We start from the raw sequence: 54019 nt of genomic DNA on the forward strand, positions 1-54019 counted from the left end.
ACTACAGAAATTATAGAGCCCAATTTTATTGATTTGATTTCGCCGTGTACTCGCATCACCGATCACGCGCTCAACCTAGTGGAAAAAGTGATTCAGCAACAAATATAAGATTAAACGGCTTTTAGACCTTGGGTTTAAAAGTTTTTTTGTACAGGATTTTTTGGTATATACCATTTACAAAAAAAGGACTTTTGCTTATAATAGAAAGTGACGGAGGTATTCAACATGACAACCTATATCAAAGCAGATGCATTTTATTACCCTTATCAAGTGAAACCGAGTGGTTACCTGGCGATCGAAGGCGATCGTTTTGGAGATTGGCAAGAAAGCGTGCCAGAAAATACGACTATTGTGGATTGGACAGGTTATAGCATTGCGCCTGGTCTAGTGGACACGCATATTCATGGTTTTGCGGGCGCCGATGTGATGGACAATAGCCAAGAATCACTAGAAACAATGAGCCGTGCCCTTTTGGGAGCTGGTGTGACCAGCTTTTTACCAACAGGTTTGACCGCATCATTTGAAACTTTGAATGCTATTTGCCAAACAACAGCAGCTTTTGCAGGGCAAGAAAGCGGTGCCCGTATCAAAGGCCTCTTTTTCGAAGGCCCTTACTTTACTGAAAAATACAAAGGTGCCCAAAACCCTTCTTATATGCGTAATCCTTCTATTAGCGAGTTAGACCAATGGTTGGCTAGTTCTAAGGGCTTGTTGCGTAAGATTGCTCTAGCGCCTGAACGTGAGGACGTTGAGGACTTTATCAACTATGCGACTGACAAAGGTGTGACCGTGGCTTTAGGACATTCTGATGCGACCTTTGACCAAGCCATCAAAGCTGTTGAAGCTGGTGCTTCTGTTTGGGTGCACGCCTACAATGGTATGCGAGGACTCAATCACCGTGAGCCTGGTATGGTTGGTGCCGTTTACGAAATGCCAAATACCTATGCCGAATTGATTTGCGATGGGCACCATGTTCACCCATCAGCTTGTGATATGTTGCTCCACCAAAAAGGCCCTGACCACGTGGCTTTGATTACCGACTGCATGAGCGCTGGCGGATTAAAAGACGGGGATTATATGTTGGGTGAATTTCCTGTTATTGTCGAAAAAGGAACCGCACGCCTCAAATCAAACGGCGCCTTGGCAGGGTCTATTCTCCAACTAAAAGATGCCGTGCAACACGTTGTGGACTGGGGCTTGGTGTCTAAAGCCGAAGCTATTCGCATGGCAACCTTAATCCCAGCCATTTCCGTAGGACTTGATAACGAATGTGGCCAAATCAAAAAAGGCCATCACGCCGACTTTATCGTCCTAGACAAAGACTTGAACCTACAAGCCACTTACCTCGGCGGAAGAAAAGCTTGGGAAGAGTAGATCATTTAGTGACCTACTTTTTCCCTGTCTAGTATTTTTACCTAGACAGGGATTTGCTTTTGTGCTAAAATACTGTCTAAAGAGAGAGGGTCTTATGGCGTTTCCCTAGCGAGTCCGAGTTGGTGGGAGTCGGATGACAATGCTGTGAGTAACTGGCGCTTTCGCTTAGCTAAGGCTAAGTTTAGACACAGATAAAATGAAGTAATAAAATAGGGTGGAACCGCGTTTAAACGCCCCTTATGAGGTATCATGGGAGTGTTTTAGCGGTTTTTTCTTTGGCTAAAATGCACTTGTGATGCGTCACCAGAAATAATGTTTAAGGAGAAGATGATGGCGAAAAAGTTAACATTTCAAGAAATTATTCTAACCTTGCAACAATTTTGGAATGACCAAGGTTGCATGCTCATGCAAGCATATGACAATGAAAAAGGTGCGGGTACGATGAGCCCTTATACCTTCCTTCGTGCAATCGGTCCAGAACCATGGAACGCAGCTTATGTGGAACCATCACGTCGTCCTGCCGATGGACGTTACGGGGAAAACCCAAACCGTCTTTACCAACACCACCAATTCCAAGTGGTTATGAAACCAAGCCCAAGCAATATTCAAGAATTGTACTTGCAATCTTTGGAAAAATTGGGCATCAACCCACTTGAACACGATATTCGTTTTGTTGAGGACAACTGGGAAAACCCATCAACGGGTTCTGCTGGTCTTGGTTGGGAAGTTTGGCTTGACGGTATGGAAATCACTCAGTTCACTTATTTCCAACAAGTTGGTGGTTTGCAAACAGGCCCTGTGACATCAGAAGTGACTTATGGTTTGGAACGTTTGGCATCATACATCCAAGAAGTGGATTCTGTCTATGATATTGAATGGGCTCCAGGTGTTAAATACGGGGAAATTTTCTTACAACCTGAATTTGAACATTCAAAATATTCATTTGAAATTTCAGATCAAGACATGCTTCTTGAAAACTTTGAAAAATACGAAAAAGAAGCTAAACGTTGCTTGGCAGAGCACTTGGTACACCCAGCGTATGACTATGTTTTGAAATGCTCACATACCTTTAATTTGCTGGATGCTCGTGGTGCGGTTTCAGTAACAGAGCGTGCTGGCTACATTGCCCGCATTCGTAATTTGGCGCGTGAAGTCGCTAAAACCTTTGTGGCAGAACGCAAACGCCTTGGTTACCCACTTCTTGATGAAGCCACACGTGAACAATTATTGAAGGAGGATGCTGAATAATGACTAAAAATTTACTTGTAGAACTTGGTTTAGAAGAATTGCCAGCTTATGTCGTGACACCAAGTGAAAAACAATTGGGTAAACGTATGGCAGCCTTTTTGAACGACAAACGTTTGGCATTTGATAGCATCCAAACCTTCTCAACTCCACGTCGTTTGGCGGTTCGTGTGACTGGTTTAGCGGATGCACAAACTGATTTGACAGAAGATTTCAAAGGGCCTTCTAAAAAAATCGCCTTGGATGCTGATGGTCAGTTCACCAAAGCTGCTCAAGGATTTGTGCGTGGAAAAGGTTTGACAACAGACGATATTGAATTCCGCGAAGTGAAAGGTGAAGAATACGTTTACGTTACCAAACACGAAGCTGGAAAATCTGCCGAAGAAGTATTGAAAGATTTGCCAGAAATCCTAGCTGCTATGACTTTCCCAGTTAATATGCACTGGGCAAACAATACCTTTGAATACATTCGTCCCGTTCATACATTGACTGTTCTATTAGACGATGAAGACCTTGACCTTGATTTCTTGGATATTCATTCAGGTCGTGTGAGCCGTGGACATCGTTTCCTTGGTCATGAAGTTGAAATCGCAAATGCAGATTCTTATGAAGATGATTTGCGTCAAGTCTTTGTCATTGCAGATGCCAAAGAACGCCAAGACATGATTGTTAACCAAATCAAAGCCATTGAAAAAGCCCAAAATGTACAAGTGGAAATTGATGACGACTTGCTTAACGAAGTTTTGAACTTGGTCGAATACCCAACTGCCTTTATGGGAAGTTTTGACACTAAATACCTTGACGTTCCAGAAGAAGTGCTTGTTACATCAATGAAAAACCACCAACGTTACTTTGTTGTTCGTGACCAAGACGGCAAGTTGATGCCAAACTTCATTTCCGTGCGTAATGGTAACGACCAATACCTTGACAATGTCATCAAAGGAAATGAAAAAGTGCTTGTGGCGCGTTTGGAAGACGGTGAATTCTTCTGGCGTGAAGACCAAAAACTTAAGATTGCGGACCTTGTCGCAAAACTAGATAACGTGACTTTCCACGAAAAAATCGGTTCGCTTTCAGAACACATGAAACGCAGCAAAGTGATTGCCGCTTACCTTGCTGAAAAAGCTGGCGCTACTGAAACTGAAAAAGCAGCCCTTGCCCGTGCAGCTGAAATCTACAAATTCGACCTATTGACAGGTATGGTCGGTGAGTTTGATGAATTGCAAGGGATTATGGGTGAAAAATATGCCCTTCTTGCAGGCGAAGAACCAGGCGTAGCCACAGCAATTCGCGAACATTATTTGCCAAATGCTGCTGATGGTGATCTTCCAGAAACTAAAGTAGGTGCTCTATTAGCCCTTGCTGATAAATTGGATACTATCTTGTCATTCTTCTCAGTTGGCTTGATTCCATCAGGTTCAAATGACCCATATGCCCTACGTCGTGCAACAGCAGGTGTGGTGCGTATTATGGATGTTTTTGGATTAACTATCCCAATGGATGAATTGCTCGACGACCTTTATGCCTTGTCATTTGATAGCTTGACATACGAGCACAAAGCAGAAGTGATGGACTTTATCCGTGCGCGTGTGGAAAAAATGATGCCAGCTAAAACACCAAAAGACATTCGTGAAGCTGTGTTAGCAAGCACTAATCTTATCGTGCCTGAAATGCTTGAAACAGTAGATGCTTTGGTGGCAGCTAGTCAAACAGAAGGCTACAAAGCAGCAGTAGAAAGCTTATCACGCGTCTTTAACCTAGCTGAAAAAGCTCCAACAGGTGTGAGCGTTGACGCTAGCTTGTTTGAAAATGATGATGAAAAAGCCTTGGACAAGGCCACACAAGACTTGACCTTGTCAGGTACAGCTAGCGACAAATTGGCACAACTCTTTGCTTTGAGCCCAGTTATTGACAAATTCTTTGACAATACCATGGTTATGGTGGATAATGAAGCTGTTAAAAATAATCGTCTAGCTATTTTATCGCAATTAAGCTCTAAAGCTAGCCGCGTGGCTGCCTTTAACAAATTAAACACGAAATAAGCTAGTAAAATCTACTCATTGAGTAGATTTTACTGCTATCTTGAAATAGCTAAGATATCAAAATAGAAAGGAAAACGTATCTTTCTAGCAGGATACGTTTGGGAATGAACTCATGCTTGAAAAGAAAATTGAACGTATCAATGAACTCGCACGCAAGAAAAAAACAGTTGGTTTGACTGGTGAAGAAAAAGTTGAACAAGCTGAATTGCGTAAAGAATACATCGAAGGTTACCGCCGCTCACTCCTTCACCACATCTCTGGTATCAAATTAGTTGACGAGGAAGGAAACGACGTGACACCTGAAAAACTCCGTCAATTGCAACGTGAACGTGGCTTGCACGGCAGAAGCCTTGACGACCCAAATTCATAAAAAGGAAGCTTGGTTATTTTGAAATAACTGAGCTTTTTAAGACTACTAGTTAAAAATTTTCAAGAGATATGATATAATAGAATCCGAACAATTATAGTTTAAGTCCTTAAAAAAGAAAGGTTTCACTCATGACATTTGATGCTATTGATCAGTTGGCAGTCAACACTGTCCGTACGCTTTCGATTGATGCTATTCAAGCAGCTAATTCAGGTCACCCAGGCCTTCCAATGGGAGCTGCTCCGATGGCTTATGTCCTTTGGAATCATGTAATGAATGTTAATCCAAAGACTAGCCGTTCTTGGTCTAACCGCGATCGTTTTGTGCTCTCTGCAGGACATGGTTCTGCCCTTTTATATAGTCTTCTTCATCTATCAGGCTACAAGGTTAGCATGGATGACTTGAAAAACTTCCGTCAGTGGGGCTCAAAAACACCAGGTCACCCAGAAGTCAACCATACAGATGGTGTTGAAGCAACGACTGGACCTCTTGGACAAGGGATTGCAAATGCTGTCGGAATGGCTATGGCAGAAGTGCATTTAGCCGCTAAATTTAACAAACCAGGATTTAATATCGTTGATCATTATACATACGCATTAAATGGTGATGGGTGTCTTATGGAAGGGGTCAGCCAAGAAGCTGCTAGCCTTGCTGGGCATTTGAAACTAGGCAAATTGATCCTTCTTTACGATTCAAATGACATTTCACTAGATGGTTCAACGTCAAAAGCCTTCACAGAAGACATCAAAGAAAAATTTGAATCTTTTGGTTGGCAACATATCTTGGTGAAAGATGGTAACGATTTGGAAGCTATTGCTAAAGCCTTGGCAGATGCAAAAGCTGAAACTGAAAAACCATCTATCATTGAAGTGAAAACCATCATCGGTTACGGTGCTGAAAAACAAGGGACATCAGCTGTTCACGGCGCTCCACTTGGCGCTGAAGGTATTGCTTACGCTAAAAAAGCTTACGGCTGGGATTACCCTGAATTCACCGTTCCTGAAGAAGTCGCAAAACGCTTTGAAGTTGGTATTAAATTCCGCGGAGAAGCTGCTGAAAATGCTTGGCAAACCAAATTCCGTGAATACGAAATGGCTTATCCAGAATTAGCAGCTGAATACAAAAAAGCCTTTGCCAACCAACCTGTAAACGTTGATCTTAAAGCCTTTAACTTGGATTCTAACCAAGCTAGCCGTGTGTCTAGCCAACAAGCAATCCAACAAATTTCTGCCCAAGTGCCATCATTCTGGGGTGGTTCAGCTGACCTCTCGGCTTCAAACAATACCATGGTTGCTAAGGAAACAGATTTCCAACCTGATAATTACATCGGTCGCAACATCTGGTTTGGGGTTCGTGAATTTGCCATGGCTGCTGCTATGAACGGGATTGCCTTGCACGGTGGAACACGTGTTTATGGCGGAACATTCTTCGTCTTTTCAAACTACTTGCTTCCAGCCGTCCGCATGGCAGCTCTTCAACAATTGCCAACCATCTACGTGATGACCCACGATTCTATTGCGGTTGGTGAAGATGGTCCAACACACGAGCCCGTTGAACAATTGGCAAGTGTCCGCTCAATGCCAAACTTGAACGTTATCCGTCCAGCTGATGGTAATGAAACTAACGCTGCTTGGAAACGTGCTTTGGCAGAAACAGACCGTCCAACAATGCTTGTCTTGACACGTCAAAACCTTCCTGTCCTTGAAGGCACTAAGGAAATGGCTGAAGAAGGTGTCAACAAGGGAGCTTACATCATTTCTGAAGCAAAAGGTGACCTTGACGGTATTCTTATCGCAACAGGTTCAGAAGTGAAATTGGCGCTTGATGCGCAAGCTGCTTTGGCAGACAAAGGGGTTCATGTGCGCGTGGTTTCAATGCCAGCACAAAATCTCTTTGACGAACAAGATGCTGCTTACAAAGAAAGCATTCTTCCAGCTGCTGTTACAAAACGTTTGGCAATCGAAGCTGGCTCAAGCTTTGGTTGGGGCAAATATGTTGGTCTTAACGGAAAAACATTGACTATCGATACTTGGGGAGCATCAGCACCAGGTGCTAAGATTTTTGAAGAATATGGCTTTACTGTGGACAACGCTGTGAGCCTTTACGAATCTTTTTAAGATAGACATAAGGTTAAATGCGATAAATCATGAGGGAATGGGTCAAGAAATCATTGAAGGGTGGTTTCGTGCTCATTTCCTTTTTTTGCTATTTTGATAAGGAAAGGAAAATCATAAATGACCGATATACAATTGACCAGCTAGCATCAATAATGGACGGCAATCAGTATTTTGACGTCCATTATTGATGCCAGTCGTGGTGAGATTTAAGTGGATGGCTTGCCTCTGTCAGAAAATCGTGATGCCATTAAAAAACGCATCGGTTATGTGCCAGATTCGCCCGATATCTTTTTGAATTTGACGGCGCGGGAATATTGGTACTTTTTGGCAAAGGTATATGGGGTTGAGCTGTCTGTTGCGGATGAGCGGATAGCACACTTGGCCCAATTGTTTGACATTGCTCAGCAAGCGGATGACTTGATTGACAGTTTTTCGCACGGAATGCGCCAAAAAGTGGTGGTTATTGGGGCACTTATCTCTAATCCTGACCTTTGGGTGCTTGATGAGCCATTGACAGGTCTAGACCCCCAAGCTTCTTTTGATTTAAAGGAAATGATGCAGGCGCACGCGCGTGAGGGCAATATTGTCCTCTTTTCGACCCACGTTCTTGCTGTGGCAGAGCAATTGTGTGACCGCATTGGCATCTTAAAGCACGGGCAATTGATTTTTATAGGGAGTTTAGCAGACTTAAAAGCTAAGTATCCCAACAAGGATTTGGAAACCATTTACCTTGAATTAGCAGGACATCAGATAAAAGAATAGAGGTGAGGTTATGAACTGGTCAACGATTTGGGAATTGATTAAAATCAATATCCTCTATTCTAATCCACAGTCGGTTACGGCAGCCAAACGCAAAAAAGAACGTCGTGCCAATAAGCACTTTTCAGCCTATAAGAGCTTAATGCAGCAACAAGGAATTTTATGTTTGGTGTTTTCAGCCATTTACATTTACCTCTACACAGGTATTGATTTTCGGCATTATCCTGGTTATTTTTCGGCTTATATTGGTATTTTCATGATCGTGTCTTTATTTAGCGGCTTTTCAGCCCTTTACGGTATTTTTTATGAAAGTAACGACACTAAGATTTATGCTCCCTTGCCGATAAAATCCAGTGAGCTATATGTGGCAAAGGTCATTTCGAGTTTTGGCATGACGGCTGTCTTTTTGACCCCGCTCATTTCCTTGTTATTTATCGCTTACAAGCAACTGAGGGGGATAATCTGGGCGATTCCCTTGACTGTACTCATGTTTAGCATTTTATTTTTATCGACGACCATTTTGACCTTATACTTGAATGCTTTGGTTGGGAAAATCATTGTCAGAAGTCGCCACCGCAAGCTAATTTCAACCATTTTAATGTCTATCTCAACCGTGGCAAGTGTGGGTGTTATCCTATACATGAACGTGGTTAATACGCAAGACACTATGCAAGGAGGAATCTTATCAGACCGTCTATCCTTACCGTATTTTAGGGGGTTTTATGATGTGGTTCAGGCACCTTTTCAGACACTCGCTCTCTTGCATTTTTGGTTGCCTTTGCTGATCATGCTGCTTTTAGCAGTAGGAGTTGTGACTTATCTGATACCTAGTTATTTTAGGGAAGTTATTTACGCTCCTAAGCCTTCTGCTAAAAAGAAAGAGACAAGGATTAAGCATCGGTCTTTGCCGTCTGTCATGGTTCGCCACCACTTGTCAACGCTACAAAGTGCGACGCTTTTGGTACAAACCTACCTCATGCCTTTATTTTATGTAGCCATTTTTATCACGCCTGTTCTGACCAGTGGGGTGAGTTTTACCCAGCTCTCCAGTGACTATTTTGGTGTGGCCTTAGTGGTTGGTGCCATGTTCGGGGGATTGTCCTGCACGGCAAATACCTTTGTCGGCGTGGGCGTGTCTTTGGAAAGAAGTGACTTGATTTTTATCAAATCATTGCCTATCAATCTCAAAGGCTTTTTGGTTCAGAAATACCTTGTTTTAGTCAGCTTGCAAGCGAGTGTGCCTGCCCTTGCTTACTTGGTCATTTCCCTTTTTGTCTTGAAATTGCCTCTTGTTTTGACGCTTGCCTTTTGGTGGGAATGCTTGCAGTCATTTTCCTACAAGGACAGTGGTTTTATCGAAGAGATGTGCGTCTGTTAGACTTAAAATGGCAGGACGTGACGCAATTATTTAACCGACGTTATGGGCAATGGCTGACCATGGTGAGTGTTTTTGTGACGCTGATTGTGGGAATGCTTGTGTTTGCTGCTACGCTTTACCTCGGACAACTGTTAAACAATGTGTTTCTAGCAAATAGCCTCGTGACACTTTTCTTACTGGCTATAGGTATCATTAATCAATTCATAATTTATCGCCTCTTTTGGGACCCCCTCTCTAACCAATCGTCATTTTTGTAATATTCTAAGCGGATTTGTATTATCGTCTGAAAAAAAAACAGTTCCTCGGACTGTTTTTTTAGTGTATAATAAGGCATATGAAACGAAATTTTGAAACTGTTAATCGAATTGTGATAAAAATTGGGACAAGTTCACTTGTCATGCCAAATGGCAAAATCAATCTGGAAAAGCTTGACCAGTTGGCCTTTGTGATTTCAAGCTTGATGAACAAGGGCAAAGATGTGATTTTGGTGTCATCAGGTGCCATGGGATTTGGACTAAATGTGTTAAACATGGACAAACGACCGACGGTAATTGCTCGCCAACAAGCTGTATCAAGTGTTGGTCAGGTCGCGATGATGAGTCTGTATTCACAGATTTTTGCACACTATCAGACTAAAGTGAGTCAGCTCTTGATTACGCGTGATGTGGTGGAATATCCTGAAAGTTTGGCGAATTTCACCAATGCTTTTGAAACGCTGTTAAGCATGGGCATTGTGCCGATTGTGAATGAAAATGATGCCATCAGTGTGGACGAGATGGACCATACAACAAAATTTGGGGATAATGACCGTCTATCAGCTATCGTTGCTAAGGTGACAAAGGCTGATTTGTTGATTATGTTGTCAGACATTGACGGCTTGTACGACAAAAACCCAAATATCTATGATGACGCACAACTTCGTAAGCAAGTGACAGAAATCACGGATGAGATTATCAAATCTGCAGGTGGTGCAGGTAGCCGTTTTGGAACAGGTGGAATGCTCAGCAAGATTAAGAGTGCGCAAATGATTTTTGATGCAAACAGTCAAATGATTTTAATGAATGGTGAAAATCCGCGTGATATTTTGAAAGTTCTAGAAGGGGCTCAGATAGGAACCTGGTTTTCACAAGTCAAGTAAAGGAGGAGCTTGATGGGATACATTGATGAATTGGGACAACAAGCAAAGGTAGCTAGCCAAAGTTTGGCAAAACTTGGTACGGCGCAAAAAAATCAGATTTTGGGTCAGGTGGCAGATGCCTTGTTAGCAGAAACGGATGCTATTTTGGCTGAAAATGTTCGTGATGTTGCCAAAGCCAAGGACAATGGCATTTCGCCAGTCATGGTTGACCGTCTGCGTCTGGATGCCAAACGCATTGAAGGGATTGTTGAAGGGGTTCGTCAGGTGGCTGACCTACCCGACCCAATTGGTCAGGTGGTCCGTGGCTACACCAATCTTGATGGCTTGAAAATCGTTCAAAAACGCGTGCCTTTGGGCGTCATTGCGATGATTTTTGAAAGCCGTCCAAATGTTTCGGTGGATGCGTTTAGCCTAGCTTTTAAAACCAGCAATGCCATTATTTTACGCGGTGGACGTGATGCCATTCATTCGAATACAGCACTTGTTACGGTTATCCGTAAAGCGCTAGCGCAAGCAGGTGTGGATGCTAATGCTGTTCAGTTGGTTGAGGATACCAGTCACGCTGTTGCGGAGGAATTGATGCAGGCTGTCGATTATATTGACGTGCTTATTCCACGTGGAGGGGTTCGCCTCATTCAAACGGTTAAGGAAAAATCAAAAGTGCCTGTCATTGAAACAGGTGTCGGTAATGTCCACATTTACGTGGATGATTGGGCAGATCTTGATATGGCGACTAAGATTGTCATCAATGCGAAAACCCAGCGTCCAAGCGTGTGCAATGCCGCTGAAAGTCTGTTGGTTCATGAAGCCGTGGCCGATCAATTCTTGCCGCAATTGGAAAGGGAAATTGCCAAAGTGCATCCTGTGATCTTCCGAGCTGACGACAAAGCACTAGCCATTTTCCAAAATGCAGAAGCCGCTTCAGAAGAGGACTATGCCACAGAATTCTTGGATTATGTGATGTCTGTCAAGGTTGTGGGCTCGCTTGATGAGGCCATTGATTGGGTTAATCGCTACACGACGCATCACTCAGAAGCCATTATCACAAAAGACCTTGAGCACGCGGAACGTTTCCAAGACGAAGTTGATGCAGCTGCCGTTTATGTCAATGCATCAACCCGTTTCACTGATGGCTTTGTCTTTGGCTTGGGAGCAGAAATTGGTATTTCAACCCAAAAAATGCATGCGCGTGGTCCAATGGGACTAGAAGCCCTAACCAGCACCAAATTTTATATCAACGGTCAAGGGCAAATCAGACAATGAAAGAAATAAGAGAAAGCCAGTTTGGTTTTCTCTTATTTGTTTGTCCCATCAGTTGGATACCCGAGGGTGGAACTTGTTATATCGACATTTCATTTTTTATGCTATAATGAAAGGTATGACAAAAGATTTTCATCATATAACAGTACTTCTACACGAAACCGTTGATATGCTTGATGTCAAGCCAGATGGTATCTATGTAGATGCCACGCTGGGTGGTGCTGGACATAGTGAATACTTGCTTTCAAAACTAGGTCCCAAAGGGCACCTCTATGCGTTTGACCAAGACCAAACGGCTATTGATAATGCACACATTCGTTTAAAACCATATATTGACAAAGGACAAGTGACCTTCATCAAGGACAACTTTAGGCATTTAAAATCTCAGCTGGCCGCTCATGGTGTTAGTGAAATTGATGGGATTTTATATGATTTAGGGGTATCTAGCCCTCAGCTTGATGAACGCCAACGTGGATTTTCTTATAAAAAAGATGCTCCGCTCGATATGCGTATGAATCGTGATCAAGACCTCTCAGCTTATGATGTGGTCAATACCTATGATTATCATGATTTAGTTCGTATTTTTTTTAAGTATGGCGAAGACAAATTTTCAAAACAAATTGCCCGTAAGATTGAGCAAGCAAGGCAAGTGAAGCCGATTGAAACAACGACTGAATTGGCAGAGATTATCAAGTCAGCCAAACCAGCTAAGGCATTGAAGAAAAAAGGACATCCTGCCAAACAAATTTTCCAAGCCATTCGTATCGAAGTAAACGACGAACTAGGCGCGGCGGATGAATCCATTCAACAAGCGATTGATTTGTTGGCTGTTGACGGTCGGATATCTGTGATTACCTTCCATTCGCTAGAGGACCGCTTGACCAAACAATTGTTCAAAGAAGCCTCAACGGTGGAAGTTCCCAAAGGATTGCCTTTTATTCCTGAGGATATGCAGCCCACTTTGGCTTTGGTAAATCGCAAACCAATCCTGCCAAGTGAGGAAGAATTACAAGCTAACAACCGCTCCCATTCAGCCAAACTAAGAGTGGCTAGAAAGGTTCACAAAAATCATGACGAACAATAATCGAAATATAGCGATCTCCAATGCTCTAAGAAAGCGAATGAGAACCTTCAATCGCATCGAAAAAGTCTTTTACGGGACTGTTATCCTGACTGCGATTATCATGGCGATTAGTATTGTTTACCTACAAAGTCGCAATTTAGAAGTGCAGCAGGAAATCACCAATCTCAACAGCCAGATTAGTGATGTTCAAACGGAGTACAACAACGCCAAGCAGGAAGTGAATGAATTGACCAGTCGCGACCGCATTCAAAAAATTGCTAGGCAAGAAGGTTTAAGTAGCCAACAAAATAACATTAAGCAGGTGGAGTAGTCTATGAGAAACTTAAAAAATCGTTTTTTAGGCTATGTGCTAAGAGATAGACGAACGCCTAATAAAAATCGAGAGCACGTTGGGCAGAATCTGATGCTTCTGGCCATCTTTCTCTTTTTTATATTTATCATTAATTTCGCCATCATTATCGGAGCAGACACACGGTTTGGGCATAATTTATCCAAGGAAGCTTCTGAGGTCTATCAGCAAGAAGTCACGGTTCAAGCCAAGCGTGGGACCATTTATGACCGCAACGGTGTTGCCTTAGCTGAGGATTCAACGACTTATAGCGTTTATGCGATTATTTCAAAATCTTATGTGTCTTCAACAGGTGAAAAGCTCTATGTAAAAAAATCGCAGTACAACAAGGTAGCTGAGATTTTAAATGAGCAGTTAGGCATTGATAAAGATAAAATCTTAGAACAATTAAACCAAAAAGGCTTGTTCCAGGTATCTTTTGGTAGTTCAGGCTCAGGCCTGACTTACAGCAAGAAGTCAGCCATTGCTCAAGCCATGGAAGAAGCTGGTATCAAGGGAATTGGTTTTGATTCAACGCCAGGTCGCCTCTATCCAAACGGTGTTTTTGCCTCTCAATTTATTGGTTTGACCCAATTAAAAGAAAATAAAGACGGAAAAACCTCTAGTTTGGTGGGTGCGTCTGGTATTGAAGCTTCGTTAAATAACATTTTGTCAGGGATAGATGGTAGTGTGATTTACCAAAAAGACAAAAACGGTAACCTCCTTCTTGGTACGGAAAAAGAAGTGAAAAAAGCGGTTGACGGGAAAGACGTTTATACTACTTTATCGGAGCCATTGCAATCTTATTTGGAATCGCAAATGGATATTTTCCAAGAACACGCCAAAGGGAAATATGCTAGTGCAACCGTTGTCAATGCCAAGACAGGTGAAATTTTAGCGACAACGCAACGCCCAACTTACAATGCCCAAACGCTTGAAGGCTACAATGTGGATAACCTCAAAACGTGGAACAACCTCCTATATCAAAGCTACTATGAGCCAGGTTCAACCATGAAAGTAATGACTTTGGCATCTGCCATTGATGAAGGGGTTTTTTCACCAAATGAAGTGATTTCAACCATCAACGGGATTACCATTGCCGATACGACTATCAACGACTGGAACGTCAATGAAGGAAATACATCAGTACAATACTTGACCTATGCACAAGGGTTCGCTTGGTCAAGTAACGTTGCGATGACTAGTCTTGAACAAAAAATGGGCAATGACAAATGGTTGACTTATCTTACTCGCTTTAGATTTGGTTACCCAACTCGCTTTGGAATGCTCAACGAGGTTAGCGGTATTTTACCATCTGACAATGAAGTAACAATTGCTATGAGTGCCTTTGGTCAAGGGATTGGTGTGACACAGGTGCAAATGTTACGTGCTTTCACAGCGATTTCTAACAATGGGGTCATGTTGGAGCCAAAATTCATCAGCCAAATTTATGACCCAAATAATAATTCAGCCCGTGTGGCATCGACTGAGGTTGTGGGAAATCCTGTATCAGAAGATGCGGCCAATCAAACACTTGGTTATATGGTGACCGTCGGAACAGACCCGAAATTTGGTACCTTGTATAGCGCAGCTCTTGGTGGCCCAATTATCCAAGTGGGGAATTATTCTGTGGCGGTTAAATCAGGAACGGCTCAGATTGCAGCATCCGCTGAAGAAGGTGGAGGGTATTTGACTGGCTCAAATGACTATCTCTACTCTGTTGTTGCTATGGTGCCTTCAGAAGACCCTGATTTTATCATGTACGTGACCCTTCAACAACCGTCAGAAGCCTTCAATTTCCTTTATTTGCAAGATGTGGTTAATCCTGTTTTGGAAAGAGCCATGATGATGAAGGATACCTTGACGACTACAGCTGTCACAGGTGCTAGCTCAGAAACCACTTATAAACTCAAAGATTATATTGGCAAGAGCCCAGGTGATACCGCCCAAGAACTCCGTGACAATCTTGTTCACCCAGTTGTTGTGGGAACTGGCAGCGAAATCAAGAAAATGTCTAAAGCTGTCGGCAGCAATTTGTCTGAAAATGAACAAATCTTACTGTGGACAGGAAGCCTCAAAGAAGTTCCTGATATGTACGGCTGGACAAAAGAAAATGTGGAACAATTCTCGAACTGGTCAGGTATCAAGATTAAGTTTAAGGGCTCTGATTCTGGAACGGTCGTCAAACAAAGTGTCGCCTCAGAAACCGACATTAAAGGTGTTAAAAAAATTACTATTACTCTAGGAGATTAAGATGTTTTTAAGTTTTGTCGCAGGTATCCTATCCTTTGTCTTAACGATACTTGCCATGCCTTCTTTCATTCGTTTCTACCAATTGAAAAAAATTGGTGGTCAGCAAATGCACGAAGATGTTAAGCAACATTTGGCAAAAGCTGGTACTCCAACTATGGGAGGAACTGTCTTTCTAACCGTTGCCCTTTTAGTGACTGTCTTCTTTAGCTTTTTTGTAGCAAAAGAATCTGGTACAGCCATGTGGACAACGGCGGGGATTTTGCTGGTCATTCTGATTTATGGAATTATCGGTTTTCTTGATGATTTCCTCAAAATCTTTCGACAAATCAATGAGGGACTAACTCCGTGGCAAAAGATGAGCCTGCAAATCATCGGTGGTTTGATTTTCTATTTTGTTCACGTTCGCTCAAGTGGTATCGATGACCTGAATGTCTTTGGGTTTGATGTTCACCTTGGTTGGTTTTACATTTTCTTTGTTCTCTTTTGGATTGTCGGTTTTTCAAATGCGGTTAATTTGACTGATGGTATTGATGGCTTGGCCTCTATTTCCGTTGCCATTAGTTTGGCAGCTTACGGTGTGATTGCCGTGGTGCAAAAACAATTTGACGTGTTGTTGATTATCATTACCATGATTGGAGCTTTGTTTGGTTTCTTTGTCTTTAACCACAAACCAGCCAAAATTTTCATGGGTGATGTGGGAAGTTTGGCTTTAGGAGCGATGTTAGCAGCAATTTCCATTGCCCTTCGCCAAGAATGGACTTTGTTACTTATTGGTATTGTCTATGTCTTTGAAACTAGCTCTGTTATGTTGCAAGTGGCTTATTTCAAATACACCAAACGAAAATATGGAGAAGGTCGCCGTATTTTCCGCATGACGCCTTTCCACCACCATTTGGAATTGGGAGGATTGACAGGAAAAGCGGAGCGCTGGTCTGAATGGCGAGTGGATGCCTTCCTTTGGAGCGTTGGGGCTATCGGCAGCTTGCTCACCCTAGCCTTCCTTTATCTCTTTTAAAAATAGTTGAGTCAAGATATTTTCTTGGCTTTTTTGTATCCCAGTGAGTCATTTTGCCTTAATATGCCATTTAATGATATAATAAAAAGGTGTCCATGTGTTTACTCACGAAAATAGAGGCGGTGCTTTTTGAGCGAATAGCTCAGCAGCTTGCCCAAAAGAATGTACGATAAAAGAAATAAGGAGAATCGAGGTAGCAATGTCTTTTAACGACTTTAATTTTAAACCTTTTATTCGAGAGGCGCTTCAAGAATTAGCCTTTCAAAACCCAACACCCGTGCAACAAAAGTTAATTCCTGTTGTGCGCTTAGGTCGTGATTTGGTGGGAGAATCAAAAACAGGTTCTGGGAAAACCCACACCTTTTTATTGCCAATTTTTGAGCAATTAGATGCGACAAGTAAGGACGTTCAGGCAGTTATTACAGCCCCAAGCCGTGAATTGGCCACGCAAATTTACCAAGCTGCTAAACAAATTGCTAAGCATTCTGAGGTACCAGTTCGTTTGGCAAACTATGTTGGAGGGACAGATAAGGCTAGACAAATCGAGCGACTCAAGACCAGCCAACCCCATATCGTCATCGGAACGCCAGGCCGTATTTATGATTTGGTTAAATCCGGCGATTTGAAAATCTACAAGGCCCGCACTTTTGTTGTCGACGAGGCTGATATGACCTTAGACATGGGATTCTTGGATACAGTTGATAAGATTGCTGGGACTTTGCCAAAAGACGTTCAAATTCTGGTCTTTTCAGCGACCATTCCGCAAAAATTACAGCCATTTTTGAAGAAATACTTGACCAATCCTGTGATGGAAAAAATCGTAACGCATACGGTGATTTCAGATACCATTGACAACTGGTTGATTTCAACGAAGGGCCGTGCTAAAAATGAGCAAATTTTGGCAATTACCAAGGCCATTCGTCCTTATATTGCGATGATTTTCGCCAATACCAAGGAACGTGTTGATGAGTTGCACAGCTATCTTGCATCAAATGGTTTGAAAGTGGCTAAAATCCACGGTGGCATTCCGCCAAGAGAACGCAAGCGTACCATGAACCAAATCAAAAACATGGCTTATGAATATGTGGTGGCGACTGACTTGGCTGCGCGTGGTATTGATATTGAAGGGGTTAGTCATGTTATCAATGATGCCATTCCGCAAGATTTGTCCTTCTTTGTGCACCGTGTTGGGCGTACAGGTCGTAATGGTCTAAGCGGCGTTGCAATTACCCTTTACCAACCAAGCGATGATTCAGACATTCGTGAATTGGAAAAAATGGGAATTACCTTTGTGCCAAAAGTCCTTAAAAATGGCGAATTCCAAGACACCTATGACCGAGACCGCCGTGCCAATCGTGAAAAATCGTATCAAAAATTAGATACTGAAATGATTGGTTTGGTTAAGAAGAAAAAGAAAAAAATCAAACCGGGTTATAAGAAAAAAATCCAATGGAAAGTTGAAGAAAAACGTAAACGTGAGCGTCGTGCGGCTAACCGTGCCAAAGGACGTGCAGAACGTAAAGCCAAAAAACAAACTTTCTAAGATATGTGGTGGAACCAAACCTTGTTCCCAGCTAAATGATTCTCTATCATCTGTTGCGATGATTATATAATCCTCAAAGAGATCTGCGACGCTTGTTTCAGGTCTTTTTTTGTCAATTTTTGTGCTTATGGTTTTGATAGTTTTTTCTTATCAGTGCTATAAAAAATATGTATTGGGAAAGTTGCTCTAAGTTTGATAGACTGTAACAGATTAAAAGAAAAGAGGACGCCTTATGAAAAAGAAATCTGTTATACTGTTAAGCACCCTAGCCCTAATTTTCCTAGCCGTTTTGTCGGCTTGTTCAACTCAATCACAAAACCAGTCTGACGGTAAAACGGTGATTAAGGTCGCAACAGATTCTGATACGGCTCCTTTTACCTACAAAGATGGAAAGACCTACAAAGGCTACGATATTGACGTGGTCAAGGCCATTTTCAAGGATTCAAAGGACTACCAAGTCGAATTTGTCACAACGCCTTTTGATTCCATTTTGACAGGAATTGATGCGGGACGTTACCAAATTGCGGCCAATGATTTTAACTACAATGAACAACGTGCCCAAAAATACCTGTTCTCTGACCCTATTTCTCGCTCAAATGCGGCTATTGTCAGTCAAAAAGGCACACAATACAGCAGTTTGGACGACTTATCAGGTAAAAGCACAGAAGTCATTTCAGGAACCAATTATGCGCAAATCCTTGAAAAATGGAACACTGATCACCCTGACAAAACCCCTATTCAAATCAATTATGTGTCTAGCTCAACTGGGGTGACCACACGTGTCCAACGCGTTGAAAATGGCAATATTGACTTTATTTTATACGATGCCATTTCAGCTGAGTACATTGCCAAGGACCAAGGGTTTGATGTGACGGTGACCAAACTCAGCGACCAAGTTGGGGACAAGACAGACGGTTTAGAATACCTTGTCTTTGCGGACACCAAAGAAGGAAAAGAACTCCAAAGCTTTGTCAATAAACGCCTTAAAACTTTGAAAAAAGATGGGACTTTGGCTAGCTTGAGCGAAACTTACTTTGGTGGGGACTATGTGTCAGGGCTTGATTAGTACCTAGGCTTTCATCCATTAAGAAAAGATAAGCTTTGATGACGATATGGAAAGGAGAATGTTATGTCATTTACGATACTTGCTTCAGGTTTATCTTGGTATGACCGTTTACTCGAACACATTCCAGAAGGTCATCTCTTTAGTTGGCGTGCGGTTTTTGATGCCATGCCATCTATCATTGAACGTGTTCCAGTCATGCTGGGCTTGACCTTGGGCGGTGCGGTTTTTGGTATTTTGCTCGCTTTGCTTTTTGCGATTGTCAAAATCAATCAAACCAAAATCTTGTATCCCATTCAGTCCGTTGTTGTGAGTTTCCTACGTGGGACGCCTATCTTGGTTCAATTGATGTTGAGTTATTATGGGATTCCCTTGTTTTTGAAATTTTTAAATCAAAAGTACGGTTTTGATTGGAATATCAATGCCATTCCAGCGTCGGTTTTTGCCATTACGGCTTTTGCCTTAAATAATGCAGCCTATGCCAGCGAAACCATTCGTGCTGCCATTCAGGCGGTTAATGCAGGTGAAATTGAGGCGGCTAAGAGTTTGGGGATGACCAATCTTCAAGTCTACCGCCGTGTGATTATCCCTAATGCAGCCGTGATTGCCACACCAACCCTTATCAATAGCTTGATTGGTTTGACAAAAGAAACATCTTTGGCTTTTAACGTTGGGATTATTGAAATGTTTGCCCAAGCTCAAATCTTGGGTGGTTCGGACTATCGTTATTTTGAACGCTATATTGCGGTAGCTTTGGTTTACTGGGCAGTCAGCATTATCATTGAACAAACAGGACGTCTTATTGAAAAGAAATTATCAATTGAGCCTCCTAAGACCAGTTTAGAAACGCAAGAGGTGATTGCTAATGATTAAAATCAGTCATTTAACCAAAACTTTTTCAGGGCAAAAGGTTTTAGATGGTATTGATGTCACCATTCAAAAAGGTGAGGTGATTGCCATTGTCGGAGCATCAGGAGCAGGAAAATCAACCTTTTTACGCAGCCTAAATTATCTAGAAAAGCCTGATAGTGGCACAATTCAAATCGATGATTTTAAGGTTGACTTTCAAACGATTAGCACAGAAGAAATCTTGACCCTACGTCGCAAATTAGCGATGGTTTTCCAACAATTCAACCTTTTTGAGCGTCGCACAGCACTTGATAACGTCAAAGAAGGGCTTAAAATTGTTAAGAAAATGCCTGATGACCAAGCCACCAAAATTGCCAAGGAAGAGCTGGCTAAGGTTGGGTTATCAGACCGTGAAAACCATTACCCCAAACAATTATCAGGGGGGCAAAAACAACGGGTTGGCTTGGCGCGTGCACTTGCCATGAAACCTGATGTCTTGTTGCTGGACGAACCAACATCAGCCTTGGACCCAGAATTGGTTGGTGAAGTGGAAAAATCCATTGCCAATGCGGCTAAGGATGGGCAAACCATGATTTTGGTCAGTCACGATATGAATTTTGTCTATCAAGTCGCTGATTATGTGCTTTTCTTGGATAAGGGACATATCATCGAATCAGGCACACCTGAGGAACTCTTTAAACACCCTAAAGAAGAACGCACCAAAGAATTTTTCGCAAACTACCAAAAAACGTACATTTAAAGCCTAAATTTTGTTATAATGAGAGCCAGAAGTCTTTTGGCTCTTTTTATCAAATGAAAACAATGATAGGATAAGATATGTTTTTAGAAATATTAGGTTTTTACCTACAAGGACTATTATCAGGGCTTGTCTTTGCGATTGTTGCGGCTATTTTATGGACCTTGTGGCGCGTTTTTCGCCATTTGGATAAGACAGCCAAAGAACGTCAAGCCTTTTTGTATGACTTGGTGACCATCATTTTAATGACGGTACCCGTTTTGTCGTTTGCGTTTATGGCGATTATTTTAATGTTGCGAGCCTAATGATTGAAATTGGCTTGCTTGACTGATATAATGAAAAAACGAAAACAGTTGAGGAGAGTATAAGCATGTATGATACACTCATTATCGGATCAGGACCAGCTGGGATGACAGCTGCGCTTTATGCCGCAAGGTCTAACATAAAAGTTGGTATTATCGAACAAGGAGCACCTGGTGGTCAGATGAACAATACCTCAGACATTGAGAACTACCCAGGTTATGACCGCATTTCAGGGCCTGAATTAGCCATGAACATGTACACACCGCTTGAAAAATTTGAAGTGGAAAATATCTACGGGATTGTGCAACGTGTGGAAGATGCTGGTGCTGTCAAGCGCGTGGTGACGGATGACAATACCTACGAAGCCAAGACGGTTATTTTAGCCACAGGAGCCAAACATCGCACGCTTGGTGTGACTGGTGAGGAAGAATACACTAGTCGCGGCGTTTCTTACTGTGCGGTGTGTGACGGTGCTTTTTTCCGCAACCAAGATTTGTTGGTTGTTGGTGGCGGTGATTCTGCCGTTGAAGAAGCGGTTTACTTGACTCAATTTGCCAAATCAGTGACCATTATTCATCGTCGTGATGCTTTGCGTGCCCAAAAGATTTTGCAAGACCGTGCCTTTTCTAATGACAAGGTTCATTTTATTTGGGATTCGGTTGTGAAAGAAATCAAAGGAACAGACGTGAAGGTATCAGGCGTGACTATTGAAAACGTCAAAACGGGCGAAATCAGTGAACATGATTTTGGCGGTATTTTCATCTATGTGGGTGTTGACCCTGTGTCACACATGGTGGCTGACTTGGGCATTACTGATGAAGCAGGTTGGGTGCTGACAGATGAGCACATGAGAACAAGCATTCCTGGTATTTTTGCCATTGGAGATGTGCGCCAAAAAGACTTGCGTCAGATTGCCACAGCTGTTGGTGATGGTGCCATTGCTGGGCAAGGTGTTTACCAGTACATTGAAAATATGTCTTAAGATTTGACAAAGGGATGGCTTTTGGCTATCCTTTTTAATATTCTTTGAAGGAAAACTCACAAAGATTTTAGCAAGTCCCTTGTATTTGTGCTATAATATGAGAGATTACTAACTGTTTTGGCAGCTGCGATGGTTTTTAGCCTTCTGAGTCCAAACAAAAATAAAAGCGAGGAAAGTCAGATGTATCAAGACGATAGTTTAACACTCCATACCGACTTGTATCAGATTAACATGATGCAAGTGTATTTCGATAAGGGCATCCATAATAAAAATGCAGTCTTTGAGATTTATTTTAGAAAAGAACCTTTTGCTAGTGGCTACGCTGTTTTTGCGGGGCTACAACGCATGGTGGAATACTTGAATAACTTGCACTTTAGCGACACCGACATTGCTTATTTGGAAAGCTTGAGTTACGCTGCGGATTTCATTGATTATTTGAGAAATCTCAAGCTGGAATTGAGCATTCGTTCGGCTCAAGAAGGGGATTTGGTCTTTGCTAATGAGCCGATTGTTCAGGTGGAAGGTCCACTGGCACAATGCCAATTAGTAGAAACAGCCTTGCTTAATATCGTGAATTTTCAGACCCTCATTGCGACCAAGGCTTCTCGCATTCGTTCGGTGATTGACGATGAACCTTTGCTTGAATTTGGAACGCGTCGTGCCCAAGAAATGGATGCTGCCATTTGGGGAACCCGCGCAGCTGTTATCGGTGGTGCCAATGCTACTTCAAATGTTCGTGCTGGTAAATTGTTTGACATTCCTGTTTCAGGAACGCACGCGCATTCTTTGGTGCAGGCTTACGGAGATGATTACGAAGCCTTCATGGCCTATGCTGGCACGCACAAGGATTGTGTTTTCCTTGTAGATACTTACGATACCCTTCGCCTTGGTGTTCCTGCTGCTATTCGTGTGGCCAATGAACTGGGTGACAAGATTAATTTCCTAGGTGTTCGCATTGACTCAGGGGACATGGCTTATTTGTCTAAGAAAGTCCGTGAACAGCTAGATGACGCTGGTTATCCTGATGCCAAAATCTACGCGTCTAATGATTTGGATGAAAATACCATCCTCAACCTCAAAATGCAAAAAGCTAAAATTGATGTTTGGGGAGTTGGTACTAAGCTTATCACGGCTTATGACCAGCCAGCTATGGGGGCCGTTTACAAAATCGTATCTATTGAAGACGATAACGGCGAGATGCAAGACACTATCAAACTGTCTAATAACGCTGAAAAAGTATCAACCCCAGGTAAGAAGCAAGTTTGGCGTATTACCAGCCGTGAAAAAGGAAAAACCGAAGGGGACTACATCACCTTTACTGATACAGATGTGAATGCTTTGGATGAAATCTACATGTTCCACCCAACCTATACTTACATCAATAAAACAGTAAAAGACTTTGAAGCAGTGCCACTTTTGGTTGATGTATTTGACAAGGGTAAATTGGTGTATGACTTGCCTAATCTTTCAGATATTCAAACCTATGCCCGCCAAGAATTTGACAAATTGTGGGATGAGTACAAACGTATCTTAAATCCGCAAGATTACCCAGTGGATTTGTCATTAGATGTCTGGGAAAACAAGATGAACTTGATTGACCGTATTCGTAAGGAAGCCCAACAAAAAGGAGAAGTGAAGTGAGTTTACAAGATGAGATTATTGCAGAATTAAAAGTAAAACCAAGCATTGACCCAAAAGAAGAAATTCGTGTATCGGTTGATTTTCTTAAAGACTATTTGAAAAAGCATAGTTTCTTAAAAAGCTATGTGCTAGGAATTTCAGGTGGGCAAGATTCTAGTTTGGCAGGACGTTTGGCACAAATCGCAGTAGAAGAACTCCGTGCTGAAACAGGTGACGACAGTTATCGCTTTATCGCAGTGCGTTTGCCATATGGCGTGCAAGCAGACGAAGAGGATGCCCAACGTGCCCTTGCTTTTATCAAGCCAGACGTCAGCATTGCAGTGAACATCAAAGCAGGTGTTGATGGGCAAGTTGCAGCCCTTGAAGAAGCGGGTATTGAAGTTTCTGATTTTAATAAGGGAAATATCAAGGCTCGCCAACGCATGATTACCCAATATGCCGTGGCTGGTGCCAATAGCGGAGCGGTTATCGGAACAGACCACGCTGCAGAAAACATCACAGGATTCTTTACCAAATTCGGTGATGGTGGTGCTGACGTTATCCCGCTTTATCGCCTCAACAAACGCCAGGGCAAACAATTATTGGCAGAATTAGGGGCTAACCCAGCCATTTATGAAAAAATTCCAACCGCTGATTTGGAAGAAAATCGCCCAGGTATTGCTGACGAAGTGGCTCTTGGTGTGACTTACAACGATATTGATGATTACCTTGAAGGCAAAGAAGTGTCACCAAAAGCCAAAGAAACCATTGAAAACTGGTGGCGTAAAACCGAACACAAACGCCATTTACCAATCACCGTTTTTGATGATTTTTGGAAATAAAACAGATTCAAAAAGACCGCTAAGGTCTTTTTTGCCGCTTTTAAGCCAGAATTCCCTATAATTGCTTGAATTCTGCCTCTTAAGCGTTATAATAGATAGTGATTAATTTGGTTAAGTAGGGCTAGGTGCTTGCTTGACTGATTTTGGAGGAGGAAATATGTCAGAATTATCATCATCATTTACAGACAAACTATTTGCTGATTTTCAAGACAATAGCAAATTGCGTGCTGTTGAAAATGCTGTCACTCACAACGGATTGTTGAAATCACTTGAAACACGCCAAAGCCAAGTGGAAAACGACCATGTCTTTTCTATTGATTTGACAAAAGATAAGGTAGCTAACCAAAAAGCATCAGGTCGTTGCTGGATGTTTGCGGCGCTTAATACCTTTCGTCACAAATTGATTTCAGACCTTAACTTGGATAATTTCGAGCTTTCTCAAGCCCACACATTCTTCTGGGACAAATACGAAAAATCAAACTGGTTCTTAGAACAAGTCATTGCGACTGCAGACCAAGAACTTGGCAGCCGTAAAGTGAAATTCTTACTAGACGTTCCCCAACAAGACGGTGGTCAATGGGATATGGTGGTGGCTCTTTTTGAAAAATACGGTGTCGTGCCAAAATCAGCTTACCCAGAATCAGTATCATCAAGCAACAGCCGTGAATTGAACCAATACTTGAACAAATTGTTGCGTCAAGATGCTCAAATTTTGCGTGAAGCTGTTGCAGCAGGTGTCGGTGCTGAAGGCATCAGAGCTCAAAAAGAAGCTTTACTTCAAGAAATCTTCAATTTCTTGGCTGTTAATCTCGGTTTGCCACCACGCACATTTGACTTTGCTTACCGTGACAAAGACAACAACTACCATTCTGATAAAAACATTACACCACAAGAATTCTTCAAAAAATACGTTGGTTTGAACCTATCAGATTACGTTTCTGTTATCAATGCCCCAACAGCAGACAAACCTTATAGCAAATCTTACACTGTTGATATGCTTGGTAACGTTGTGGGTAGTCGTGCGGTACGTTACCTCAACCTTGATATGACACGTTTCAAAGAATTGGCTATTGCTCAAATGCAAGCTGGTGAAACCGTTTGGTTTGGCTCTGATGTCGGTCAAATTTCAGACCGTCAAAAAGGTATCTTAGCAACAAATGTTTACGATTTTGATACGGCTATGAACATTTCCTTCACACAAGACAAAGCAGGACGTTTGGATTACAGCGAAAGCTTGATGACTCACGCTATGGTCTTGACTGGTGTGGATTTGGCTGAAAATGGCGAACCTCTCAAATGGAAAGTTGAAAATTCATGGGGAGAAAAAGTTGGTGACAAAGGTTACTTCGTTGCTTCAGACGCTTGGATGGATGAATTTACCTACCAAATCGTCGTTCGTAAAGAATTCTTAACTGATGAGGAACTTGCTGCTTATGAAGCTGAACCAACTGTATTAGCACCTTGGGACCCAATGGGAGCCTTGGCTAGCCAAACAGATTTGTAAAAATATTAAAACTGGCGTTGGATATTTCTCCAAGCCAGTTTTTTATCACAAAATGTTGAAGTCATCAAAAAGCCTGTAACATTTTTAGTTACAGGCTTTTTGCATAAGTATTATTGACCAGTTGTCGCTGTGTTATCAGAGTTGTTTTGGCTTGTCGTGCTATTGCTACGCGCTCTGGCACCATTGTCAACATCTGTTGTTGTGCTATTAGCATCGCTGGTCGTATTGTTATTAGGTGTTGTATAGCTGTTGTTATTGTTATAGCTATTGTTGGCATCTGTTGTTGCATCAGGGGTGCTTACAGAAGGATTGTTACTCGTTGAATTACTATCGCTAGTATTATCATCGTTATCAGAGCTATCTGTTGAAGATGAAACTTCTGTTGATGTTTGGTCTTCTGAAGAACTTGAATTAGAACCGTAGAGGTTACTATATACAGATGACAATGAAGATGAGGCAGAAGAATTATTGTTTGCCCCTTTTAGGTAAACATAACCACCGCTTGTGTAAACGCCACTTGGTTGCGTGAAGTTCTTGCTACCGCTACCGTATTTTTCATTGAGGTAACTTTGCATAGCCTTGTAAACTTCGGCCGCAACGTTTAGCCCACTACCGTAGATTGGAGTCATACGGTCTTTGTAACCTGTCCACACTGCCATCGAATATTGCGTTGTGTAACCAACAAATAATTCATCAGGTGCCATGGTTCCAACTGCACTGTTGTAAATACCAGTTGTTTGTTCAATTTCTTCTAATTCTTCATCAGAATAGTTTGATGTTCCTGTTTTACCAGCTTGGTATAAACCAGGGATAGAAGCTGTTGTACCAGTACCGTAAGTCAAAACGGTTTTCAGCATTGACGTCATCATGTAGGCTGTTGTTTCCTTCATGGCACGTGTACCAGATGTTTCAAAGGTTTGGCTAGTTCCATCGTTAAATTCAATCTTGTTGACGTATTGTGGTTTGTAATAGGTTCCACCATTTGCAAAAGCAGCGTAGGCAGCAGCCATTTTCAGACTGCTTGCGCCGTATTTTTCATTTGAGTCACTTGTCGAACTTGAAATGGCGTTTGAATAGTAAAGTTGAGGGTAGTAAATGCCCAAACCTTCTAGGAATTTCTTAGCATTATTCAAACCAACAGCTTCCAAGGCTCTCACGGCAGGAACGTTACGCGATTGTTGAATGGCTGTTTGAATAGTCATGTTGCCATAGTATTGACGGTCCCAGTTGTAGAGCTGAGTTGAAGTGCCAGGCCAGTAGTACTTGGTATCGCTGGTTGTGGCAGCAGTACTTGTGTAAATACCGTCTTCAATAGCTGGGGCATAATCTGTAATAGGTTTCATGGTTGACCCCCAGTCCCTATCGGTAAGAACGGCTTGGTTGGTTCCCAATGAAACGGTTGTGTCTTGGTTTCGTGCACCAAGTTGCGCAATGACTTTACCAGTATTGACATCGATAATGGTTGAAGCCACTTGCAAATCAGAGTCAGGGTAAGACACATAATAGTCAGTATTATAGACATTCCAGAGGTATTTTTGAACATCGGTATCTACGTTTGTGTAAACCTTCAAACCTGCTGAATAAATGTCTTGACCAGTTTCGTCTTTGACTTCTTCGATGACTTCCTTGATGTAATTATCCAAGTAATCATCATAGCTAGACGTTTCGGTCAATGGTTGCAAACCATCAGTGACTGGTGTTGCAATAGCAGTTTGGTATTCTTCTTTTGAGATGTCGCCATCTTCGTACATTTGTGATAAAACGGTATCACGACGATTTTGGGCAGCATCTGGATTGGTGTAAGGGTTGTATTGGCTTGGTGCTTGAGGAAGCCCTGCTAAAAGCGCTAATTGGGCAATAGACAAGTCTTTGAGGTCCTTGCCATAGTAAGATTTAGCCGCTGTCAGCATCCCGTAGCTACCATTTCCCATATAAACCTTGTTGATGTAGAAGGTCAAGATTTCTTCCTTGGTGTACTTACGCTCCATTTGGAGGGCTAACCAAGCTTCTTGTGCCTTACGTTTAAGGGTTTGGTCTGATTCGTTAGTTGAGAAATACGCCAACTTGATAAGCTGCTGGTCGAGTGTTGACCCCCCTTGGGTACCTGAGCGGGTAAAGTTGTTCCAAGCTGCACCGAAAATACGATAGATGTCAATCCCACGGTGTTTAAAGAAGCGTTTGTCTTCAATAGATGTGATGGCATTGACTAGGTTTAAAGGAATATCTTCTGTTGAAACACTTTCCCTTTTCTCTGAACCCAAGTTAGCAATAAGGTTATTGTTAGAGTCGTAAATCAAACTCGAATTAGTAGAAGAAAGCTTGCTTTCTGATAGTTTTGGAGCGCTGCTCACATAGTAGAAAAAGAGTCCAGCTCCAGCTATAACACCTACAATGACAAGCGTTACAAATGTAATCAGCCCATATTTGATAACACGCAAGACCGTGTCTTTTGAGTTTCTATTGGCTCTTTTTTTAGTGTTTTGTTTCTGTTTAATTGTCATCACCGCCTAAAATTTTTTGGTCAATAATATCTAAATAAGGAACTTGAGGTAGTGCCTGTGTTGCCACCAGATAACCATTTTTTTTGATATAATCAAGAGGCATTGATTTGGTTCCCAAATGAATTTGGTAAAAATCAACTAGGGCACTAGCTGGTAAAAAATAGGTTTCCTTTAGAGTCGAAAAATGGAGTAAGATAAAACAAATCCCACCTTGTTTTAAGACTCTGTCCATATGTTTTATTTGATGCGCATGAAAATTTTTGAGCGGCATAGATGTCTTTTGCCGAGTTTCTTTAGCTTCAAAGTCAACATAATATCCCTTATAGACGCCAGAGTAATCGGTAGTAGAGGCTTGTCGAAAATAAGCTTCCACAATCTTAGCTCGGCTTCGTTTGGGATAATCCACCTTAACAATTTGAATGGGTGTTGGTTTTTTGTAAATCACAGCGATATCACGAGATAGGTAATAATTATTGGTTTCGTTAATAGCTGCTTCAAAACTCATCCCACGATTAGCAAAGTTTACGGTGTTTTTTTCGCTTTTTTTACGTGGAGGTGTTGTTTGCCTCCGAACAAAATGAGGGTAATTAACCATAAAACTCCTATCTTTATTGATTAAATCAACATAGGTAGTCCTATTATAACATATTTTTTAAAAGGAGGCAGATATGAACGCAATTCTTGTGACGGGGTACCGCGGATTTGAATTGAGCATTTTTCAAGATAAGGACCCACGCATTGATGTGATCAAGGCGGCCATTCGAAAAGACCTTATCCATTATCTTGAAGAAGGGGTGGAGTGGTTTATTTTCACGGGCAATCTTGGCTTTGAATATTGGGCACTGCAAGTGGCTAAGAAATTGCAGGCGGATTACCCTTTTCAAATTGCCACGCTTTTCACCTTTGAAACTCAAGGCCAACAGTGGAACGAAGCCAATCAAGCCAAATTGGCAGATTTCAAGCAGGTTGATTTTGTCAAATACGCCTACGAAAGCTATGAGAACCCATCACAATTTCGACAATATAATCACTTTTTGGTTCAAAACACGCAAGGTGCCTATCTTTTTTATGATACTGAAAATGAAACCCAATTGAAATATTTGTTAAAAGTCATGCAAGAACAAGCAGATTACCCCATTACTTTTTTGACTTTTGAGCGTTTAAATGAATTTTTAGAAGATTGGTAAGACGTATCGGTCACAAGAAAATTAGAAGTAAATGCTTGATTTTTCTCTGATATTTCTGTACTATATAATTTGGTATCATGATTTCATGTGCCTTAGAATGGTTTTGGTTGGAGAGATAGAATGGCAAGTATTATTTATAGTCCTAAGGACATTTTTGAACAAGAGTTTAAAACCAGCATGCGTGGTTACGATAAGAAAGAAATTGACGAATTTTTGGATAATGTGATTCAAGATTACGAAAGTTATCTCACACAAATTCAAGAATTACGCGAAGAAAATGACCGCTTAAAACAACAATTAGCAGCAAAATCTAAGGCAGATGCGCAATCATCATACGCTTCTTCGCAAGCAGCAAGTGCACAACAAACACGTGTGGCACAATCTGCAACTAACTTCGATATTTTGAAACGCATTAGCCGTTTGGAAAAAGAAGTCTTTGGTAAACAAATCAATGGGTAATTTAAGCCTTGGTGCTTGAGTTATAAAAAACGTGCAATTTTTGGATAATCGCGTGGTGCATTTGGTATCATGAGGAAAGTCCATGCTAGCACCGGCTGTGATGCTGGTAGTGTTTGTGCTAGGTGAATCAATAAGCCTAGGGACATCTTTTTGGAAGGTGTTACGGCGAGCGAAAGGGCTAAGTCGTTAGATAGGTCTGAGTTGCTCTGAAAGTGCCACAGTGACGTAGTTTTTAGGGAAACCTAAAAAGTGGAACGCGGTAAACCCCTCAAGCTAGCAACCCAAACTTTGGTAGGGGCATGGGATAGTTGGAAGACGAACAATCTATCCTGACTGGAAACAGTAGACAGATGATTATCGAAGGAGGTAAGACCTAGTTACCTCTGGAACAAAACATGGCTTATAGAAAATTGCATATAGGTTGAGCTAGCTTAGGCTAGCTTTTATTTTGCAAATAACTGACATTTTAATGGTTCAAAAACCGTAAAACGTGATACACTTATAGATAAGTATTTGATGAAATAGGAATTAAGGAATGAAGAAAAACTTTAATTTAGTAGCGACATCGGCTGCGGGGCTGGAGGCGATTGTCGGGCGTGAAATTCGCGATTTAGGAATTGAGTGCCAGGTTGAAAATGGGAAGGTGCATTTTCAAGGGGATGTGAGAACGATCATTACGACCAATCTCTGGCTACGAGCGGCTGACCGCATCAAGATTGTCGTGGGGGAATTTCCAGCACGTACCTTTGAAGAATTGTTCCAAGGCGTTTATGCGCTTGATTGGGAAAATTACCTGCCTTTGGGGGCTAAATTTCCCATTGCCAAGGCCAAATGTGTGAAATCAAAGCTTCACAATGAGCCAAGTGTTCAAGCTATTAGTAAAAAAGCGGTCGTGAAAAAATTGCAAAAAGTGTATCACCGTCCTGACGGTGTGCCTTTGCAGGAAAATGGTGCAGAATTTAAAATTGAAGTATCCATTTTGAAGGACAAGGCAACGGTCATGATTGATACAACGGGGGCTAGCCTCTTTAAACGTGGTTACCGTGTGGAAAAAGGTGGTGCTCCGATTAAAGAAAACATGGCCGCAGCTATCATTGAGTTATCTAATTGGTATCCCGATAAGCCTTTTATCGACCCAACCTGTGGTTCAGGGACTTTCTGCATTGAGGCGTCTATGATTGGCATGAACATTGCTCCTGGTTTTAACCGTGATTTTGCTTTTGAAGCATGGAATTGGGTCGATGCGGATTTGGTTCAACAAGTTCGTGACGAGGCTGAAGCAAAAGCCGATTATGATATTGAGCTTGATATTTCAGGTTTTGATATTGATGGTCGGATGATTGAGATTGCGAAAAAGAACGCACAAGAAGCAGGACTTGCAGATGTCATCCAATTGAAACAAATGCGTCTTCAAGATTTAAAAACCGATAAAATCAACGGTGTTATCATATCAAACCCACCTTATGGCGAACGATTGCTGGATGACAAAGCGGTGGACATCTTGTATAATGAGATGGGACAAACTTTTGCTCCGCTCAAAACATGGAGCAAATTCATCTTGACCAGTGATGAACAGTTTGAACGCAAATACGGCTCGCAGGCTGATAAAAAACGAAAACTTTATAATGGAACACTGAGGGTTGATTTGTATCAATTTTATGGCGAACGTGTCAAACGCTCTGCCGTGCCATCAACCAAAGATAAGTGAGATTAGCTAGCAGTTAAGAGCCTATGTGATATAGAAATCTGATGTAGAGAGGTGAACAAGCGTGTCAGAAAAGAAAGAAAACCCATCTTCTCAAGAGCAAGATGGCTTGGATTTACAAGATGTCAAACACATGACCGTTGAAGAAGTTGCACAAAAGAATTCTGAAATCAAAGCCAGTGCAGGTGATTCTGACGGAGTGTTGGATAAGTATATTAAAGAACATAAAGACGAAGTCACATCACAAAAATTTGAGTCAAAAATATCGGATTTTGATGATTTGGACACGTCAGCTTTGGATGATTTTATCAAAAAGCAACGCGAAGAATTGGCTCAAAAAGGAATTATTGGCAATGCAGCCCTAAAAAGCGATTTACCTAAGCAGGCTGAAACACCTACTCCTGAACCTAAAGCTGTCCCAGTAGAAGATGCTACTGAAAAAGCGGATGCTAGGCCACAGGAGGAAACGCCTGCTTTTCAAATCAAGGACGAGCAGCCAGAACCTCAACCCCAGCCAGAGCAAGAGGCAACAGAGCCAGCAGACATCAAACCAGAACCATCTGTTAGCCCAGAGCCTACCCCTGCTGTTAGTAGTCCTGCCTTTACTGAGGAAAAGGACGACGATGACGCTTGGGAAGATGAGGAGCCTAAAAAGCTCACAAGAACCTTTATTATTGGTGGTGTAGCAACTTTGGCGCTTGCTATTTTTGGGATTGCCTATGGTTTGAATGCCAATAAAAACGACTCTAAAACAGTGCAGTCAAATACGTCGGTCACTAAAACATCGTCAGAAGAATCATCAAAAGAGAAAAAAGCAGCATCAGCCTTTGATTCTTATTATGATTCATTCTTTACAGATGATAAGAAAACCAGCTTGAAAAACAGCGCTTTTTCAAATCTGCCAACCTTGAAAGAAAAATTGGATGCTTTGAAAGGTACCAAGTCATACGATGCAGCCAAAAAAGATTACGATGCCTTGGATAAACAAATTGAAGCCATCCAATCTGTCAACAAACGCTTTGAATCTGATGTGATTGTTGATGGTAAAAAAGTTTCTGCAACGGTGAAATCAGATGCTAACTTTGACCAATTATCAAGCGACTTGCTAAAAACAGGCAATGCTAAACTAGATACCTTGTTACAATCAGCGATAACTGATGGTAAAGAACAATTGGAACAAGCAACAGCTGCTAGTAGTGAAGCCGCTGCAAGTAGCAGTGAAGCAGCTAGTTCATCATCAAGTTCAAGCGAAGCGCCTGACTCTTCAACAGAAGCAAGTGACAGTGAGCAAAGTCAAACGGAAGCTAGCTCAACAACGCAAGAAGCATCATCAGATACGTCAACACCTGCAACAGCCAGCGTTTCAGGAGCGACAAGCTACGGTATTACGTCTTACAATCCTGCTATTTTGCAACGCAATCTTAGCCGTGTGCCTTATAATGAAAGTGCAATTGCAGACTCAAGCAACCCAGCTTGGACCTTTGCACCAGGTGTCCTTGAAAAAATCATTGATACCTCACACGCACGTGGCTATTTCTCAGGAAATGACTTTATCTTAGAAAAAGTCAATATCATCAACGACAATGGTTACTACAATATGTTCAAGGCTGATGGAACTTATCTGTTCTCTATCAACTGTAAAACGGGTTACTTCGTCGGAAATGCCGCTGGTCATTCAGATGCCTTGGATTACTAAAACTATAAAAGAGGACCGTAAGGTCTTCTTTTTTGCTATCAGAAAAGTTGTTTTTTAGTCGAAAAGTATTTTCAAAAATAGTGTGATTTTCAGAGAAAAAAATTGATGCTATAAAATGTAAGCGCTATAATTACAGTAATAAAACAGAATACGAGGTGATAAAGATGGTAAAAGTTGCTATTGTGACTGGTGCTGGTCAGGGAATTGGTTTGGCGATTGCTAAACGTTTGCACGCTGACGGTTTTAAAATTGGTATTCTTGATTACAATCAAGAAACAGCTGAAAAAGCTGCGCAAGACATTTCACCGACAAATACCTTGCCTGTCGTGGCGGACGTGTCAAAACGTGAAGAAGTCGCTGCCGCCTTTGCTAAAGTTGTTCAGCATTTTGGTGATTTGTCTGTCGTGGTCAATAACGCTGGTGTTGCTCCGACAACGCCGCTAGAAAGCATTACAGAAGAAGTCTTTGAACGCACTTTTGCTATTAATGTTGGAGGTGTTATTTGGGGAGCGCAGGCTGCGTTGGCTCAGTTCAAGGCATTAGGACACGGCGGTAAAATCATCAATGCAACGTCGCAAGCAGGGGTCGTCGGCAATCCCAATCTGACGGTTTATGGTGGCAGTAAATTTGCTGTGCGTGGTATTACGCAGACCTTGGCGCGTGATTTGGCTAAGGACGGCATTACAGTAAATGCCTATGCTCCAGGTATTGTTAAGACACCAATGATGTATAGTATCGCTCACGAAGTAGGCAAAAATGCTGGCAAAGATGACGAATGGGGAATGCAAACTTTTGCCAAAGACATCACCCTACAACGCCTTTCAGAACCTGAGGACGTAGCCAATGCCGTTAGCTTTTTAGCTGGTCCAGATTCAGACTACATCACAGGACAAACCATTATCGTGGACGGCGGTATGCAATTCCACTAAAATGAAAGCAAACGAAAAAGCAGAGAGCATTTAAGCCTTCTCTGCTTTTTGTGTGGTCTTAGATGACATGGCGTTCAAATGGGTCGTCTGAAATGCCGTCTTGTAAAATGACTTTTGCCCATTCTTTTGCAGTAAAAAGACTGTGGTCCTTGTAGTTTCCGCAAGATTCAATGGTTGTACCTGGGACGTCATCCCAAGTTGTGACATTAGCGATTTCTTCGAGGCTAGATTTGATGACTTGGGCAATTTCTGTCGTGTTGTGCTCACCCCACATCATCAAATGAAAACCTGTGCGGCATCCAAAAGGAGAGCAGTCAATCATACCATCAATGCGTTCACGAATTAATTTAGCAAATAAATGCTCAATCGTGTGTAGTCCTGCGGTTGGGATGGCATTTTCATTTGGTTGTACCAAACGCACATCAAAGTTAGAAATAACATCACCAACAGGCCCTTTTTCTTGTGAAATCAGGCGAATGTATGGTGCTTTCACAATTGTATGGTCCAATTCAAAGCTTTCTACGGTAACTTCTTTTTTAGACATAATAACCCCCTTTTTACTAGTATTCCTATCATAACATAAAATTTATTAAAACGCTTTAAAATTTTAAATTGTGAAAAAATTCGTTTTATGGTAAACTGGAAAGTAGTTTTCTATTAATGAAAATAGAATTAGTAGAAAATATTAAAAATAGAATATTGAGGTAAAAACGTGACGGATATTATTATTTTGATTGTTTTTGCCCTCATTGGTTTGATAGTTGGTTATGCCTTGATTTCGATTAGACTGAAGTCTGCAAAGAAAGCGGCAGAACTCACTCTTTTAAATGCCGAACAAGATGCTGTAAACTTACGTGGAAAAGCTGAGCAAGAAGCAGAGCAGATTCGACAAACAGCAGAGCGAGAAAGCAAATCTCACCGCAAAGAGATGCTAATCGAAGCTAAAGAAGAGGCTAGAAAATATCGTGAAGAGATTGAAAAAGAATTCAAGTCTGAAAGACAAGGGTTAAAGCAGTTAGAAATACGTTTGACAGAACGTGCTTATTCTCTTGACCGAAAAGACGAGAACTTAACTAACAAAGAAAAATTGTTGGAAAGCAAAGAGCAGAGTCTGACCGATAAAACTAAGCATATTAATGAGCGTGAAAAACAAATTGGAGAGCTAGAAGGCCAAAAGCAAGCTGAATTGGAACGTGTCGCAGTGATGACTATTTCAGAAGCGCGTGAGGTTATTTTGACCGAAACGGAAAATAACTTGACACACGAAATTGCAACGAAAATCAAAGACGCCGAACGTGAGATTCGTGACAAGTCAAGCAAAATGGCGAAAGACATTTTGGCGCAGGCCATGCAACGTATGGCTGGGGAATATGCGGCTGAGCAAACCATCACCACGGTCCACTTGCCAGATGACAGCATGAAGGGACGTATCATTGGACGCGAAGGGCGTAATATTCGGACCTTTGAAAGCTTGACAGGTGTGGATGTTATCATTGATGATACTCCTGAAGTGGTGGTCTTGTCAGGATTTGACCCCGTTCGTCGTGAAATTGCCCGCTTGACCCTGGAAGCTTTGATCCAAGATGGCCGTATTCACCCAGCTCGTATTGAAGAATTGGTTGAAAAAAATCGCCTAGAAATGGATCACCGCATCCGTGAATACGGTGAAGCAGCAGCCTTTGAAATTGGTGCCCTTAACCTTCACCCTGATCTCATCAAGATTATGGGACGCCTTCATTTCAGAACTTCTTATGGCCAAAACGTTCTTCAACACTCGATTGAAGTCGGTAAAATGGCTGGTATTTTAGCTGGAGAACTTGGTGAAAATGTGGCTTTGGCTCGACGTGCAGGCTTTTTGCATGACATGGGGAAAGCGATTGACCGTGAAGTGGAAGGAAGCCACGTTGAAATTGGTGCCGAATTTGCTCGCAAGTACAAGGAAAGCCCAGTGGTTGTCAATGCCATCGCCAGTCACCATGGTGATGTGGAACCTGAAAGCGTCATTGCTGTGCTTGTAGCCGCTGCGGATGCCTTGAGTTCTGCCCGCCCAGGTGCTCGTAATGAATCTATGGAAAATTACATTAAACGCCTGCGTGATTTGGAAAATATTGCGACAAGCTTTGATGGTGTTAAGAGCAGTTATGCCCTTCAAGCAGGGCGTGAAATTCGCATCGTTGTCCAACCGAATAAAATTTCAGATGACGAAGTGACCATCCTAGCCCACAAGGTTCGTGAGAAAATTGAAAATAATTTGGATTATCCAGGAAACATCAAGGTGACCGTTATTCGAGAACTTCGTGCCGTGGATTACGCCAAATAAAACGCTGTAAAAAGGAAGTGCTGAAAAGGTACTTCCTTTTGATTTAGACAAGCGGCTAAAATGCCTTGAAAAATACCAGTATTTTTGGTACACTAATCTGTAGTTTAATTGATAAAAGATAAAACTTCACTTGTATTTTATAGTAAGGAGAGTGGCATGGCCGAACGTGGTTTGTTAATTGTTTTCTCAGGACCTTCTGGAGTTGGTAAGGGAACAGTTCGCCAAGAAATTTTTTCTACACCAGATCATCAATTTGAATATTCTGTTTCTATGACGACGCGTCCAAAACGACCAGGAGAAGTTGATGGTGTTGATTACTTTTTCAGAACTCGTGAAGAATTCGAGGACTTGATTAAAAAAGGTCAAATGTTGGAATACGCCGAGTACGTTGGGAACTACTACGGTACACCACTCACTTACGTGAATGAAACGCTTGATAAAGGAATTGACGTTTTCCTTGAAATCGAGGTTCAAGGTGCCCTTCAGGTTAAGAAAAAAGTGCCAGACGGTGTCTTTATCTTCTTAACACCACCAGATTTAGATGAATTAAAAGACCGCTTGGTTGGAAGAGGAACTGACAGCGAGGAAGTGATTCGCCAACGTATCGAGCGCGCGAAAGAAGAAATTGCCTTGATGCGCGAATACGACTATGCTGTTGTTAATGATGAAGTGCCTTTGGCTGCTGAGCGAGTGAAACGCATTATTGAAGTGGAGCATTTCCGTGTGGACCGTGTGATTGGTCGCTACAATGATATGATTAAGCACATTGATTAAGAAAGGAAACCAATAGCTATGATGTTAAAACCTTCTATCGATACTTTATTGGATAAGGTTCCTTCAAAGTATTCTCTTTGTATTCTTCAAGCCAAACGTGCTCATGAGTTAGAAGCAGGGGCTAAACCAACACAAACCTTTACTTCTGTGAAACCAACCTTGCAAGCCCTTGAAGAAATTGAATCAGGGAACGTGGTGATTCACCCAAATCCAGAAGCTAAACGCGCAGCTGTTCGTGCTCACATCGAAGCTCAACGTTTAGAAAAAGAAGAAGAAGAACGTAAAATCAAAGAACAAATTGCAAAAGAAAAAGAAGAAGGCGAAAAAATCTAAGGTGTTTTATCTTAGATTTTTCTTATAACTAACATTTTAGCCCTCAAGGGCAAGACCAGCCAGAAAGGGAAGTGAAGATGAAAATAGCACAGGTGATTGTAGATATCCCGCTGAAGCAGACAGATAAGCTTTTTTCTTACCTTGTTCCAGAAGTGTTTTGCCAACAAATTCAGCTCGGTTCTAGGGTTCATGTGCCTTTTGGTCGTGGCAACAGGCTCTTACAGGGCTTTGTCGTTGGTTTCTTGGAGGCGTCAGGGCAAGACCTTGACGGCTTGAAAGCCATTGAAGCGGTTTTGGATTTTGAGCCTGTTTTAAACGAAGAGCAGCTGTTTTTAGCAGACCAAATGCGCCACACCGTTTTTTCTTATAAAATTTCAATCTTAAAAGCCATGCTGCCTAATCTCTTGAATTCGCATTATGACAAGCGTTTGATGCCTATGGATACCTTAGGTGAGGCAGATAGGTTGGCTTTGTTTGGGCAAGATGAGAGCCGCTTGTATTCGTCTTTATCCCAAGATGAAATTAAGCTGGTGTCCCAATTGGTGCACAATGGCAAGCTTTCAGTGACCTATTTGGCTAAGGACAAGAAAAGCATCAAAACGGAAAAATATTATCAGGTTCAAGTTGAACAACTTCATCTGGCAGCTATTTCCAACCGCGCTAAAAAGCGTTTGGCCTTGCGTGATTACTTGTTGGAAAATCCTAGCGAGGGCAAATTAGCAGATTTGCATCAGCTCTTTTCACGCGAAGTGGTCAAATTTTTTGTGGATAATGCCTTGATAACCGTTGTTGAAAAAGAGAAAAAGCGTTCAGATGCGTATTTTAATGTGGCAACGACGGATTTTCTGGCTTTAAATGCTGAGCAACAAAAGGTTGTAGATACGGTAACCAATCAAATTGGACAAGAAAGCAAGCCGTTTTTGCTGGAAGGTGTTACAGGTTCTGGTAAGACAGAAGTGTATTTGCATATTATCGATAAGGTTTTGAAACTGGGAAAAACGGCGATTGTTTTAGTGCCTGAAATTTCACTGACACCGCAGATGACCAATCGCTTTATCTCACGTTTTGGCAAGCAAGTTGCTATTATGCATTCGGCTTTGTCAGATGGTGAAAAGTTTGATGAGTGGCGAAAAATCAAGTCTGGTCAAGCGCGTGTGGTAGTCGGTGCTCGCTCGGCTATTTTTGCCCCAGTTGAGAATATTGGTGCGATTATTATTGATGAGGAGCATGAGGCGACTTATAAGCAAGAATCGAGTCCACGTTACCACGCTAGAGATGTGGCACTTTTGCGTGCTAAATACCATAAAGCTGTTTTGCTGCTAGGTTCTGCGACTCCAAGTATTGAGAGCCGTGCACGTGCCAGCCGAGATGTTTATCGCTTCTTGCAATTAACCCACCGTGCCAATCCCTTAGCTAAAATTCCAAAGGTTGAGATTGTGGATTTCAGGGATTATGTTGGGCAACAAGAATTGAGTAATTACACGCCATATCTCTTGGAGAAAATTGCGGACCGTTTGGAAAAGAAAGAGCAAATCGTGCTCATGCTTAACCGCCGTGGTTATTCTAGCTTTATCATGTGCCGTGATTGTGGCTACGTGGATGAGTGCCCTAATTGCGATATTTCATTGACCTTGCACATGGATACCAAGACCATGAATTGCCATTATTGTGGTTTTGAGAAAGCCATTCCACGTCATTGTCCTAATTGTCAAAGTCCTAGCATTCGGTATTATGGCACAGGAACCCAGAAAGCCTATGACGAATTGGCCAGTATTTTTCCCCATGCTCGTATTTTGCGAATGGATGTGGATACCACGCGTCAAAAAGGGGCTCATCAACGTTTGTTGGATGCTTTTGACCATCATGAAGCGGATATTTTGCTAGGCACACAGATGATTGCCAAGGGACTTGATTTTCCAAATGTCACCTTGGTTGGGGTGCTAAATGCGGATACTTCGCTTAATTTACCTGATTTTAGGTCATCCGAACGTACTTTTCAATTGTTGACTCAGGTAGCTGGACGAGCTGGACGGGCTGAAAAAACAGGAGAAGTGCTCATTCAGACCTATAATCCCAATCATTACGCCATTCAATTGGCTCAAAAGCAGGATTATGAAGCCTTTTACGCCTATGAAATGAACATTCGTCGGCGACTGGCCTATCCGCCTTATTATTTCACGGTTGGCTTGACCTTGTCACACAAGGATGAACACACGGTGACTCGCAAATCATTTGAGATTTTGCAACTTTTGAAGCAGCAATTGTCAGACAAAATCAAGATTCTTGGTCCAACACCAAAGCCCATCGCCAGAACACACAATCTTTACCACTACCAAATCATCGTGAAATACCGATTTGAAAACCATTTGGAAGCCGTGTTAAATCAGATTTTGGACTTGACACAGTTGCCAGAAAACAAAGATTTGCGTTTGGTGATTGATTATGAGCCACAAAATGTGATGTAGCCCGTTACTATGCTATAATGAAAGAAAATCTTTGTGAGAGGAAAAAACATGACAAATATTATTTTTATGGGAACGCCTGATTTTTCAGCGACCGTTTTAGAAGGTTTGTTAGCTGATAAGGCCTACAATATCCTAGCAGTTGTGACCCAGCCAGACCGCGCTGTTGGGCGCAAAAAGGAAATCAAAATGACCCCTGTTAAGGAAGTCGCCCTAGCTCACAACCTCCCTGTTTATCAGCCTGAAAAATTATCAGGTTCAGAAGAAATGGCTGAGCTGATGACTTTGGGAGCTGATGGTATTGTGACGGCTGCTTTTGGGCAATTTTTACCAACGAAATTGTTGGATTCTGTTGATTTTGCGGTGAATGTTCACGCATCGCTATTGCCAAAATACCGTGGCGGTGCACCTATTCATTATGCCATTATCAATGGTGACAAAGAAGCTGGCGTGACCATTATGGAAATGGTTAAAGGAATGGATGCTGGTGACATGATTGCCAAGGATGCAACATCGATTACCGATGAGGATAATGTGGGGACTATGTTTGACAAATTGGCGATTTTAGGCCGTGATTTGTTGTTGAGAACCCTCCCTGATTACATTGCAGGTAATATCACCCCTGAGCCACAAGACAGTAGCCAAGCAACCTTTTCACCTAATATTACCCCAGAAGAAGAACGCATTGATTGGCATCGACCAGCGCGTGATGTTTTCAATCATATTCGTGGTTTGAATCCATGGCCCGTGGCCCATACTTTGCTTGACGGCAAACGTTTCAAGATTTACGAGGCAAGTATAGCTCAAGGGCAAGGCAAACCAGGTGAAATCATTGAAAAAGGTAAAAAATCATTGGTAGTGGCCACTAGTGATGGTGCTATTGCGCTGAAAACAGTGCAACCAGCTGGAAAACCACGCATGAGCATTGTGGATTTTCTAAATGGTGTCGGACGCAAACTTGAGGTAGGTGACGTTATTGGCGAATGATTGGAAACAACAAGCACGCGGCGTAGCCTTACACGTTTTAGAAAATGTCTTTGAGGACGGGGCTTATTCTAACATTGCCCTCAATCAAGAACTCAAGCAAAGCACGCTATCACCTAAAGATAAAGCGTTGGTGACGGAGATTGTCTATGGCACTGTCGCGCGCAAAATCACGTTGGAATGGTACCTAGCGCATTATATCAAAGACCGCGATGAGCTAGAACCTTGGGTGTACGATCTCTTGATGCTGAGCCTTTACCAACTCTTGTATTTGGATAAAATGCCTGCGCACGCGGTGGTTAATGATGCGGTGACCATTGCCAAAAAACGCAGCCACCAAAAAGGTGCGGAGAAATTGGTTAATGCTGTTTTGCGTCGCCTTGCTCAAGAAGAACTGCCCAAACCAGCAGATATTAAGCGAAAAAACAAACGCTATTCGGTGCAATATTCTTTACCCGTGTGGCTAGTTAAAAAGCTAATTGACCAATTTGGTGAGAAGCGAGCTTTGGCTATTATGCAGAGCCTCTTTGTCCGCAATAAAGCCAGCATTCGTGTGACAAATCCAGAAAAATTGCCTGAGATTAAGGCAGCCACAGGCGCGGAAAATTCTCTTTTGTCTCCTGTTGGATTGGTAAAAACATCAGGGCATTTTGCTGGGACAAGCTACTTCGCAGACGGAGATATTACCATTCAGGACGAATCCAGCCAGTTAGTTGCCCCAACGCTTGCCATTCAAGGCGATGAAACGATTTTAGATGCTTGTGCGGCACCAGGTGGCAAAACAACCCACATGGCCTCTTACCTCAACAATGGCCATATCACAGCACTTGACTTGTATGACCACAAATTACAACTGGTCATGGAAAATGCCGAGCGCCTTCACGTTGCTGATAAAATCACAACGCAAAAACTAGATGCGACTAAAGTACATGAGCATTTTGCAGAAGATTCTTTTGATAAAATCTTAGTCGACGCCCCTTGCTCAGGTATTGGGCTGATTCGTCGAAAACCGGATATCAAATACAACAAAGACAATCAAGATTTCACCGCTTTGCAAGAAATTCAGCTGCAAATACTTGATAGCGTTTGTCAAACCTTGCGTAAAGGTGGTATAATAACTTATAGTACTTGTACGATTTTTGATGAGGAAAATGTTCAAGTTATTCGCAAATTTTTAGACACTCATCCAAATTTTGAGCAAGTAAACCTGAGTCATACGCAAGACGATATTGTTAAAAATGGTTGCTTAGTCATCACTCCAGAGCAATATCATACCGACGGGTTCTTTATAGGACAGGTCAGACGTATCTTGTAACTTCAAGGAGGAAACTGACACAGTCAGAGGAAAAACTATGAAAATTTCACTTGTAACTGATATCGGACAAAAACGTTCAAACAATCAGGATTTTATTAATAAATTTGATAACAAACAGGGTATTACCTTAGTCATTTTAGCAGATGGTATGGGTGGTCATCGTGCAGGTAATATTGCTAGTGAAATGACCGTTACCGATCTTGGACGTGAATGGGTGAATACGGATTATACCGAATTGAGCCAAATTCGTGATTGGTTCTTGGTTTCATTAGAAAATGAGAACAAAAAAGTTTACGAACTTGGTCAGACAGATGAGTTCAAAGGCATGGGAACAACTGTTGAAGCCCTAGCGATTGTCGATAACAACGTGATTTATGCACACGTGGGCGATTCGCGTATTGGCCTTTTGCGTCATGGAGAATATCAACTTTTAACAAGTGACCATTCTTTGGTTAATGAATTGGTGAAAGCTGGTCAATTAACAGAAGAAGAAGCGGCTAATCACCCACAAAAAAATATCATCACACAATCAATTGGACAAGCTAATCCTGTTGAACCAGACCTTGGTGTTCAGATGTTAGAAGAAAATGATTATTTGATTATCAATAGTGACGGTTTAACCAATATGATTACCAACGACGAAATCGTTGAAATTTTGAATCAAGATAAGAACCTTGATGAAAAAAATAAAGAGCTCGTTAGTCTTGCTAATGATAGAGGAGGACTTGATAACATCACTATTGCTTTAATCCACGTTGAAAGTGAGGAAGTTTAATGATTCAGATTGGCAAGTTGTTTGCTGGTCGTTATCGGATCCTTAAATCTATCGGACGGGGAGGAATGGCGGATGTTTATCTAGCAAAAGATTTAATTCTAGATAATGAAGAAGTGGCTATCAAGGTGCTTCGGACCAATTATCAGACAGATCAGATTGCCGTAGCACGTTTCCAACGAGAAGCCCGTGCCATGGCAGAGCTTAATCATCCCAATATCGTTTCCATCCGAGATATTGGTGAAGAAGACGGACAGCAATTCCTAGTAATGGAATATGTTGATGGGTCAGATTTGAAAAAATACATCCAAGATAACGCACCGCTTGCTAATAATGAAGTGGTCAGAATCATGGAAGAAGTCTTGTCAGCCATGACCCTAGCCCATCAACAAGGTATTGTTCACCGTGATTTGAAACCCCAAAATATCTTATTAACCAAAGACGGAACGGTTAAAGTAACGGACTTTGGTATTGCCGTAGCCTTTGCGGAAACAAGCTTGACCCAAACCAATTCCATGTTGGGAAGTGTGCATTATTTGTCACCAGAGCAAGCGCGTGGCTCAAAAGCGACGGTCCAAAGTGATATTTATGCGATGGGGATTATGTTGTTTGAAATGTTGACAGGTCACATTCCTTATGATGGGGATTCAGCCGTGACCATTGCTTTGCAACATTTCCAAAAGCCTCTTCCATCGATTATTGCTGAGAATAAAAATGTCCCTCAAGCCTTGGAAAATGTGGTTATTAAGGCAACTGCCAAGCGTCTCAGTGACCGTTATGCGTCAACGTATGAAATGAGCCGTGATTTGATGACTGCCCTTTCTTATAACCGCAGTCGCGAGCCTAAGCTTGTTTTTGAGGACACTGAAAGTGCCAAACCGTTACCAAAAGTAACCACAACTACTTCAGTGCCATCAACAACCGATCAGCTATTGCAAAAGCAAAAATCTGCCAAGGAAAAAGAAGGCAAGGACATTGAGGAAGTACCACCACAAAACAAGAAAAAGAGCCATCAAAAAAAATCGCGTCGAATGTCAGGAACGTTGATGAAGATTTTGATTGCTATTGTGGCTATCGTGGTTGCGGTCTTTACTTATTTGACCTTGACAACGCCATCGACTGTCAGAGTGCCTGATGTCGCTGAAACAAGCTTATCAGAAGCCAAGAAAACCATCGAAGAATCAGGACTTGAGGTTGGTGCCATCCACAAAGTTAATAATGATACGGTTAAGAAAAACCATGTCATCAAGACTAGCCCGACAATTGGTTCTGCCAAAAAAGAAGGCTCTGCTATTGACATCTATGTGTCAAAAGGCAGTGCTGGATTTAAGATCAAGGACTACTCAGGTAAGGATTACGAAGAGGCGATAAAAGACTTGGTTGACAATCACGGTGTGTCAGAATCTCAAATCACAGTTGAAAAAGTGACGACTTCTGATTATCCTGAAGGTACTATTATCAGTCAAAGTCCGAGCGAAGGCTCAACCTTTAATCCAAAAGGCGATAAGAAAATTACCTTTAAAGTAGCTGAGGAAGATACCGTTGTGATGCCAAATCTAGTTGGTTACACTTATTCAGAAGCTGTGGCGGCTTTGAATGCTTTGGGTATTCCTAGTTCGCATATAACCGTTTACCAAGCAACGTCAGGAACAAGCAATTATAGCCAAGTACCTGCACCGTCGGCTTCTGCAACGGTTGTTTCTCAAACGCCTTACTATGGTAACCAACTTGATGACAGTGTTACCCTTTACTTCTCAGCAGATGAAGAAGTGACACCAACCACACCGTCTGCGCCAACGACAGAAACGTCTAAATCAAAAGCGTCAAGTTCGGTTCCGTCATCATCTTCATCAAGTAGCAGTAGTGGCACAGAAACACCAGCAACGTCATCAAGCGACACTACTGTGGATAATAGTTCGGTGCCAGAAAGTAGCGAAAACTAGAAGTAAATAATAAACAAAAAAGAAGGTTTCGCACCTTCTTTTTTGCGTTTAAAAGCGGTTCATCGTTTTTCTGGTCTTAGCTGCTGGCAGCTGATTTTTTAAATAGTTTTTGATAAAATGACAGAAAAAGAAAGGGATAGTAATGCGCAAAGTTCAATTTTTCCTCGTTGTCGAAACCGTACTATTGGTGATGGGGCTGCTGACCATCATGTCTAATAATCTATCTAGCTTCATTTTGATTCTTGTTTTGATTTTAATGGCTCTTCGCTTTTACAATCAAGACCAACGCCATAATTTTTTATTGACCATTGGCCTGGTGCTTTTGTTTTTGATTTTGATGTTGAATCCCTACATTATCATGGCTATTGTGCTGGGGGTTGTTTATGTGGTTATCAATCATTTTTCCCAAGTGAAGAAGAAAAATCGCTACGCTTTGATCCGATTTCGTGAAGAAGATTTAAAAGCTAAGCCCATTCGGAGCCAGTGGATAGGCTCGCACACGCATGACAGTGATTTTTACGCCTTTGATGATATCAATATCATCCGTCTGACAGGAAGTGACACGATTGATTTGAGCAGGGTTATTGTGACGGGCAAGAATAATGTCGTGATCATTCGCAAGATTTATGGACCAACTAAAATCCTTGTCCCAATTGATGTGTCTGTTAAGTTGGAAACGGCTGCTATTTATGGTAGTGTCCGCTATTTTGATTTTGAGGAATACGATTTGCGAAATGAATCCTTGAAATTATGGCACGAAGACGAGGAAGCTCTCAAGGTGGTTAAAATCATTGTGAGCACATTGGCTGGAGATATTGAGGTGGTTCGCAAGTGAAAAAACATTATTTTTTGCTATTTATCTTGTATGCAAGTATTATCATCATTTCGATTGTTGCCGTAGTGCTAGACAGCCTTTGCATTCATTTGCGGCAAGTTCTTACCAATTTTTGGGTTGCTAGGAAATTCCTTTTCTCCATTGTCTTTTTAATTCTCGCCGTGACCATTTTGTTGTTGCTGCTGTGGGTGATTATGGATGATAATAGCAAGCGAGGCGTCAATCAAAATTTACGTCGTATTTTAAACAACCAACCACTGGATTTGGATGAAGATACAGAAATCAACACCAATCTGTTACGCCTTTCAAACAAAATGCGGCATTTGACGACTAGTTTACAAAATACAGAAAACAGTCGTATCCAAAGCAGTCAGGAAATCGTGGAGCAAGAAAGAAAGCGGATTGCGCGTGATTTACATGACACCGTGAGCCAAGAATTATTTGCCTCGTCTATGATTTTGTCGGGCTTGTCGATGAATTTGCCTCAAATTGAGCAAAAACAAGTTGCTGTCCAACTGTCAGCTGTGGAAAATATGTTGCAAAATGCCCAAAAAGACCTACGGATTTTGCTGATGCATTTGCGTCCTACTGAGTTAGAAAATAAAACTCTTTCAGAAGGTTTTGATATCCTATTGAAAGAATTAACAGATAAGAGTAATATAGAGGTTGTTTATAAAAAACATATTGGCTCATTGCCTAAAAAAATAGAAGACAATGTCTTTCGAATTGCTCAGGAATTTATCAGCAACACCTTGAAACACGCTAAAGCTAGTCGTTTGGAAGTTTACCTCAATCAGACGGCGACGGAATTTCAGCTCAAAATGGTGGATAACGGTGTGGGATTTGATATGGACGCCAACCGTGAATTGAGTTATGGGTTAAACAATATTGAAGAACGTGTGGATGACATGGCTGGGACGCTGACATTGCTAAGTCAAAAAGGAAAAGGGGTTTCGATGGACATTCGTCTTCCCCTAGTAGGAGGAAAAAGCGAGAAGAAGAATGACCCAGAAGATTAGTGTGATTTTAGTAGATGACCACGAGATGGTGCGTTTAGGCTTGAAAAGTTTTTTGGATTTGCAACCAGATGTTGAGGTGATTGGCGAGGCCAGCAATGGTAAGGAAGGGATTGACCTAGCTTTAGACCTAAAACCCGATGTGGTGGTAATGGACTTGGTGATGCCTGAAATGGATGGGGTTGAAGCAACCTTGACCCTCTTAAAAAAATGGAAAAAAGCAAAGATTCTCGTGCTAACGTCTTACTTGGATAATGAAAAAGTTTACCCCGTCATTAATGCAGGAGCGAAGGGTTATATGCTAAAAACGTCTAGCGCGGCTGAAATTCTAAATGCTATTCAAAAAGTGGCGCGTGGGGATTTAGCTATTGAAACCGAAGTGGATAAAAAAATCAAAAATCACGACCACATTAGAGAATTGCATGAAGATTTGACTGGTAGGGAACGTGATATTCTAAGGCTTTTGGCTAAAGGTTATGACAATCAAACCATTGCTGATGAATTGTTTATTTCCTTAAAAACCGTCAAAACCCACGTTTCTAATATCCTATCTAAACTAGATGTTGATGACCGTACCCAAGCGGTTGTTTATGCCTTTAAACATCATTTAGTTCCTCAAGATGACGAATAATGGTATAATAAAAGGGTACTTGTCTCATTTAGAAAGGAGATGGAAAGAGAAAGCTTAGAAACTCTTTCCGCAGTGATAAGATGGATGCAAAGCTAAAATACAAAGCCAAAAAAGTAAAAATTGTCTTTTTTGATATTGACGATACCTTGCGTGTCAAAGCGACAGGGTATATGCCAGAGTCTATTCAATACGTGTTTAAAAGCCTAAAAGACAAAGGTATTTTGACAGGAATTGCTTCAGGACGTGCTCTTTATGGTGTGGTTCCAGAAATCAAAGCCTTGGAGCCTGATTATTTTGTCACTATTAACGGGACTTACGTTGTTGATAAAAAAGGGCAAGAGATTGTAAATAACCCATTGCCACGCGATATTGTTGCCAAATACGTTGAATGGGCAAAATCAGAAGGTATCGAGTACGGTTTTGCAGGTAAGGACAAGCCTGTGGTATCCAAACGTTGCGACCTAGTTGACAATGCTTTGGAACCTGTTTATGGCATTTGCGACGTTGACTCTGATTTTTACCTCACTAATGATGTTTACCATATGTGGACGTTTTCTGAGCGCAATGACCAATTGCAATTGCCAGAAGAGTTAGCGTCACAAATTCGTCTAGTGCCTTGGCATGAGCATTCATCTGATGTCGTTCAAAAAGACATTTCAAAAGCCTCAGGGGTGGCTCATGTTCTTGAAAAGAACAATTGGAAACCTCTAAATGCCATGATGTTTGGCGATGGACCAAATGACATGGAAATATTTGACTATGTTGGCTTGACTGTAGCAATGGGAAATGCCGTCCCTGAACTCAAAGAAAAAGCTGACTTTGTCACAAAAACAGTAGAAGAAGATGGCATTTTATATGCCTTGGAGGAATTCGGTTTGGTAGAAAAACAATTACATTTTCCACAAGTTGATCTTGAAAACGTTGAAGGTCCAGTAGCAATTATTAAAACAAATCATGGGGATATGAAGATGAAACTCTTCCCAGAACACGCTCCAAAAACCGTAGCTAACTTTGTTGCTTTGGCAAAAGACGGTTATTATGATGGCATCATTTTCCACCGTATTATTCCTGAATTCATGATTCAAGGTGGTGACCCAACAGGTACTGGTATGGGTGGCCAATCTATCTATGGCGATAGCTTTGAAGATGAATTTTCAGAAGAACTTTACAATGTTCGTGGTGCTCTTTCAATGGCCAATGCTGGCCCAAACACTAACGGTAGCCAATTCTTCATCGTTCAAAATAGCAAAATTCCATATGCTCAAAAAGAATTGGAACGCGGTGGCTGGCCAAAACCAATCGCTGAATTGTATGCTGCTAAAGGTGGGACACCACACCTTGACCGTCGCCACACTGTCTTTGGACAAATTATGGATGACGCTTCATACAAAGTATTGGATGAGATTGCCAATGTTGAGACAGGAGCTCAAGACCGCCCGGTTGAAGATGTTGTCATCGAAACAATTGAGGTAGTGGATGAATGAAAATTGGTGACAAACTCACTGGAACAATAACAGGTATAAAACCTTATGGTGCCTTTGTTGCCTTAGATAATGGGACGACAGGTCTGATTCACATTTCAGAAATCAAGTCAGGATATGTGGATAATATCCATCAATTTCTCAAAATCGGTGAGCAGGTCTTGGTTCAGGTGGTGGATTTTGACGAATACACCAAAAAAGTGAGCCTATCGCTTCGTACGCTCGAAGAAGGCAAAAACTACGGCCATCGCCACCATCGTTTTTCAAACAGTCACTATAAAATCGGCTTTGAACCTTTAGAGCAGCACTTGCCCATTTGGATTGAAGAAAGTTTGAAAACCTTATCTAAAGAAGACTAAAAAAACACCGTGCTAGTAAGCTTAAAGCTCTAGCGCGGTGTTTTTGGTTTATATAGAGAGAAGCTGTAAATGGCAAGTTCAAGCTATTAATCGTTAAAATCGTACAAAGTTGTTGAGAGGTAGCGTTCGCCATTATCTGGAAGTAGAGCGAGAACTTTTTTGCCTTTGCCCAGTTCTTTGGCTTTTTCAATAGCAGCGTAAATAGCAGCACCAGAAGAAATACCAGCAAGGAAGCCTTCTTGACTACCCAATTGTCTGCTTGTCGCGATGGCGTCGTCAGAAGTCACTCGAATAATGTCATCATAAGCCTTGACATCAAGAGTTTCTGGAATAAAGCCAGCTGAAATCCCTTGAATTTTGTGCGGACCAGGTTTTTCACCTGAAAGGACGGCCGACTCATCTGCCTCAACGGCATAGACTTTGACATTAGGGTTGGCTTTTTTGAGGGCGTGTGAAACTCCTGTTATGGTTCCACCAGTTCCCACACCAGCAACAAAAGCATCTAAGCCAGTTGGGCCAAAGCTGTCAATGATTTCAGCACCTGTTGTTTCCTCATGAACCGCAGGATTAGAAGGATTGGCAAATTGGAGTGGCAACCAAGCCCCTTTTTCTTTGGCGATTTCCTTGGCTTTTTCAATGGCACCTTTCATCCCTTCGCTACCAGGTGTCAAGACCAATTCAGCCCCATAAGCTCGAATGATTTTTCGGCGTTCAATACTCATGGTTTCAGGCATGACGATGATAACCTTGTAGCCTTTAGCAGAGCCAACCCAAGTCAATCCAATCCCAGTATTACCAGATGTTGGTTCAACAATAGTATCACCAGGTTTGATGATACCTTTCTTTTCAGCGTCCTCAATCATGCGCAAGGCAATGCGATCTTTGACTGATGACCCTGGATTAAAAGCTTCTAATTTGATGTAAACATCTGCAGCATCCTCAGGGACAATGCGATTGAGTTTAACAATCGGTGTTTTTCCAACTAATTCTGTAATCGAGTTATAAATATGTGACATGTAACCACCCCTCGTTGATAAATTGATAGACAAAGTATAATCCCAATAGCCCCATTTGTAAAATACCTATTTTTTATCAAAGTGATAAGAATAGGCTATCACAGGTCAACCTCCACAATTTTAGCCCCTTCTTTTTGGAAAGTGACTTTTCCTTGGTAAAATTCAATGAGTCGTTGGCTGACGTCTTCGACAGCATCAGCGTCGAGGTAAATAAAAGTGGTAACCTGCTCAAGAAAAGTGGTGTCGCATTCTTGAAGGTTTTCTGCTTGCAAAAAGTTAGCAAAAACTTGGTATTGTGGATAAGTCAGCGTGATTTTAAGGCCTTCTTGCTCTTTGACTTCTACAATTCCAATCTCTTTTAAAGCATTGGCTACACTTCCTGAATAAGCCCGAATCAGCCCACCAGCTCCCAGCTTAATACCACCAAAATACCGTGTCACAACAGCAACCACATTGGTTAATCCTTGTTTTTCCAATACGGTCAACATAGGAACACCAGCTGTTCCGCTGGGCTCTCCATCGTCACTCGAACGTTTGATAAGCGCATCTTCCCCAACAATCATAGCCGAGCACGAGTGCGTGGCTTTGTAGTGTTCTTTTTTGACCTCCGCGATAAATTGACGCCCCTCGTCCTCAGTGCTAATCCGTTTCAATTGGCAAATAAAGCGTGATTTTTTAATGTCTTCTTCACAAATTCCGTCGTTTTTAATGGTTTTATAGTTCATACCCAAATTCTACAAAATTTTAGACTATTTGGCAAAAATTTTCGAATAAAGAAGTATGAACTCATTAGAATACTATTATGGAAGATTATTTACTTCAGAACAATTAACAGATGCCTTAAAAAAGCAGGCTAAGGCTCTTCCCGCTATGATAGATCACAAGACTCATGCAGAGTGTTGTCGTTGTGGCAGCAAGGTTTTCTCGAATTACCAATTACAAACAGGAGCCTTGTATTGTCGAGAATGTCTGGTTTTTGGATGAAATACAAATCAGCAGTCCTTGTATTATTTCCCACAAAAGCCATTTCCAAAAGAAGATGTTTTGGTTTGGAAGGGTCAATTAACCCCTTATCAAGAAAATATATCGCAAGGCATGTTGAAAGCTATCGCGGCTAAAAAAGATTTATTGGTCCATGCCGTAACAGGGGCAGGTAAGACAGAGATGATTTACCACGCTATTGCGACCGTGATTGCTAATGGTGGTTGTGTTGGATTAGCCAGCCCTCGAATTGATGTATGCCTTGAATTGTACAAGCGTCTGTCACAAGATTTTGCTTGTAAGATTAGTTTGCTGTATGGAGGATCCGAAAAATACCAACGTGCTCCACTAGTGATTTCAACAACTCATCAATTATTGAAATTCTATCAAGCCTTTGATTTGTTGATTATTGATGAAGTGGACGCCTTTCCCTTTGTGGATAATCATATGTTGTATCACGCAGTCGAGCAATCGCTCAAAAAAGAGGGGAGCAAGATTTACCTCACAGCCACCTCCACAGACCAGTTGGACAAACAGGTGCAAAGCGGTAAATTAGCTAAGCTGCATTTACCTAGACGATTTCATGCGAATCCTCTCGTCGTTCCCAAAAACATTTGGCTGAGTGGTGTTTTAAAGCACATGCAAAAAGGCCAACTTCTTAGAGCCTTCATGAAAATCTTGACAAAACAGCGTCAGACTAAGTATCCCTTACTCATCTTTTTTCCAAATATCGCACAAGGTCAGGTATTTACAAAGATTTTAAAAACGTATTTGCCACACGAAAATATCGCTTTTGTGTCCAGTCAGACGGAAAACCGTTTGGAAATCGTCAATCAATTTAGGCAGCAAGAGTTATCGATTTTAGTGACAACAACGATTTTGGAGCGAGGGGTGACCTTTCCTTGTGTGGACGTTTTTGTTATGCTAGTCCACCATCGCCTATACACCAAAAGTGCCCTCGTGCAAATTTCTGGGCGTGTCGGTCGTGCCAAGGAGCGTCCGACAGGCGCACTATTATTTTTACATGAAGGCATTACGAAACCAATGACTAAGGCAATTGCTGAAATTAAAGAAATGAATAAAAGAGGTGGTTTTTAGTGGAATGTTTGCTATGCCGTCAGGTATTTTCAGAAACAGAACGGTTTTTAAACATTATCTTAATGGCAAAAGACAGTGACGGTGTCTGTTCGACTTGCCAAAATAGCTTTGAAAAAATTGGGGATTCACATTGCCCAACCTGTTTTCGAAAAGGTGAGATAAGGACCTGCTTAGATTGTCATGAGTGGAAAAAATAAGACCATCAGGTTCAACACGAAGCCCTTTTTACCTATAATGCATTTATGAAAGACTATTTTTCCAAATACAAGTTTCAAGGAGATATGGTACTAAGTCAAGTTTTAGCTAAACCAATTAAAAATCATCTGAAATACTACAAAGATTACACCTTAGTGCCAGTTCCTCTTAGCCCAGAGCGGCTAAGAGATAGGCAATTTAACCAAGTTACCGCCTTTTTAGATAGTGCCGGACTGTCTTATCAAGATATTTTAGAAAAGACAGATGTTCAAAAACAGTCAGATAAAAACAGACATGAGCGTCTAAAAAGTCAAAATCCTTTTACCATAAAAAGCCAAAAATCATTGCCAGAGCGAGTCCTCATTGTTGATGATATTTACACAACAGGCGCAACTCTCAAAGGCATTTACGATTTATTGCATCAGGCAGGCGTTAAAAATGTAAAAAGTTTTAGTATTGCACGGTAAACACTTGCAAATTTTCATGAAAGCAGTATAATAGAGTTATAAAAAGAAAGCGCTTTTTTAAAGCAAGAAAGAGGTGGCCTATGATTAAATATAGTATTCGTGGAGAGAACATTGAAGTAACTGACTCTATCCGTAACTATGTCGAATCAAAGCTCGGAAAAATTGAGAAATATTTTTATGCCGAACAAACTTTGGACGCGCGTGTAAACCTCAAAGTTTACCGTGAAAAAACTGCAAAAGTTGAAGTGACCATCTTAGTCGATTCTATTATGCTAAGAGCAGAAGATGTTTCACAAGATATGTACGGCTCTATTGACTTGGTAACAGACAAAATTGAACGTCAAATTCGTAAAAACAAAACTAAAATTGCGAAAAAACACCGTGAAAAATTGCCAACAAGTTATATTTTCACAAGCGAATTTGAAGCTGAAACTGTCGAAGAAGAACCAGCAGCAAAAGTGGTTCGTACAAAACATGTTAGCTTGAAGCCTATGGATATTGATGAAGCGCTTCTTCAAATGGACCTTTTAGGACATGACTTCTTCATTTACACTGACGCAGAAGATGCAACAACAAACGTTCTTTACCGTCGTGAAGATGGACAAGTTGGACTAATCGAAGCAAAATAATGAATTAGAAAATACTCTCAAGTTCATGCCTTCCTTAGAACTTGGGAGTATTTTTTATTTTAAAAAAGTGTTGACAAAGGAAAAGGTATTTAGTATACTGAATAAGCT

The 54019-nt window shown here is 41.6% G+C and carries 45 protein-coding genes, 1 other RNA gene and 3 pseudogenes; 44 read left to right on the forward strand and 5 right to left on the reverse strand.

Annotated elements, in window-relative coordinates; genetic code table 11:
- Positions 1–225 precede the first annotated feature (225 nt).
- The 22 genes and pseudogenes from nagA to pepC all read left to right on the forward strand — a co-directional run bounded on the left by nagA (position 226) and on the right by pepC (position 25823).
- Positions 226–1374, forward strand: coding sequence for an N-acetylglucosamine-6-phosphate deacetylase (gene nagA / locus B3473_RS01380; protein ID WP_154454671.1), 1149 nt, complete (start codon positions 226–228; stop codon positions 1372–1374).
- Between the two features lie 330 nt (positions 1375–1704).
- Positions 1705–2622: a glycine--tRNA ligase subunit alpha gene (glyQ, locus tag B3473_RS01385; protein ID WP_154454670.1), complete on the forward strand. Its 918-nt coding sequence runs from the start codon at positions 1705–1707 to the stop codon at positions 2620–2622.
- On the forward strand, positions 2622–4661 hold the full coding sequence (gene glyS, locus B3473_RS01390) for a glycine--tRNA ligase subunit beta (protein WP_154454669.1): 2040 nt from the start codon (positions 2622–2624) through the stop codon (positions 4659–4661). Before glyQ ends, glyS begins: the two co-directional genes overlap by 1 nt.
- 112 nt (positions 4662–4773) lie before the next feature.
- Positions 4774–5031 carry a DUF896 family protein gene (locus B3473_RS01395; protein WP_154454668.1) on the forward strand — a complete coding sequence of 86 codons (258 nt, stop codon included), beginning with the start codon at positions 4774–4776 and terminating at the stop codon, positions 5029–5031.
- Between the two features lie 128 nt (positions 5032–5159).
- Complete coding sequence (gene tkt / locus B3473_RS01400) at positions 5160–7145, forward strand: transketolase (RefSeq protein ID WP_154454667.1); 1986 nt, start codon at positions 5160–5162, stop codon at positions 7143–7145.
- Between the two features lie 156 nt (positions 7146–7301).
- Positions 7302–7907: pseudogene (locus B3473_RS01405) on the forward strand (ABC transporter ATP-binding protein); the annotation flags it as partial.
- 10 nt (positions 7908–7917) lie between these two features.
- Positions 7918–9282, forward strand: a complete 1365-nt coding sequence (locus B3473_RS01410; protein ID WP_264879673.1) for an ABC transporter permease — start codon at positions 7918–7920, stop codon at positions 9280–9282.
- Positions 9283–9616: 334 nt separating this feature from the next.
- The gene (gene proB, locus B3473_RS01415) at positions 9617–10420 is read left to right on the forward strand and encodes a glutamate 5-kinase (RefSeq protein ID WP_154454666.1); all 804 of its coding nucleotides are present in this window, start codon (positions 9617–9619) and stop codon (positions 10418–10420) included.
- A gap of 12 nt (positions 10421–10432) precedes the next feature.
- Complete coding sequence (locus tag B3473_RS01420; RefSeq protein WP_154454665.1) at positions 10433–11683, forward strand: glutamate-5-semialdehyde dehydrogenase; 1251 nt, start codon at positions 10433–10435, stop codon at positions 11681–11683.
- A gap of 115 nt (positions 11684–11798) precedes the next feature.
- Positions 11799–12764: a 16S rRNA (cytosine(1402)-N(4))-methyltransferase RsmH gene (gene rsmH / locus B3473_RS01425; protein WP_293651014.1), complete on the forward strand. Its 966-nt coding sequence runs from the start codon at positions 11799–11801 to the stop codon at positions 12762–12764.
- Entirely contained in the window at positions 12751–13074 is a 324-nt protein-coding gene (gene ftsL, locus B3473_RS01430) for a cell division protein FtsL (RefSeq protein ID WP_154454663.1), read from the forward strand. The genes rsmH and ftsL overlap by 14 nt, the downstream gene beginning before the upstream one ends.
- A 3-nt stretch (positions 13075–13077) precedes the next feature.
- A complete protein-coding gene (gene pbp2X, locus B3473_RS01435) occupies positions 13078–15345 on the forward strand; it encodes a penicillin-binding protein PBP2X (RefSeq protein WP_154454662.1) in 2268 nt (755 codons plus the stop codon).
- Position 15346: 1 nt separating this feature from the next.
- Positions 15347–16360, forward strand: coding sequence for a phospho-N-acetylmuramoyl-pentapeptide-transferase (gene mraY / locus B3473_RS01440; RefSeq protein ID WP_154454661.1), 1014 nt, complete (start codon positions 15347–15349; stop codon positions 16358–16360).
- A 199-nt stretch (positions 16361–16559) separates the two neighbouring features.
- The gene (locus B3473_RS01445) at positions 16560–17903 is read left to right on the forward strand and encodes a DEAD/DEAH box helicase (protein WP_154454660.1); all 1344 of its coding nucleotides are present in this window, start codon (positions 16560–16562) and stop codon (positions 17901–17903) included.
- 232 nt (positions 17904–18135) lie between these two features.
- Positions 18136–18969 (forward strand): transporter substrate-binding domain-containing protein, encoded by an 834-nt coding sequence (locus B3473_RS01450; RefSeq protein WP_154454659.1) that lies wholly within the window; start codon positions 18136–18138, stop codon positions 18967–18969.
- A gap of 63 nt (positions 18970–19032) precedes the next feature.
- Positions 19033–19839, forward strand: coding sequence for an amino acid ABC transporter permease (locus tag B3473_RS01455; protein WP_154454658.1), 807 nt, complete (start codon positions 19033–19035; stop codon positions 19837–19839).
- Positions 19832–20575, forward strand: coding sequence for an amino acid ABC transporter ATP-binding protein (locus tag B3473_RS01460; protein ID WP_154454657.1), 744 nt, complete (start codon positions 19832–19834; stop codon positions 20573–20575). The genes B3473_RS01455 and B3473_RS01460 overlap by 8 nt, the downstream gene beginning before the upstream one ends.
- Before the next feature lie 77 nt (positions 20576–20652).
- Positions 20653–20877 carry a DUF4059 family protein gene (locus B3473_RS01465; RefSeq protein WP_154454656.1) on the forward strand — a complete coding sequence of 75 codons (225 nt, stop codon included), beginning with the start codon at positions 20653–20655 and terminating at the stop codon, positions 20875–20877.
- Positions 20878–20942: 65 nt separating this feature from the next.
- Positions 20943–21857, forward strand: a complete 915-nt coding sequence (gene trxB, locus B3473_RS01470) for a thioredoxin-disulfide reductase (RefSeq protein WP_154454655.1) — start codon at positions 20943–20945, stop codon at positions 21855–21857.
- A 180-nt stretch (positions 21858–22037) separates the two neighbouring features.
- Entirely contained in the window at positions 22038–23498 is a 1461-nt protein-coding gene (locus tag B3473_RS01475) for a nicotinate phosphoribosyltransferase (protein WP_154454654.1), read from the forward strand.
- Positions 23495–24319, forward strand: a complete 825-nt coding sequence (gene nadE / locus B3473_RS01480; RefSeq protein ID WP_167829269.1) for an ammonia-dependent NAD(+) synthetase — start codon at positions 23495–23497, stop codon at positions 24317–24319. The genes B3473_RS01475 and nadE overlap by 4 nt, the downstream gene beginning before the upstream one ends.
- A 157-nt stretch (positions 24320–24476) precedes the next feature.
- A complete protein-coding gene (gene pepC / locus B3473_RS01485; protein WP_154454653.1) occupies positions 24477–25823 on the forward strand; it encodes an aminopeptidase C in 1347 nt (448 codons plus the stop codon).
- 110 nt (positions 25824–25933) lie between these two features.
- Here the strand turns inward: pepC and pbp1a are convergent, their stop codons facing one another.
- Complete coding sequence (gene pbp1a, locus B3473_RS01490) at positions 25934–28324, reverse strand: penicillin-binding protein PBP1A (RefSeq protein ID WP_414717673.1); 2391 nt, start codon at positions 28322–28324, stop codon at positions 25934–25936.
- Positions 28314–28919, reverse strand: a complete 606-nt coding sequence (gene recU, locus B3473_RS01495; RefSeq protein WP_154454651.1) for a Holliday junction resolvase RecU — start codon at positions 28917–28919, stop codon at positions 28314–28316. Before recU ends, pbp1a begins: the two co-directional genes overlap by 11 nt.
- A gap of 73 nt (positions 28920–28992) precedes the next feature.
- Between recU and B3473_RS01500 the strand changes: the two genes are divergently transcribed.
- The 6 genes from B3473_RS01500 to B3473_RS01525 all read left to right on the forward strand — a co-directional run bounded on the left by B3473_RS01500 (position 28993) and on the right by B3473_RS01525 (position 34300).
- Positions 28993–29511, forward strand: coding sequence for a DUF1273 domain-containing protein (locus tag B3473_RS01500; RefSeq protein ID WP_154454650.1), 519 nt, complete (start codon positions 28993–28995; stop codon positions 29509–29511).
- Positions 29512–29631: 120 nt separating this feature from the next.
- Positions 29632–29970 carry a cell division regulator GpsB gene (gene gpsB, locus B3473_RS01505; RefSeq protein ID WP_154454649.1) on the forward strand — a complete coding sequence of 113 codons (339 nt, stop codon included), beginning with the start codon at positions 29632–29634 and terminating at the stop codon, positions 29968–29970.
- 36 nt (positions 29971–30006) lie between these two features.
- Positions 30007–30378, forward strand: an RNA gene (gene rnpB, locus B3473_RS01510) — RNase P RNA component class B.
- A gap of 127 nt (positions 30379–30505) precedes the next feature.
- A complete protein-coding gene (locus B3473_RS01515) occupies positions 30506–31678 on the forward strand; it encodes a THUMP domain-containing class I SAM-dependent RNA methyltransferase (RefSeq protein ID WP_154454648.1) in 1173 nt (390 codons plus the stop codon).
- Between the two features lie 61 nt (positions 31679–31739).
- Positions 31740–33371 carry a cell division site-positioning protein MapZ family protein gene (locus tag B3473_RS01520; protein WP_167829268.1) on the forward strand — a complete coding sequence of 544 codons (1632 nt, stop codon included), beginning with the start codon at positions 31740–31742 and terminating at the stop codon, positions 33369–33371.
- A gap of 164 nt (positions 33372–33535) precedes the next feature.
- Positions 33536–34300 (forward strand): (S)-acetoin forming diacetyl reductase, encoded by a 765-nt coding sequence (locus B3473_RS01525; protein ID WP_154454647.1) that lies wholly within the window; start codon positions 33536–33538, stop codon positions 34298–34300.
- Positions 34301–34358: 58 nt separating this feature from the next.
- Here B3473_RS01525 and B3473_RS01530 read toward each other — a convergent pair whose 3' ends face one another.
- A complete protein-coding gene (locus B3473_RS01530; RefSeq protein ID WP_154454646.1) occupies positions 34359–34844 on the reverse strand; it encodes an S-ribosylhomocysteine lyase in 486 nt (161 codons plus the stop codon).
- 168 nt (positions 34845–35012) lie between these two features.
- Here B3473_RS01530 and B3473_RS01535 point away from each other — a divergent pair, with 168 nt between their 5' ends.
- The 13 genes from B3473_RS01535 (at position 35013) to B3473_RS01595 (ending at position 49525) form a co-directional block, all read left to right on the forward strand.
- Entirely contained in the window at positions 35013–36620 is a 1608-nt protein-coding gene (locus B3473_RS01535) for a ribonuclease Y (RefSeq protein WP_167829267.1), read from the forward strand.
- Positions 36621–36776: 156 nt separating this feature from the next.
- Entirely contained in the window at positions 36777–37394 is a 618-nt protein-coding gene (gene gmk / locus B3473_RS01540; protein ID WP_154454645.1) for a guanylate kinase, read from the forward strand.
- A gap of 18 nt (positions 37395–37412) precedes the next feature.
- A complete protein-coding gene (rpoZ, locus tag B3473_RS01545) occupies positions 37413–37727 on the forward strand; it encodes a DNA-directed RNA polymerase subunit omega (RefSeq protein WP_154454644.1) in 315 nt (104 codons plus the stop codon).
- A 71-nt stretch (positions 37728–37798) separates the two neighbouring features.
- Entirely contained in the window at positions 37799–40192 is a 2394-nt protein-coding gene (locus B3473_RS01550) for a primosomal protein N' (protein ID WP_264879645.1), read from the forward strand.
- Between the two features lie 48 nt (positions 40193–40240).
- Positions 40241–41176 carry a methionyl-tRNA formyltransferase gene (gene fmt, locus B3473_RS01555; protein ID WP_154454642.1) on the forward strand — a complete coding sequence of 312 codons (936 nt, stop codon included), beginning with the start codon at positions 40241–40243 and terminating at the stop codon, positions 41174–41176.
- Positions 41166–42488: a 16S rRNA (cytosine(967)-C(5))-methyltransferase RsmB gene (gene rsmB, locus B3473_RS01560; RefSeq protein ID WP_154454641.1), complete on the forward strand. Its 1323-nt coding sequence runs from the start codon at positions 41166–41168 to the stop codon at positions 42486–42488. Before fmt ends, rsmB begins: the two co-directional genes overlap by 11 nt.
- A gap of 37 nt (positions 42489–42525) precedes the next feature.
- Complete coding sequence (locus tag B3473_RS01565) at positions 42526–43263, forward strand: Stp1/IreP family PP2C-type Ser/Thr phosphatase (RefSeq protein ID WP_154454640.1); 738 nt, start codon at positions 42526–42528, stop codon at positions 43261–43263.
- Positions 43263–45203: a Stk1 family PASTA domain-containing Ser/Thr kinase gene (pknB, locus tag B3473_RS01570; RefSeq protein WP_235280521.1), complete on the forward strand. Its 1941-nt coding sequence runs from the start codon at positions 43263–43265 to the stop codon at positions 45201–45203. Before B3473_RS01565 ends, pknB begins: the two co-directional genes overlap by 1 nt.
- A gap of 142 nt (positions 45204–45345) precedes the next feature.
- Positions 45346–46038 (forward strand): cell wall-active antibiotics response protein LiaF, encoded by a 693-nt coding sequence (gene liaF, locus B3473_RS01575; protein WP_154454638.1) that lies wholly within the window; start codon positions 45346–45348, stop codon positions 46036–46038.
- A complete protein-coding gene (locus B3473_RS01580) occupies positions 46035–47057 on the forward strand; it encodes a sensor histidine kinase (protein WP_167829266.1) in 1023 nt (340 codons plus the stop codon). Before liaF ends, B3473_RS01580 begins: the two co-directional genes overlap by 4 nt.
- The gene (locus B3473_RS01585) at positions 47041–47685 is read left to right on the forward strand and encodes a response regulator transcription factor (RefSeq protein ID WP_154454637.1); all 645 of its coding nucleotides are present in this window, start codon (positions 47041–47043) and stop codon (positions 47683–47685) included. The genes B3473_RS01580 and B3473_RS01585 overlap by 17 nt, the downstream gene beginning before the upstream one ends.
- Before the next feature lie 80 nt (positions 47686–47765).
- On the forward strand, positions 47766–49169 hold the full coding sequence (locus B3473_RS01590; RefSeq protein ID WP_154454636.1) for a bifunctional Cof-type HAD-IIB family hydrolase/peptidylprolyl isomerase: 1404 nt from the start codon (positions 47766–47768) through the stop codon (positions 49167–49169).
- Positions 49166–49525: a S1 RNA-binding domain-containing protein gene (locus B3473_RS01595; RefSeq protein WP_154454635.1), complete on the forward strand. Its 360-nt coding sequence runs from the start codon at positions 49166–49168 to the stop codon at positions 49523–49525. The genes B3473_RS01590 and B3473_RS01595 overlap by 4 nt, the downstream gene beginning before the upstream one ends.
- Before the next feature lie 86 nt (positions 49526–49611).
- Here B3473_RS01595 and cysK read toward each other — a convergent pair whose 3' ends face one another.
- Together cysK and B3473_RS01605 are read right to left on the reverse strand one after the other, a co-directional pair.
- Positions 49612–50541 (reverse strand): cysteine synthase A, encoded by a 930-nt coding sequence (cysK, locus tag B3473_RS01600; RefSeq protein WP_154454634.1) that lies wholly within the window; start codon positions 50539–50541, stop codon positions 49612–49614.
- A 98-nt stretch (positions 50542–50639) separates the two neighbouring features.
- Entirely contained in the window at positions 50640–51266 is a 627-nt protein-coding gene (locus B3473_RS01605) for a YigZ family protein (RefSeq protein WP_154454633.1), read from the reverse strand.
- Positions 51267–51321: 55 nt separating this feature from the next.
- Between B3473_RS01605 and B3473_RS01610 the strand changes: the two are divergent.
- The 3 genes and pseudogenes from B3473_RS01610 to hpf all read left to right on the forward strand — a co-directional run bounded on the left by B3473_RS01610 (position 51322) and on the right by hpf (position 53911).
- Positions 51322–52620 (forward strand): annotated as a pseudogene (locus tag B3473_RS01610) (DEAD/DEAH box helicase).
- Positions 52620–53282: pseudogene (locus B3473_RS01615) on the forward strand (ComF family protein). Before B3473_RS01610 ends, B3473_RS01615 begins: the two co-directional pseudogenes overlap by 1 nt.
- A gap of 80 nt (positions 53283–53362) precedes the next feature.
- Positions 53363–53911, forward strand: coding sequence for a ribosome hibernation-promoting factor, HPF/YfiA family (gene hpf, locus B3473_RS01620; RefSeq protein WP_154454632.1), 549 nt, complete (start codon positions 53363–53365; stop codon positions 53909–53911).
- The last annotated feature ends 108 nt before the right edge of the window (positions 53912–54019 follow it).

The organism is Streptococcus sp. UBA632 (assembly GCF_002300045.1).
GTDB classification, from domain to species: domain Bacteria; phylum Bacillota; class Bacilli; order Lactobacillales; family Streptococcaceae; genus Streptococcus; species Streptococcus alactolyticus.

Coding starts and splice junctions, on each gene's coding strand:
- nagA (WP_154454671.1), top strand. CDS start 226: ATGACAACCTATATCAAAGCAGATGCATTTTATTACCCTTATCAAGTG.
- glyQ (WP_154454670.1), top strand. CDS start 1,705: ATGGCGAAAAAGTTAACATTTCAAGAAATTATTCTAACCTTGCAACAA.
- glyS (WP_154454669.1), top strand. CDS start 2,622: ATGACTAAAAATTTACTTGTAGAACTTGGTTTAGAAGAATTGCCAGCT.
- B3473_RS01395 (WP_154454668.1), top strand. CDS start 4,774: ATGCTTGAAAAGAAAATTGAACGTATCAATGAACTCGCACGCAAGAAA.
- tkt (WP_154454667.1), top strand. CDS start 5,160: ATGACATTTGATGCTATTGATCAGTTGGCAGTCAACACTGTCCGTACG.
- B3473_RS01410 (WP_264879673.1), top strand. CDS start 7,918: ATGAACTGGTCAACGATTTGGGAATTGATTAAAATCAATATCCTCTAT.
- proB (WP_154454666.1), top strand. CDS start 9,617: ATGAAACGAAATTTTGAAACTGTTAATCGAATTGTGATAAAAATTGGG.
- B3473_RS01420 (WP_154454665.1), top strand. CDS start 10,433: ATGGGATACATTGATGAATTGGGACAACAAGCAAAGGTAGCTAGCCAA.
- rsmH (WP_293651014.1), top strand. CDS start 11,799: ATGACAAAAGATTTTCATCATATAACAGTACTTCTACACGAAACCGTT.
- ftsL (WP_154454663.1), top strand. CDS start 12,751: ATGACGAACAATAATCGAAATATAGCGATCTCCAATGCTCTAAGAAAG.
- pbp2X (WP_154454662.1), top strand. CDS start 13,078: ATGAGAAACTTAAAAAATCGTTTTTTAGGCTATGTGCTAAGAGATAGA.
- mraY (WP_154454661.1), top strand. CDS start 15,347: ATGTTTTTAAGTTTTGTCGCAGGTATCCTATCCTTTGTCTTAACGATA.
- B3473_RS01445 (WP_154454660.1), top strand. CDS start 16,560: ATGTCTTTTAACGACTTTAATTTTAAACCTTTTATTCGAGAGGCGCTT.
- B3473_RS01450 (WP_154454659.1), top strand. CDS start 18,136: ATGAAAAAGAAATCTGTTATACTGTTAAGCACCCTAGCCCTAATTTTC.
- B3473_RS01455 (WP_154454658.1), top strand. CDS start 19,033: ATGTCATTTACGATACTTGCTTCAGGTTTATCTTGGTATGACCGTTTA.
- B3473_RS01460 (WP_154454657.1), top strand. CDS start 19,832: ATGATTAAAATCAGTCATTTAACCAAAACTTTTTCAGGGCAAAAGGTT.
- B3473_RS01465 (WP_154454656.1), top strand. CDS start 20,653: ATGTTTTTAGAAATATTAGGTTTTTACCTACAAGGACTATTATCAGGG.
- trxB (WP_154454655.1), top strand. CDS start 20,943: ATGTATGATACACTCATTATCGGATCAGGACCAGCTGGGATGACAGCT.
- B3473_RS01475 (WP_154454654.1), top strand. CDS start 22,038: ATGTATCAAGACGATAGTTTAACACTCCATACCGACTTGTATCAGATT.
- pepC (WP_154454653.1), top strand. CDS start 24,477: ATGTCAGAATTATCATCATCATTTACAGACAAACTATTTGCTGATTTT.
- pbp1a (WP_414717673.1), bottom strand. CDS start 28,324: ATGACAATTAAACAGAAACAAAACACTAAAAAAAGAGCCAATAGAAAC.
- recU (WP_154454651.1), bottom strand. CDS start 28,919: ATGGTTAATTACCCTCATTTTGTTCGGAGGCAAACAACACCTCCACGT.
- B3473_RS01500 (WP_154454650.1), top strand. CDS start 28,993: ATGAACGCAATTCTTGTGACGGGGTACCGCGGATTTGAATTGAGCATT.
- gpsB (WP_154454649.1), top strand. CDS start 29,632: ATGGCAAGTATTATTTATAGTCCTAAGGACATTTTTGAACAAGAGTTT.
- B3473_RS01515 (WP_154454648.1), top strand. CDS start 30,506: ATGAAGAAAAACTTTAATTTAGTAGCGACATCGGCTGCGGGGCTGGAG.
- B3473_RS01525 (WP_154454647.1), top strand. CDS start 33,536: ATGGTAAAAGTTGCTATTGTGACTGGTGCTGGTCAGGGAATTGGTTTG.
- B3473_RS01530 (WP_154454646.1), bottom strand. CDS start 34,844: ATGTCTAAAAAAGAAGTTACCGTAGAAAGCTTTGAATTGGACCATACA.
- gmk (WP_154454645.1), top strand. CDS start 36,777: ATGGCCGAACGTGGTTTGTTAATTGTTTTCTCAGGACCTTCTGGAGTT.
- rpoZ (WP_154454644.1), top strand. CDS start 37,413: ATGATGTTAAAACCTTCTATCGATACTTTATTGGATAAGGTTCCTTCA.
- fmt (WP_154454642.1), top strand. CDS start 40,241: ATGACAAATATTATTTTTATGGGAACGCCTGATTTTTCAGCGACCGTT.
- B3473_RS01565 (WP_154454640.1), top strand. CDS start 42,526: ATGAAAATTTCACTTGTAACTGATATCGGACAAAAACGTTCAAACAAT.
- pknB (WP_235280521.1), top strand. CDS start 43,263: ATGATTCAGATTGGCAAGTTGTTTGCTGGTCGTTATCGGATCCTTAAA.
- liaF (WP_154454638.1), top strand. CDS start 45,346: ATGCGCAAAGTTCAATTTTTCCTCGTTGTCGAAACCGTACTATTGGTG.
- B3473_RS01585 (WP_154454637.1), top strand. CDS start 47,041: ATGACCCAGAAGATTAGTGTGATTTTAGTAGATGACCACGAGATGGTG.
- B3473_RS01590 (WP_154454636.1), top strand. CDS start 47,766: ATGGATGCAAAGCTAAAATACAAAGCCAAAAAAGTAAAAATTGTCTTT.
- B3473_RS01595 (WP_154454635.1), top strand. CDS start 49,166: ATGAAAATTGGTGACAAACTCACTGGAACAATAACAGGTATAAAACCT.
- cysK (WP_154454634.1), bottom strand. CDS start 50,541: ATGTCACATATTTATAACTCGATTACAGAATTAGTTGGAAAAACACCG.
- B3473_RS01605 (WP_154454633.1), bottom strand. CDS start 51,266: ATGAACTATAAAACCATTAAAAACGACGGAATTTGTGAAGAAGACATT.
- hpf (WP_154454632.1), top strand. CDS start 53,363: ATGATTAAATATAGTATTCGTGGAGAGAACATTGAAGTAACTGACTCT.